The following is a 56,291-nucleotide window of genomic DNA, read 5'->3' on the forward strand; positions in this document are numbered from 1 at the left end:
CGTCCTCCTCACGCTGGTGGCACTGGTCTTCATCAGCCCGGTGATCTTCATGATCGTCACCTCGTTCAAGACGCGTCCCGACGCGACGTCCATCCCGCCGTCGTGGATCCCCAACCCGTTCTCCCTCGAGGCGTACCGGACGCTCCTCGCGCCGGGGTCCAACACCCCGGTGCTGCGGTGGTTCTTCAACAGCATGGTGGCCGCGATCCTCCACTCGGCGCTCGTCGTCGTGACGGCCTCCCTGGCCGCCTATCCGCTGGCCCGGATGAACTTCCGCGGCAAGAAGATCGTCTTCGCGGTCATCGTGGCGACGCTGCTGGTCCCCCCGGTGATCCTCGTGATCCCGAACTACCTGCTCGTCAGCGACCTCGGCTGGTTGAACTCGCTCGTCGCGATCATCGTGCCGACGGCGGCTTCCGCTTTCGGCGTGTTCTTCATGCGGCAGTTCTTCATCTCCCTGCCGGAGGATCTGGAGGAGGCCGCGCGGATCGACGGTGCCAACCGCGTCCAGATGTTCACGCGCATCATCCTGCCGCTCGCGAAGCCTGCCATGGCCACGCTGGCGTTGCTGGCGTTCCTCGGCAACTGGAACGACTTCCTGTGGCCGGTCTACGTGCTGTTCACCCCCGAGGTGCAGACCCTGCCACCTGGCCTGTCCACGCTGCAGTCGGCCAACGCGGTGCGTTACGACCTGCTGATGGCGGGAGCCGTGATCGCGAGCGTTCCGGTGCTCGCGCTGTTCGTCTTCCTCCAGCGCTTCATCATCGAAGGCGTGTCCCGGTCCGGGGTGAAGGGTTGAGGCGTCCGTTCCCCGGCCGCCTGCTCTCCCTCATGGCGGTCGCCGCGCTTGCCGCGGCGACCGCCGGGTGCGCTCCCTCGGAGACGTCGGAGGCCGCACCCGCGCCTGCGCCCGAGGAGCAGAACCCCACGCGGGTGCTGGACGAGGAGTTCGCGGACCCTGACATCCTCCAGGTCGGCGCCACCTACTACGCCTACGCGACCGAGGGGAACCGCAAGAACGTACAGGTGGCGACCTCCGAGGATCTCCTCGAGTGGGAGCAGCTCGACGAGGATGCACTGCCGGAGCTCCCCTCCTGGATCATCCCGGGCAAGACCTGGGCCCCGGAGGTGACCGAGGTGGCGGAGGGGCAGTTCGTCCTCTACTTCACCGGCACCAATTTCCAGCCGACGCTGCAGTGCATCGGCGTCGCCACGGCCACTGATCCCGCGGGACCGTTCACGGTCGTCGGGGACTCGATGCTGGTCTGTCCCGAGGACGAGGGCGGGGCCATCGACGCCAGCACCGTCGTAACGGACGACGGTCTGAACCTGGTCTGGAAGAACGACGGCAACTGCTGCGACAAGGACACCTGGATCCAGACGGCGCCGCTCTCGGCGGACGGGCTGGCACTCACCGGTCCGCCGCAGAAGCTCATCAAGCAGGACCTCGCGTGGGAGGGCGACCTCGTCGAGGCACCGACCGTCGTGCAGCGGGACGGCGGGTACGTGCTGCTCTACTCCAGCAACAACTACGGGGGCCGGTCCTACACCGTGGGCCGGGCCTCCGCTCCGGCGCTGGAGGGGCCCTGGGAGAAGTCCCCGGAACCCTTCCTCTCCTCGGACTCCTTCGGCGGCGACCGCTACATCGGGCCGGGCGGCCAGGACCTGGCCACCGCTCCCGACGGCCAGGTGTACCTCCTGTTCCACAGCTGGGACGCCGCAGTGACCTACCGGTCGATGCACGCGGAACCGGTGGAGTGGGACGGTGCCGAGCTGTCCCTGACGGACGGCTGAACACCGCCCCGCCTGCGGGGTACCCGGCATCACCCGGACGACGGCGCTTCCCCCGAGGCGCCGTCGTCCGTCGTTGCGGCCGGGCCCTCGATCCAGCGGATGCGGATGGGCCCCCGTGCGTCCTGGGCCACAGGTTCCCCGTGCTGGGTGACGTGCACGAGCCCCTCCCCCGCCAGGTCGAAGGCGATGCGCCGCGCCGCGGGCATCAGGTCGCGCCACTGATCCCCGCCGATGCTGCGCGCGGCGTCGGACGGGCACAGCGTCTTCCCGCTGCCCCGCTGCGCGGCGATCCGCAGGATCTCGGCCCGCAGATCGGGATCCGTGACCCCGTCAGGCATCGTCCGTCGCGTCCCCCGCCGCGCGGCCGGCGGAGCCGCCGGGCTTCTTCGGGTGCATGCGGTCGAGTTCCTGCAGCGCTGCGGTCCATCGCGCGGTGCGTTGCGCCGCGGACTGCTCCCACCAGGGCGTCCCCCGCTCGCCGAGCCCTTCCTTGGCGAGCTGGACGGTGCGCCGCGCGCGGGGCAGGGCCGCGCCGTCGTCGCCCTTCGCACTGTTGCGCACGCCCGAGCGTCCTCGCCCGAGGTGGGACATCAGGCGCGCCTTGACGTCGTCCGGCAGCGAAGGGTCGGTCTTCCGCCAGCGGCGGCCGCTGTGGAGGAAGAACCGCTCGTCGTCCGTCGTGTTCCGCAGGTCGGTCATGCGGGCCTCAGCTCGAGGATCCGGGAGGGCCGACGAGCAGCAGCACACTGAAGACCACGGAGATCCCGACGACGGCGACCGCCAGCGCGACGAGCGGACTGCGCAGCACCCATGCCTGGAGCCGCTCCACGGGCGTCCGCGGCGCCTCGGCCCCCGGGGCCAGGCGCCAGGTCCCGGCGAGCTGTCCGCGGCTCTCGATCCACCGCTCGTAGGGAATGGTCGCGAACGGGACGACCGCCGAGGCGAGGCCCAGCAGTCCCGTCACCACCGACCAGCGCTGGTTGATCCAGATGAAGACGGTCGTCGCCACGAAGCAGAGGAACACGAAGCCGTGCACGGCTCCTGCCGGCGGGACGACCGCCTCGGTGGTCCGCGTGACGTACTTGAGGAACATGCCCAGCAGCAGGAAGGCCCAGGTCACCGCCTCCGCGACGGCGACGGTGCGGAAAAGCGTGCGGGGGTTCATGGGGCTCCTGGTCGGTCGGCGATCGGTGCCTCCAATTCTCCCAGACCCTCGACAGCTCGCGTGCCCGCTCATGCTGGGTATCCTCTACTGTCGGTGGGTTCGCGCTGCACCCCGACAGGTCCGGGGCCGCACGCCCTGTGACCCCTGTCACGGGATCGTCGGCGGCCCGTGATGGACTGCTGGTCTCCCCGGCACGACGAAAGGACCAGCGGCCCATGTTCCTGCTCGACGCCCACGGCGCCCCGGACGCGACGTCCCCCGACCTCGTGTTCTCGGCGACGGACCTCGTCACCGCGTCGGAGTGCGGGTACCGGCTCCTGCGCATCCTCGACGAGAAGCTGGGACGGGCCCCCCGGGCCGACTTCCCCGTGGACGGGATGCTGCAGCGCGCCGCCGCCCTCGGGGACGTGCACGAGCACCGGGTCCTCGACGAGCTGGTGGCCGAGCACGGGCTGTGGTCGCCGGGCAACGTGTCGGGCGTGTACGACGTCGAACCGGCCGCGTCCCTGGACCGGGCCACCCTGGAGGCCAAGCATGAGGAGTCCCTCCGCGCCCTGCGCTCCGGCGCGGCCGTGGTGTTCCAGGCGGCGTTCTTCGACGGCATGTTCCACGGGCGCTCGGACTTCCTCGTCCGGCAGGACGACGGCGCGTACGCCGTCTGGGACACGAAGCTCGCCCGCCACGCGAAGGTCGGCGCCCTGCTGCAGCTCGCCGCGTACGGCGACCAGCTGCAGGCGGCGGGCATCCCGACGGCGGACGAGGTGACGCTCGTCCTCGGTGACCGCCGCCGCAGCACCCATCGGCTGCCCGATCTCCTGCCGGTGTTCCGCGAGCGACGCACCCGCTTCCTCGAGCTCGTGCACGGCCATCGCAGGCAGGCGGACCCCGTGGGCAGGGGCGCTCCGGGCGTGGCCGCGTGCGGGCGGTGCGACTACTGCGCCGAGCAGGTGCTGGCATCGCGGGACCTCCTCCTGGTGGCGGGGATGACCGGCGAGCGCAGGGCACGCCTGCAGTCCCAGGGCGTCGCCACGATCGACGACCTCGCCGCGCTGCCCGACCACCCGGAGGACGCCGCCCTGACGAGGCTGCAGGAGCAGGCGCGCCTGCAGGTCGGGGCAATCGCAGTGGACGGCGGCGTCACCTACCGCGACGCAGAGGGCACGGAGCGCACGCTGTCCTACCGCGTCCTTCCGCAGCACACGCTGGGGGCCCTGCCGGCGCCGAGCCCCGGTGACATCTTCTTCGACTTCGAGGGCGATCCGCTCTGGCAGGACCCCGAGGACGGCAGCTGGGGCATCGAGTACCTGTTCGGCGTCGTCGAGCAGCCGGACCGCGACGGTGAGCCGCCCTTCCGTCCGTTCTGGGCCCACAGCCGTGCGGAGGAGCGCGCGGCGTTCGTCCGGTTCCTCGAGTACGTCCGGCAGCGCCGCCTGCAGTACCCGGACCTGCACGTCTACCACTACGCGGCCTACGAGAAGAGCGCCCTGCGGAGGCTGTCCCTCGTCCATGTGATCGGCGAGGACGCCGTCGACACCCTGCTCCGCGAGGGCGTCCTCGTGGACCTCTACGAGACCGTGCGCCGCAGCCTCCGTATCTCCGAGCGCTCCTACGGCCTCAAGAAGCTCGAGCCCCTCTACCTGGGCGGTAGCCTGCGTTCCGGGGACGTGACCGACGCCGGAGCCTCGGTCGTCGCCTATGCCGCCTACTGTGCCGCCCGCGACGCCGGGGACGGCGCAGCCGCGGCGGAGATCCTCGCCGGCATCACCGACTACAACCGTTACGACTGCCTCTCGACGCTCGGGCTCCGGGACTGGCTGCTCTCGCTCGGGCAGCGGCACGCTCTCCCTGGTGCCGCGGGTCTCCCGTCCGCCGCGCCCGCCCCCGCCCCTGTTCCGGACGCCGAGGACCTCCCCGCCTACGGCCCCGCCCCCGAGGAGGCCAGGCTGCTGGCGTACCTCGCCGACCTGCCGACCGGTACGGGGAGGGGGGCGGACCAGCAGGCCATCGCGCTCGTCGCGGCGGCCGTCGGGTATCACCGCCGGGAGCGGAAGCAGTTCTGGTGGTCCCATTTCGACCGGCTCGCCGCACCCGCCCATGCCTGGGACACCGCACGTGACGTGCTGGTGTTCCGGACCCTCGAGGTGGTGCAGGACTGGGCCAGGCCGACCTCCCGCTCGAACCCCGTGCGGCTGCTGAAGGCGACCGGCACCCTGACGGCGGGGGCCGACGTCAGGGAGGGCTCGACCTACTTCGCGATCTACGACGCGCCCGTCCCGCCCGATGCGGACAGCATCGACGGCGGCGGCACGGGGCGCGGCGGCTGGTTCGGCGTCGAGGTGACGGAGCTGTCCGAGGATGCGGACGGCGTCGCGACCGTGGTGTTCAGGGAGAAGCTGCGGCGCGGAGCGCCGGAGCGTCCCGAACTCCCCCTGGCCCTGGCCCCCGACCAGCCGCTGATGACGAGATCGATGCAGGACGCGCTGGCCGCCCTCGCGGACCGGGTGGGCCGGTCGCTTCCGGGAGTGCCCGGGGACCCCGCGCTCGACCTCCTCCGGCGCGTCCCCCCACGCCTCGCGGGCGGCGCCGAACCACCCACGGCACCGCTGCACGGGAACGGTTACGCCGAGGCCATCACCGCCGCCCTGCACCTCCTCGAGGACTCCTATCTCGCCGTGCAGGGTCCGCCCGGTACCGGCAAGACCCACGTCGGCGCCGACGTCGTCTCCCGCCTGGTGCACCTCGGGTGGAAGGTGGGCGTCGTCGCGCAGTCGCACGCCGTCGTCGAGAACCTGCTGTGCCGTGCCATCGAGGCCGGTGTCCCCGCCGACCAGGTCGCCAAACGCACGGAGACACCCGACACACCCTGGACACAACGGTCCGACGACGACGTCGCCCGCCTGATCGGCGGACCGGGTGGCTGCCTGGTCGGAGGTACGGCCTGGACGATGACCGGGAGCAAGGTCCCGGCGCACTCCCTCGACCTGCTGGTCATCGACGAGGCAGGGCAGTTCTCGCTCGCCAACACGATGGCCGTGGCCCGCGCCGCACGCCGGCTCCTCCTGCTCGGTGACCCGCAGCAGCTCCCGCAGGTCACCCAGGGCGTCCACCCGGAGCCGGTCGACGGATCCGCGCTCGGCTGGCTGTCCGCCGGGCACGCGACACTGCCCGGGCGGTTCGGGTACTTCCTCGCGGACACCTGGCGCATGCACCCGGACCTGTGCCGCGCGGTGTCGGCCTTCGCGTACGACGGCCGGCTGACCACGGCTGCAGCAGCGCGCGGGCGGCGCCTGGAGGGTGCTCGGCCCGGCATCGAATGCGTCATGGTCGACCATGAGGGCAACGCGACGGCCTCGGCGGAGGAGGCAGCGGAGGTCGTCGAGCAGGTGCGGCGCCACCTCGGCCTGGCCTGGACCCCCGTGCCGGGTACCGTCCCGCGCCCGCTCGCGCAGGAGGACATCCTCGTGGTCGCGCCGTACAACGCCCAGGTGCAGCTCACCCGGCAGGCACTGCGGACGGCCGGGTTCGGGGACGTCCGGGTGGGCACCGTGGACAGGTTCCAGGGTCAGCAGGCCGTCGTCGTGATCGTCACCATGACGGCGTCCTCCGCCGCGGAGGCACCCCGCGGCATCGGGTTCCTGCTCAACCGCAACCGGGTCAATGTCGCGATCTCGCGGGGGCAGTGGCGCGCCGTCGTCGTCAGGTCCCCGCGGCTGACCGAGCACATGCCCTCCACGCCGGCCGCCCTGGAGGAACTCGGTGCGTTCATCGGCCTCTGCGACGGGGAGGGCTGAGACCTCCCACGCCCCGCCCGGAGGCGGCCTGGTTCATCGGGCGGCACAGCGGCAGCGGCCGGAGTCGGACCCGCCCGGCGGCGCGGCAGATGCGGGTTAACGAAGAAGCAGGCCGGACCGAGGTCCGACCTGCTACTCGCGAAAAGATCTAGTGGAAGATCCGAGCCTTAGAGGGGCTGGATGTTCGACGCCTGAGGACCCTTGGGGCCCTGCTCGGTGTCGAAGCTGACCTTCTGGTTCTCGTCAAGCGAGCGGTAGCCGCTCGCATTGATGGCGGAGAAGTGTGCGAACACGTCTGCGCTTCCGTCGTCGGGAGCAATGAATCCAAAGCCCTTTTCAGCGTTGAACCACTTCACGGTACCTGTTGCCATTTTTGTTTATCCTTCTGAAATTCAGACGCACTCCGACTTTCGGAGCGCCCCAGTCGCGGCGTGCTTGTCCGCTTTTTCAGAGACACGATCCGTCCCGCGAGGGCCAGACCGCGTGAAATACAAATGCGCAACACTACAACCGACACCCACTTAACCAAACCTTGGAGGGTAATGGCAAGCAGGAAGCCAAAGTTCTTTGATCGGCTACCCTTGCGCGGCGACCGGATGCATCGCATCGGCCAGCAGTTCGAAGGAGCGCAGCCACGCGTCGGTGCTCTCCGCCTGGGTCGCGACGATGAGCTCGTCGGCCCCGAACCGCTCGGCGAACTGCTCCAGGTAGTCGCGGACGACGTCGGGCGTGCCGACGGCGCTGTACCGTGCCATCCCGGCCATCTGCTGACCGGCCGGCGACGCGAGGATGGCCTCGGACTCCTCCCGCGTGAAGGTCTGCCCACGGCCCAGGAGCAGGCTCACACGGCGCAGCATGCCCTCGTGGAACTCGTGGTGGGCGTCGTTCGCGCTGTCCGCCGCGATCACGTTCACGCCGGCGATGAAGTGCGGCTCCGAGGACTGCGCGGACGGCGTGAACTCCCGGCGGTAGATGGCAGCGGCGTCCTGCAGCGCCTGGGGGGCGAAGTGCGACGCGAAGGCGAAGGGCAGGCCCAGGGCCGCAGCGAGCCGCGCACCGAACAGCGAGGACCCGAGGATGTAGAGCGGGACATTGGTGCCCTTGCCCGGGGTCGCCTGGACACCGGGCACGCGGCTCTCGCCGCTCAGGTAGCCCTGCAGCTCCTGGACGTCCTGCGGGAAGCTGTCGGCAGCCATGGGGTCGCGGCGCAGGGCGCGCGCCGTGACCTGGTCGCTGCCGGGGGCCCGTCCGAGGCCGAGGTCGATCCGGCCCGGGTGCAGGCTCTCGAGAGTGCCGAACTGCTCGGCGATGGTGAGCGGTGAGTGGTTGGGCAGCATCACACCTCCCGAGCCGAGACGGATGGTGGACGTGTGCGCGGCGACATGGGCGATGAGCACGCTCGTGGCGGAGGACGCGATGCTGCCCATGTTGTGGTGCTCCGCGTACCAGATGCGGCGGTATCCCCACCGCTCGGCGTGCTGCGCGAGCGAGACGCTCGAGGCGAAGGTCTCTGCCGGCGTGGAGCCTTCAGCGACCTGCGCCAGATCCAGGATGGACAGGGGGACGGACATGGGTGCACCTTCCGGTTCTCGACGACCGCGACGGGGTGTGTCGCGGGTCTTCTCAGGGAACGGTTGCCCGGGTGTATCTATTTCCCGCGCGGGCAGGGACAGCGCCACGGAGGAAGCCGCGGAGGCCCGGGGCGCGGCCCGGGCGAGCACGGGAGTCGCTACGCCCCCTCCGCATCGCCGTCCGCCTCGTCGAGGAGGAACCCCCGCAGGAGGGCAGCGGTGCCCTCGAGGTGGGCGGTCATCTCGGCCTGCGCGCGCTCCGGATTGCCCCCGAGCACCGCCTTCACGATGGCGGCGTGCTGCCGGTTGGAATGGCTGATGTTCGCCGCCAGGAAAGGGATGCGGTCGAGCATGTCGTTGGTCCTGGACCGCGCCTGGGCCACGGCGAGCGCCAACGACGGCGACCCCGCCACCTCGGCGATGGCGAGATGCAGCCGGGCGTCGAGGGGGCGATACCGGGCTGCGTCGGCGTCGTCCACCGCCTGCAGCGCTCCGAGCAGGTCACGGCGCGACTCCTCCGAACACGCCCGCTGGGCGGCGAGGCGGGCTGCGCCGGGCTCGACGACGGCACGGAAGGCGAGGACGTCCTCCACCTCGGAACGGCGCAGGGAGGCGGGGCCGTCGCCGGCGGCCGGCAGCGACGCACTGACGACGGCGCCTCCGTAGCGGCCGCGCTGGACGGTGAGGTAGCCCGCGGTCTGCAGGTCGGCGAGCCCGTCGCGCAGGGTGGAACGGGAGACGCCCAGGTGCTCGGCGAGATCCCGTTCGGGCGGAAGCCGTGACCCGGCGGGGAACACGCCCAGCTTGATGGCATGCAGGAGACGTTCGACCGTCTCCTCGAACGCGTTCCCCCTGCGTGCCGGCTGGATGAGCCGGAAAACAGGATCCGCAGGGTCGCTCATGCTTCCAGCTTACGCACCGGCCGGCGGCCCTCATCCCCGCCGGTCGGCAGCCCTCTTGACGAACCGGATCGGGGGGACGAGCATTAGGGCACTCTTTGGACTGATATCAGTCCAATGCTGTCGGCGTGGATCCGCTCCGCCGAGAAAGGCCTGCCCTACCCGTCCTCCATCCGGCCGTCCAACCAAGGGGTACACGTGGCACACAGGAACATCGATTACACCGCCGTCGACGACCAGTACCACAAGCACCGGAAGCTGAAGAGCGGGGCCGCCGGCTGGGTCCTGCTGGCCGGGCTCGGGGTCGCCTACGTCATCTCGGGGGACTTCTCCGGTTGGAACCTCGGACTCGCGGAAGGCGGGTGGGGCGGCCTGCTCATCGCCTTCATCCTGATGGGCATCATGTACACCTGCATGGTGTTCGGCCTGGCGGAGATGTCGTCGACGCTCCCGACGGCCGGTGCCGGCTACGGGTTCGCCCGCCGCGCCCTCGGTCCGCTCGGAGGCTTCGCCACGGGGATGGCGGTACTCATCGAGTACGCCGTCGCGCCCGCCGCGATCGCCACGTTCATCGGCGGGTACATCGAGGCGCTCGGGCTCTTCGACATCACCAACTCGTGGCCGGTCTACCTCGTCACCTACGTGGTGTTCATCGGGATCCACCTCTGGGGCGTCGGCGAGGCGCTCAAGCTGATCTTCGGCATCACCGTGGTCGCCGTCGTCGCCCTGGTGGTGACCGTCGTCGGGCTCCTGCCGCGTTTCGACACCGCGAACCTGTTCGACATCGTCCCCGACGGGTCGGCCGGATCGTCGGCCTTCCTGCCGTACGGGTTCTCCGGTGTCCTCGCCGCGCTGGTGTTCGGGATCTGGTTCTTCCTGGCCATCGAGGGCGTCCCCCTCGCCGCCGAGGAATCCAGCGACCCGAAACGGGACATGCCGCGGGGCATCATCGTCGCCATGCTGCTGCTCCTGGTCTTCGGCGCGCTCATGCTCTTCCTGGTACCGGGGGCGGCAGGCGCCGACGCGATGGGCCAGTCGGACTCCCCGCTCCCTGAAGCGTTGCGGGCGGCAGCGGGCGGGGACTCCGCCCTCGCCGACTTCGTCAACTACGCAGGGCTCGCGGGCCTCGTGGCCAGCTTCTTCTCGATCGTCTACGCCTACTCGCGGCAGCTCTTCGCCCTCTCGAGGGCCGGCTACCTCCCCCGCGTCCTCTCCCTCACCTCGAAGCGCCACACCCCGTGGGTGGCTCTTATCGTCCCGGGGACCATCGGTTTCCTGCTCGCCGCCCTGACCGGCAACGGCGGGCTCCTCATCAACATCGCCGTCTTCGGTGCCACCGTGTCCTACGTCCTGCTGAACCTGTCGCACATCCTCCTGAGGTTCAGGGAACCCGGGCTCGAGCGGGGATACCGCACGCCGGGCGGGGTGGTCACGACGGGCATCGCCCTCGTCCTCGCCGTCATCGCCCTGGTGGCCACCTTCTTCGTCGACATCCTCGCTGCCTCCATCACCGCCGCCATCTTCCTCGGTGCCCTCGCCTACTTCTGGTTCTACAGCCGCCACCACCTGGTGGCGAGCGCCCCCGAGGAGGAATTCGCCCTGCTGGAGAAGGAGGAGCAGGACCTGGCCTGACCCGACCCCACCCGCGACGCCACCCCACCCGACAGAAGGAAACTCATGGACCCGCATCCCCGCAGTGAACGCATGCTCACCGTCGACCAGCTCACCTCGGCCGTCGAGGCAGGTGAAATCGACTCGGTGGTCCTGGCGTTCACCGACATGCAGGGCAGATTGCAGGGCAAGGTGATCCACGGCCGGTTCTTCCTCGACACGGTCCTCGGCCACGGCACGGAGGGATGCAACTACCTGCTGGCAGTCGATACCGACATGAACACCGTGGAAGGCTATGCGATGTCGAGTTGGGACACCGGGTACGGGGACATGGTGTTCGACCTCGACCTCGACACCATCCGGCGCCTCCCCTATCGGGAGGGCACGGTGATGATCCAGTCGGACCTGTCCTTCACCACCGGCGAACCGGTCCGGGTCGCCCCGCGCAGCATCCTCAAGGCGCAGGCCGCGAGGGCCGCGGACCGCGGCATGCGGGCGTTCTCGGGGACGGAGCTGGAGTTCATCATCTACAACGACTCGTTCGAGGACGCCGGCCTCAAGCACTACCGCGATCTCGTTCCCGCCAACCAGTACAACGTCGACTACTCGATCCTGGGGTCCCTGCGCGTCGAACCGCTCCTGCGGGACATCCGCAATGCGATGTACCAGGCGGGCATGATCGTCGAGTCGGCCAAGGGCGAATGCAACTTCGGTCAGCACGAGATCGCGTTCAAGTACGACGACGTGGTCGTGACGGCCGACAACCACAGTGTCTACAAACTGTCGGCGAAGGAGATCGCATCCCAGCGGGGCCAGTCGGTGACCTTCATGGCCAAGCCGAACCAGAGGGAGGGCTCCTCCTGCCACATCCACATGTCCCTCCGGAGCGACGACGGCGGACTCGTGTTCTGGGACGAGGCCGGGAACCAGCGCACGCCGCTCTACGACCACTTCATCGCGGGGGTGCTCGCGACCATGCGTGAGTTCACGCTCTTCTACGCGCCCAACATCAATTCCTACAAGCGCTTCTCCAAAGGCTCCTTCGCACCGACGGCGGTCGCCTGGGGGCTGGACAACCGGACCTGCTCGGTCCGCCTCGTGGGCCACGGCTCCTCCGCCCGCCTGGAGAACAGGGTCCCGGGCGCGGATGCGAACCCCTACCTCGCACTCGCGGCGATGCTCGCCGGCGGACTGTACGGCGTCGAGAACGAACTGGAGCTGCCACCACGGATGGACGGCAACGCCTACCTGTCCGACGCCGACCACGTGCCCGCCACGATGCAGGAGGCCCGTGACCTCTTCGCCGGCTCCGCGATCGCGCGGGAGGTCTTCGGCGAGGAGGTGGTGGAGCACTACACCCACTATGCCGACGTCGAGCTGGCCCAGTTCAACGCGGCCGTGACGGACTGGGAAGTGCGGCGCGGGTTTGAACGACACTAGGGCGTCATGGTGACGACCGAGCCCGCACACGGCACCTACCGCCCCAGGGTCGGCCTCACCACGTACTGGCAGTCCGCGGCCTGGGGTGTCTGGGACGGCACCGCGGCCATCGTGCCGGGCGCCTACGTGCGCGCCGTCGTGGACGCCGGCGGGAGCCCCCTCCTGCTGCCACCCTTGGGCACCGATCCGAGCGTCGTCGGCCTGCTCGACGGTCTGATCGTCATCGGCGGGGTCGACGTGGACCCTGTGCGCTACGGCGCCGCGCCGCATCCGACCACGGTGTCCCAGCCGGAGCGCGACGACCACGACCTCGCCCTGACGCGGGCGGCACTGGACGCCGGCACACCCCTCTTCGCCATCTGCCGGGGGGCGCAGGTCCTCAACGTCGCCCTCGGCGGCACGCTGCACCAGCACCTGCCCGAGGTGCGGGAGGACGCAGCGCGGTATCAGCCCGCGCCGGGTGTCTTCGGCAGCGTCGACTTCACCACCGAACCGGGGTCCATCGCCCGGCAGCTGCTGGGGAAGCGGGCGTCGAGCCCGTGCTACCACCACCAGGGCCTGGACAGGATCGCCGACGGACTGTGCGTGACGGCCCTGGCCGCGGACGGGACGGTGGAGGTCGTCGAAGCGGCCGTCGGGGGCCCTGTCGGCTGGACCCTCGGCGTCCAGTTCCATCCCGAGGAGAACGGGCAGGACAGGCGCCTGTTCGGCGGCTTCGTCGACGCTGCCCGCACCTACGCCTCCCGCCTCGCCCCTGAAAGGACCGCGTCATGAGCTCCACCCACCAGATCCTCGACCCTGCGACCGAGAAGGCCATCGGCACGGTCGCCATGGCGGGACCGGAGGACACGGATGCCGCGATCCTGCGGGCGGCCGGCGCCTTCCCCGCCTGGCGGCAGGTGGCCCCGGCGGACCGTGCGCTGCTGCTCCGGCGGTTCGCCTCCGCCGTGGATGCGGAGATCGAGGCGCTCGCCGCGCTCGAGGTGGCCAACGCCGGCCACACGATCGGGAATGCGCGCTGGGAGGCCGGCAACGTACGTGACGTCCTGACGTACTACTCGGCGGCCCCCGAACGCCATCTCGGGCAGCAGATCCCCGTCGCGGGCGGCGTGGATGTGACGTTCCACGAACCGCTCGGCGTCGTCGGCATCATCGTGCCGTGGAACTTCCCCATGCCCATCGCAGCGTGGGGTTTCGCCCCGGCGCTCGCCGCCGGCAACACGGTGGTCCTGAAACCGGCCGAACTCACCCCCCTGACGGCGATACGGCTCGGTGAGCTCGCACTGCAGGCCGGGATCCCCGAGGGCGTGTTCACCGTCCTGCCGGGCAAGGGCTCCGTCGTCGGTGCACGCTTCGTCTCCCACCCTGCGGTCCGCAAGGTCGTCTTCACCGGTTCCACCAGCGTGGGCAAGCAGATCATGGCGGGCTGCGCGGAACAGGTCAAGCGCGTGACCCTCGAACTCGGCGGGAAGAGCGCCAACGTCATCTTCGCCGACGCAGACCTGGAGAAGGCCGCCGCCGCGGTACCCGACGGGGCCTTCGACAATGCCGGGCAGGACTGCTGCGCCCGGTCCCGGGTGCTCGTCCAGCGGTCCGTGTACGACGACGTCCTGGGCATGCTGGGAACCGCGGTGGAATCCGTCAGGGTGGGCGATCCGGGCCTGGAGGACACGCACATGGGTCCGCTGATCTCGGCCGCCCAGCGCGACGCCGTGGCGCGATTCGTCTACGACGCGGACGGGAGGACCGTGGCCGACGTCGCCTTCCAGGGCGCCGCCCCCGACGGACCCGGCTTCTGGTTCCCGCCCACCGTCATCACGCCCTCGGATCCCCGGTCCGCCGCCTTCACGGAGGAGATCTTCGGCCCGGTGGTCTGCGTCGTCCCGTTCGAGGACGAAGCGGATGCCGTGCGGCTCGCCAACGACTCGGCCTACGGACTGTCCGGATCCATCTGGACGCGCGACGTGGGCCGCGCGCTCCGCGTCTCACGGGCCATCGACGCGGGGAACCTCTCCGTGAATTCGCACTCCTCCGTCCGGTATTCCACGCCGTTCGGCGGCTTCAAGCAGTCCGGCCTCGGCCGGGAACTGGGCCCCCAGGCCCTCGACGCGTTCAGCGAGACCAAGAACGTCTTCATAGCCACCGATGCCTGAGTGGCGTCCATCCGACCAGAAGGAGTGCCCATGACAGCCCTGCCCTACAACGGACTCGTGACCAACCGCCTCCAGGGGCGCACCGCGGTCGTCACCGGGGGCGCCTCGGGGATCGGCCTGGCCACGGCCCGGCGCCTCGCCCACGAGGGGGCGCACGTGGTGATCGGGGACATCTGTCCGGACGCGGTCGGGGAGTCGCTGGCGGAGCAGTTCGGCGGCAGCTTCATCCGCGCCGACGTCACCAGCGAGGACGATGTCCGGGCGATGTACGCCTTCGCCCTCGCGACCTACGGTTCCATCGACATCGCCTTCAACAACGCGGGGATCTCGCCCGACGACGACTCCTCCATCCTCGACACGGGGATCGACGCCTGGCGCCGTGTCCAGGAGGTGAACCTGACGAGCGTGTACTACTGCTGCAAGCACGTCCTGCCCTACATGCAGGCGCAGGGACGCGGGTCGATCATCAACACGGCCTCCTTCGTGGCGGTCCTCGGTGCCGCCACGTCCCAGATCTCCTACTCCGCGTCGAAGGGCGGCGTGCTGTCCATGAGCCGTGAGCTGGGGGTGCAGTTCGCCCGGGAGGGGATCCGGGTGAACGCGCTCTGCCCGGGCCCCGTCAACACCCCCTTACTGCAGGAGCTGTTCGCGAGCGACGCCGAACAGGCCCGGCGCCGGCTCGTCCATATCCCGCTGGGGCGCTTCGCCGAACCCGACGAACTGGCTGCCGCCGTCGCCTTCCTGGCCTCGGACGACTCGTCCTTCATCACGGCCAGCCAGTTCATGGTCGACGGCGGCATCGCCGGCGCCTACGTCACGCCCCTGTGACGGCGCACGGCCCCGAGCCTGCGCCGGATCTGCTTGACTGGGCGCATGCCCAGCGACCCACTTCCGTCCGAAGCCGCGCTCCGCGAGCGCCAGGACCTCCTCGTCCGCGAGCTCGCGGTGGAACAGAACTCCGCCCGCCTGCAGGCGCTCAGCGACGAGCTGGAGGCCATCCAGCGCCGGCTCGAGCAGCTGCGCCACGCCTGATCACTGCATGATCACCGCGTGACCGGCGCCTGATCCGTCTCGGCGCGCCGGCGTCTCGATGGTCAGGACCCCCTCCGCGCCCCCGTCCGTCGACGCGTAGGAGTGCACCGTGTCCCCGTGCCAGGACAGCGCGTCGCCGGCCGTCGCGTCCTGCTCGGAGCCGAGCACGCCCACGCGTGCGCTGCCCCGCACCACCCGGAAGTGCTCCACGGTCCCCGGTCCGTGGGCCGGTGACACCCGCGTCCCCGCCGACGCGATGGTGAGCCAGAAGACCTCGGTGGTGCCGCCGTCGTCGTGCGTACGCACCGTGAGCAGCCGGGCCTCCACGACGCCGTCGGAGACGCCACGCCCCGTCCCGTCCCCCACGAGTCCGGTGAGCGGTACCCCCAGGGGGCCTGCGAGCGCGTAGAGCGTCCCGAGGGTCGGATTGCGGGTCCCCGCCTCCAGTTCGGACAGCGTGCCCTTCCCGATGCCCGCCTGCAGTGCCAGGGCGCTGAGGGAAAGCCCGCGGTCCCGGCGCAGCCGCGTGATCCTGCGGGCGACGGCGGAGTGCAGGGATTCGTCGCGGTCCGGTTTGTCCTCGGGCATCCCTGCATCCTACGCTGGCCGTTCCGTAGACAGAACGAATTCCGAGGGCGCTGCGCGCCACCCGACAGGAGTCCCGCGGTGCACACCAGATCCTCCGTCCGGCCCGGTCTGCACGAACCCGTCCTCGCCGGCATCGTCACCGCCCTGGTGGGCTTCACCTCGTCGTTCGCCGTCGTGCTCGCCGGCCTGCGGGCCACCGGCGCGTCACCCGAGCAGGCCGCCTCGGGGCTGCTGGCGCTGACCGCGGTCGTGGGCGTCGGGATCGTCCTGCTGTCGCTGCGATACCGCATCCCCGTCACGCTCTCGTGGTCCACCCCGGGTGCCGCCCTGCTGGCCGGTGCCAGCATCCCGTCCGGCGGCTGGCCCGCGGCGGTCGGCGCCTTCCTGGTCACCGGCGTCCTCATCGCGCTGACCGCGGCGGTGCCGTGGCTGGGCCGGCTGGTGGCCCGCATCCCGCAGCACCTCGCGCAGGCGATGCTCGCGGGCGTGCTGCTCCCCCTGTGCCTGGCGCCGTTCCAGTCCATCGGCACCATCCCGCTCCTGGTGCTGCCGGTGATCCTCGTCTGGCTCGCCGCCTCGGCCCTCGCCCCCAAGTGGTCGGTCCCCCTCGCGCTCCTCGCGGCCCTGGCCGTGATCGGCGTCCAGCTCGGCCTCGCGGGTACGGCCATCGACGCGTCGTCCCTGGCCCCGTCCCTGGCATTCACCGTCCCGGTCATCGAGCCTGCCGCCGTCCTCGGCATCGCCCTGCCGCTCTACGTGGTCACGATGGCGTCGCAGAACCTCCCGGGCGTCGCCGTGCTCTCGTCCTTCGGCTATGAGGCCCCCTGGCGGCCCGCCCTGGCCGTCACGGGCGCGGGGACCGCCGTCGTCGCGCCCTTCGGCGGCCACGCGGTCAACCTCGCGGCCCTGTCGGCCGCGCTGTCCGCAGGCGAGGGTGCGGGTGAGGACCGCGACCGCCGGTGGATCGCGGCCCTCACCGCGGGCCTGTCCTACCTGGTGCTCGCCGCCTGCTCGGGGGCGCTCGTCGTCGTCGTGGGCGCCGCACCCGCCGGGCTCGTGGAGGCGGTGGCCGGGCTCGCCCTGATCGGCACCATGGCGACGGCGGTGACGGCGTCCTTCCGGGACGCGACCGGGCGCATGAGCGGCGCCGTGACGTTCCTCCTCGCGGCGTCCGGCCTGTCCGTCCTCGGGATCGGCGGGGCCTTTTGGGCGCTCGTCGGCGGGCTGGCGGTGCGGACCGCCATCGAACGGAAACGGCCCGCCTGACCGGCGACGGCTAGACGGGCGTATGCGGCGCCTGCGCCTCGTCGCCCTGTTCACGTGCCTTGCGCTGCCGTGCCCGGTCCAGCGCGTTGATGACCGGCGCCGCGGTGATGCCGTGCACCACGATCGACATCACGATCACCAGCGCCCCGATGCGCCACAGCGTGGACTCGTCGGCCGTGAACTCCCCCTTCGACAGCGCGTAGCTGAGGTAGTAGATGGACCCGATGCCGCGCACACCGAAGAAGGCGAGGGTGCTGCGCTCCCGCGGACCGGTCTTCCCGCGGGCCAGGCTGATCCAGCCGCTGACGGGCCGGACGAGGAGGATGAAGGCTGCGGCGACCACCACTTCGAGCGGGCGCAGGCCCTCGAGCAGCCCACGTGCCACGGCACCACCGAGCAGGACGAGCACGACGACCGTCAGGAGGCGCTCGAGCTGCTCGATGTAGCTGTGCAGGACACCGTGGTAGCCGTGGGTCTGCTCCCCCGCGCGGATGGTGACGGCGCACACGAACACGGCGATGAAGCCGTAGCCCTCCACCGCCTCGGTCACGCCGTACGTCAGGAAGGTGGCCGCGAGCGCGACGAAGCCCTCGGAGTGGTTGGCGAGGCGGACGCTCTTGATGGGTGACCGGAAGAAGATGCGGCCGAGCAGCATGCCGATCCCGACGCCGAACGCGCAGCCGATGATGATGCGCCACAGCACGTCGAGGAGGATCCATTCCGGGAACCAGGCCGACGGAGCGAGCCCCACGGTGCTCAGCAGGATCGCGAGGTAGATGAAGGGGAACGCGAGCCCGTCGTTGAGGCCTGCCTCGGAGGTCAGTCCGAACCGCACCTCGTCCTCGGCGTCCAGGTCCTCCTCGGACTCCGACGGCTCGCCGACCTGCACCTCCGAGGCGAGCACGGGGTCGGTCGGCGCGAGGGCGGCGGCGATCAGCAGGGCCGACGCGACGCCGAGGCCGAGGACCCACATCCCCATGAGGGTCAGTCCGAGGATGCACAGCGGCATCGCGATGCCGAGGAGCCGCCAGGTGGTGGACCACCGGTGCCAGCCGACCTTGCGGTCCAGTGCCAGCCCGGCGCCCATCAGCGAGATGATGACGCAGACCTCGCTGAGGTGGATGGTCACGTCGCTGTACTTCATGGGGTCCGGGTCCGGAAGGTCCTTCGCGAACGTGAAGATGATGATGCCGGCGGCGAGGAAGACCATGGGCATGGACACGGGGGCGCGCATCAGCAGGCGGGGCAGGAGGGCGGCCGCGAACACCGCAAGCCCCGCCGCCGCGAAGATGATGCTTGGAGCCTCGAACACGTGCGACCTCTTCCGTTTCCCTGCGACCTGGCGCTCAGCCCCCGAGCCAAGAGTAGGGCAGGCCGGGGTGTCGCCGGAGCGCGCCTGCCTCATCACGGTTCCCCGCCGGCAGCGGGTAGACTATACGGCCGTTCCCCGCCGGACGCCCACCGGCAGTCGGGCTTTCCCCGAAACGGAGCGCCCGGCGAGGAGTGCGTCACCGCCACGTGAGAGCATGGAATTATGCCCATTTCCACCCACCCCATGGTCGATGTCACAGACATCATCCGGATCGTGGGCGGCGCGGCGTTCCAGCGCGGACAGACCTACGCCAAGGACGGCGCTGTCAGCTCCCTCGCCTGGGACGCCGAGTCGAAGCTGCTGACCGGGAAGGTCCGCGGCACCGCGCCCCATGACTACCGGACCAAGCTGCGCCTCGGGCTCAAGGGCGACGGCCGCTTCCGCCCCCTCGAGAACTTCTGCAGCTGCCCCATCGGTGCGGACTGCAAGCACGTGGCCGCCACGGCCCTGCAGAGCAACACGGAGAACCTGCTGGCGCAGCACGAACGCGACCTCGGCGCCCGGTCCGCTCCGCGCACGTCGGTGCCCGAGGGCTGGCAGGCATCCCTCACGGATCTTTTGGAGGCCGACACCGGCATCGACTCCCCGCCCGCGCCGCGGACGCCCCTCGGGCTGCAGTTCGAGCTGCGCACCCCCGAGGTCGCCGTGCAGCGGTGGGGCTCCGCCGCCGAGCGCCAGGGCCAGCGCACGCTCAACACACGCCTCGGCGTGCGGCCCGTCAGCCAGAACGGCAAGGGCAAGTGGATCAAGAACAACCTGTCCTGGGGCAGCATCAGCTACCAGACCTACGGGCTGACGCTGGACCCGGACCAGCACCGGTGGTTCTCCCAGTTCCCTGCGCTGCACCGCGGCACCGGCGTCAACTACTTCGGCAACAACGACTCCTGGCTGTACCTCGACGACTTCAGCAACCCGCTGCTCTGGCAACTGCTGGACGAGGCGCAGCGCCTCGGCATCGCGTTCGTGGGGTCGAAGAAGTCCGTCTCGATCGACCTCGCGGCCCGCGCCACCCTGAAGCTCGACGCGACCGAGACGGAGGACGGCTCGCTGCGGCTGAGCCCGGCCCTCGACGTCGACGGCCGGCCCCACCCGTCCGAGACGGCCCACGTCATCAGCACGCACGGCATCTACACCGTCGCCCCCGATGACACGATCACCCTCGCCCCCGCCTCGCGGAGGCTGACGGCGAAGGACATCGAGCTCCTGCAGCGCGGGCACGCCGTCGTGGTGCCCGAGGAGGAGAAGTCCCTCTTCCTCCAGGACTACTACCCGAAGCTGCGGCAGTCCATCCAGGTGGACAGCAGTGACGGCAGCGTGGAACTGCCCGAGATCCAGCCTCCCGCGCTCGTCCTCACCACCGCCTACGGCGCGGACGGGTCGGTGGCCCTGGACTGGCATTTCGACTACACCCTCGGCGATGCCGTGCAGCGCCGGCCCTTCCGCCGGGGAGGTCCCGGCAGCGACGACGGTTACCGCGAGCCCGACGTCGAGGATGCCCTCGCGGCCTCCGCGCGTCAGGTCCTCGGCCCGGTCCCGATCAGGTCGCTCCGGCTCGAGGACATGCAGGCCGTCGAGTTCGTGGAGGACGTCCTGCCCCGGCTCGCGGAGCTCGACGGCGTGAGCGTCGAGGTGGTCGGCGACAAGCCCGACTACAGGGAACTGACCGAGACACCGACCCTGCGGATCAGCACCGTGGAGACGGACGACCGCGACTGGTTCGACCTCGGCGTGATGGTCACCGTCAGCGGCCGCACCATCCCCTTCGACTCCGTCTTCCGCGCGCTCGCCCAGGGCCAGAAGAAACTGAAGCTCGTCGACAACAGCTACCTCTCGCTCGACCAGCCCGTCTTCGACCAGCTCCGCGAGCTCATCGAGGAAGCCCGGGCGCTCAGCGAATGGGACCCGGACTCCGGGCTGCAGATCAGCCGCTACCAGGCCGGCCTGTGGGCCGACCTCGAGGACCTCGCGGAGGAGACCGAGCAGGCGCAGTCCTGGCGCGACGCCGTGAGCGGACTGCTCGAGCTCGAGGACGTCGCGGCCACCCCGGCCCCGGCGGGCCTGGTCGCCGACATGCGCCCCTACCAGGCGGAGGGCTTCAGTTGGCTGGCGTTCCTGTGGCGGCACCGCCTCGGCGGCGTGCTCGCCGACGACATGGGGCTCGGCAAGACCCTCCAGGCCCTGGCCCTGATGATCCACGCGAAGGAGACGTCGGGGCTCGACGCCCCGTTCATCGTCGTCGCACCCACCTCCGTGGTCCCCAACTGGTCCAACGAGGCACGCCGCTTCGCGCCGAGCCTCAAGGTCGTCGCGATCAGCGATACGCAGGGCGCCTCCGGCATCCCTATCGACGAGCAGGTGGGAGACGCCGACGTCGTCATCACCTCCTACACGCTCTTCCGGCTCGACTTCCCCGCCTACCAGGACCTCGCCTGGTCCGGTCTCGTGCTGGACGAGGCCCAGTTCGTGAAGAACCGCGCGTCGAAGGTGCATCAGGCGGCGAAGGACTTCGATGCACCGTTCAAGCTCGCGATCACCGGCACGCCCATGGAGAACAACCTCATGGAGCTGTGGTCCCTGTTCAACATCGTGGCGCCCGGGCTGTTCCCCTCGGCCCGCAAGTTCACGGAGGACTACCGCACGCCGATCGAGAAGATCGGCGACAACCGTCCGCTCGTGCGGCTCCGGAAGCGCATCCGGCCGCTGATGATGCGCCGCACCAAGGAGGCCGTCGCCTCCGACCTCCCGCCGAAGCAGGAGCAGGTCCTGGAGGTGGAGCTCCACCCCGAGCACCGGCACATCTACGAGACGTACCTGCAGCGCGAGCGGCAGAAGCTCCTCGGGCTGATCGAGGACATGAACCGCAACCGCATGATCGTGTTCCGGTCCCTGACCCTCCTGCGCATGCTCAGCCTCGATGCCTCGCTCGTGGACCCCGCGCACGAGGGCGTCCCGTCCGCGAAGCTCGAGGTCCTGTTCGAGAATCTGGAGGACGTCCTCGCGGAAGGACACCGGGCCCTGGTCTTCAGCCAGTTCACGTCCTACCTCAAGAAGGCCGCCGAGCAGCTGGATGCGCGCGGCATCGAGTACGCCTACCTGGACGGGTCCACGCGCAGCCGCGGCGAGGTCATCGATTCCTTCAAGGACGGCAAGGCCCCCGTGTTCCTCATCAGCCTCAAGGCCGGCGGATTCGGCCTGAACCTGACGGAGGCGGACTACTGCTTCCTGCTGGACCCGTGGTGGAACCCGGCCTCCGAGGCCCAGGCCGTGGACCGCACCCACCGCATCGGGCAGACCAAGAACGTGATGGTCTACCGCATGGTGTCCAGGGGGACCATCGAGGAGAAGGTCATGAAGCTCAAGGAGAAGAAGGCGAAGCTGTTCACGTCCGTCATGGACGACGACGCCATCTTCTCCTCCGCGCTGACCGCGGACGACATCCGGGGCCTGCTCGACGCGTAGGCCCCGGTGCGCTGTCGGATCCGGGACGACGCCCGGGTCCACCCGCCTCAGTGCGCACGTGTGGCGGGTCCACGACGACGCCACCCGCCACACGTGCACCACGGACCCCGGATGCCGGGATCAGGCGTGGTCGTCCCGGTCCCGCAGCGCGGGGTCGAGCAGTTCCGCGAAGGCCCGGGGCCGGTCCGCGATCCACCAGTGCCCGCCCGGGACGCTCGTGACGGTCAGGTCCGACACCCAGTCCTCGAGTCCGTCCACGAGGTGCGGCGACAGGAAGGGATCCTTCAGCGGGACGATCACGTGCACGGGGACGGCGACGGGACGCCGCCGGGGCGGCGTCACCGCGGCGGACAGGTTGGTCCGGTAGAGGGCGAGGCCCCGCACCGGGTCCTGCCCCACGTTGCGCCGGGCCGTCAGCTCGTAGCGCCGCGTCAGCCCGTGCTTCCAGAGCGCCTCGGGCAGGACGGGCAGCTGGAAGAATCCGGCGTACGAGCTGCGCAGCACCTGCCCCACGCCCTGCGGCACCAGCCGGGGATCCCGGAGCCGCCGGCGCAGCCACCGGGAGAAGTGGCGGAGATCGGGACCGGAGATGCTGGTGTAGTCGAGGATCAGCCCCTGCGCACGCTCGTCCTGCAGGGCGGCCCAGCCCTGGATCGAGCCCCAGTCGTGGCCCACCAGGCGCACACCGCCCGGCATGTCCACGGCGTCGAGGACCGCGAAGATGTCGTCCACGAGCTCCGCCACCGTGAACCCCGCGCCCGCGTGGGCACGGGACCGGCCGGCGTTCCGGGTGTCGAACGCGACCAGGTGGTGCGTCGGGGCGAGCTCCCGGAGAACCGGGTGGAAGACCCGGTGATCGTCGGGATAGCCGTGCACGAGGACGATGGTCGGCGTGGCCGGGTCCGGATCGAGGCCGTACTCGAACACGGCGAGGTCGGCGCCCTCCGCCTCGATCCTCCGGTGTCTCTCGCGCAGTAGGTCCATGAGGTTCACCCTAGGGGCTGCGCAGGTCCGGCGGAGGCACCCCGGCGCGGCGCCCCGTCCGGGCTGATCCTGCCGCCGTCGAGCCACACGCTCCGGTGCGCGACGGCCTCGGCGAAGGCGGCGTCGTGCGTGGCCATGAGGACGCAGCCGCCGTCCCTGGTATGGCGGGAGAGGACGGCGGCGAGGAGGTGGCGCGCGGGTCCGTCGAGGCCTGCGGTGGGTTCGTCGAGGGCCCAGACGGCCGGACCCGTGGCGATGAGGGAGGCCAGCGCCACCATGCGCCGCTGCACGAAGCCCAGTTCGTACGGGTGCGCGTCCGCCAGTGCGCCGAGCCCTACGGCGTCGAGGGCGATCGCGGCCCGCCGTGCGGCATCGGCCTTCCGCAGCCCCGTGGCGCGCGGGCCGTAGGAGACCTCGCGCAGGACCGTGCGCTCGAAGAGCTGCTGGTCCGTGTCCTGGAACAGGTAGCCCACGGTGGCCGCGAGGGCGCCCGTCGGCTGCCGGTCGATCCGCACGCCGCCCACGGCGACCGAGCCGCTGTCAGCCCGGGACAGCCCGTTCAGGTGGTGCAGCAGGGTCGACTTGCCGGACCCGTTGGGGCCGCGGAGGGCCACCACCTCGCCCGCCTGGACGGACAGATCGACGCCGGCCAGCCCAACCGGCGGCACGGCGGTGCCGGGCTCTCGGGGGTAGCGGAAGCCGAGGCCACGTATCGCGATCGCCTCGGGGCCCGCGGGATCGACGGGAAGGCGGGCGTCGTCGTCGCCCAGCCGGAGGGGCTCCCCCTCCGTGCCGATGCCGAAGCGCCGCAGTCCGGCCCGGCGCGCCTCCGGCAGCGGGCCGTCGAACACGGAGTGGCCGTCGGCGAGCGCCAGGACGCGCGCACCCCGCGGGGCGTGGCGCGGCAGCATGGGTGCGCAGACCACCACCCCGGTGCCGGTCCGCCGGAGCGCCTCCAGGGCCTCGGCGACGTCCTGCGTCGCGTCGTCGTCGAGCCCCTGGAACGGCTCGTCGAGGACGAGGACCTCGGGCCGCTGGATCACGGCGGCGGCGATGATGGTGCGCTGCAGCTGCCCGCCGGAGAGCCTGCGGGGATCACGCCCCAGCAGGGGTGTGAGCTTCAGGGCCGCCGCGACGTCGTCGACGGCCCGCCGCAGCTCCTGCGCGGGCATGCCGCGGTTGGCGGGGCCGAAGGCGATCTCCTCCGCGACGGTGGAGGACATCATGGACAGCTGCCCCCAGGCGCCCTGGGCCACGTACGCCACCCTCGCGCTCCACCGGGCGGGATCGATCCGCGGGTCGTCCGGCAGCCCGCGGAAGCGCACGGTCTCGGCGCCGAGCGTGATCGCCCCGGTGAAGGCGGAGCCCGCGTCCGCCCCGGTCATGCCCGCGAGCAGCCGGGCCAGGGTCGTCTTGCCGGACCCGGAGGCCCCCGCGACGACCACGTAGTCCCCCGCCGCCACGGTGAGCGCGACGCCGGCGAGCACCGGCGCGCCGTCGTCGTGGGCGAAGCCCGCGCTGTCGAGGGCGATCATGCCGCCGCCGTCAGGAGCCAGGCGGCGGAGAACGTCCCGACGACGGCGACCATCGCCCGGCGTGCCGCACGCTGGCGTGCCGTGTCCGAGTCCGGCAGGTAGCTCGTGCGCGGGCCCGGGGACGAGAAGCCGCGGGCCTCGAGCATGCGGGTACGCTCCGAGGCGTCCACCAGCAGCCCGATCACGAGCGGCGTGAGGACGGTCAGCAGGGCCCGTGCCCGGGAGAGCGGTCCCCGCCCCACGATGAGGCCCCGGGCCTGTTGCGCCCGCGTGATGTGGCGCGCGCGCTCGGCCACGTGCGGGATGAGCCCGACGGCCGATCCGGCGACGAAGACGAGCTTCCGGTTCCAGCCGCGGTGCGTCATGGTGGCCAGGAGGTCGGCGAGGTCCAGCGTCATCGCGACCGTCAGCAGCGCCGCGGTGAACACGGTCATGCGGAGGCCCATGAGGGCGGCGAAGGCCAGGCCCTCGGCGGTCACGCGGGCGACGCCGAGATCGAGCAGGACGGTGGTGCCCTCGGGGAAGAAGAGCCCGTGGAGCAGCAGGGAGGAGACGAGCAGGGGCCCTGCGATCAGGGTGACCGCCAGGCCGATCTGCCGGGGCCGGCCGGACAGGAGCACGGCGGGAAGCACCACGAGACCCAGCACCGCGAGGGAGAACTCCCAGCGGTTCACCACGAGGACGAGCACCACCAGCAGGACCGCGGCGAGCAGTTCTGTCAGGGGGTTGTAGATCCTGCGGCGGGGCATGGTTCAGGGGACGCCGGTGTCGTTCCCGCGCGCGGGAGTGGTGGATGCGCCGGTGCTGCCGGCGCCGGCTCCGGCGCCACTGACGCTCATGGTGCCGGACGCGGTGCCGGACGCGGTGCCGATCCGGCTGCCGAGCACCCGGTACGTGCGGGCGAAGGGGAACTGCCGGACGGCGCGCTGGGGCAGGGCGTAGACGATCAGGGCGACGATGACGAACACCACGATCTTGTCGACGGAATCCGACAGCAGGCCCTGCTTCGTCGCCGCGACCAGCAGCTTGTCCCCCATCGAGCGGAACACCGCGATGATCGCGTTGGTCCCGAACGTCCCGGCGGCACCGAACATGAAGACGGCCACCGGCGCCGCGACGAGCCCGCCGACCGCACCGACGACGAGCCCCGCCACGGGTGCGAGGTACACGCGGCGGAACGCGCCGTAGCGTGCGGCCAGGCCCGCGAGCAGCCCGATCAGGGCGGCACCCGCCGCGAAGGGCAGCGCGAAGGGATTGAAGAGACCCCAGATGGCGTTGCTGATCGCGCCTGTCGCGGCGCCCGCTGCGGGGCCGGCCAGGACGGCGACGAGGACGGTGCCGATGGCGTCGAGGTAGATCTGCATGCCCAGGGAGCCGGCGATCTGGCCGATGGCGATGTTCAGGGCGATGCCGAGCGGCATGATGACCAGGGAGCTCGTGGTGAGCATGGGCAGGATCCCGCCGACCAGCAGCGCCCCGCCGCCGAGGAAGCCGAAGAGCGAGACGAGCGACGCCGCGCTGCCCATGCCGCCGGCGATCTCGGCCGGCTGGACGACGACGAGGAACACGTACGTGGCGGCGATGAGCGCAGCCCCGAGGGCGATCAGGAGGCGCCGCGGCCGTTCGGTGGCGCGCTCGGAGGCGAGGATCAGGGGTGAACTCACGATATTCCTTGGGCGCAGTGGAGGGAGGAGGACGCACCTCATGTCACCTCGGCGCCGGCCGCGCAGCAGTGCGTGGCAGCTATCAGTGTACCGGGGGCCGCACCACCGTGCCGGGCGCGCGGGACCTGACCTCAGCCGTGCCGGCGTGCGACGTCGGACAGCCTGCGCACCATCAGCCCGAACACCGCGGCGGGGTCGTTGGCCGTGACGATCCGCGCGTTGGGCTCCCGCTTCCACATCCCCGCGAAGTCGGCGACCGTCTGCCCGAAGGTCAGCGGGGACCCGGTCTCGACGTCGACGGTCGCGAGGCGTTCCTCGAAGCCGGCCTCCCCCGTCGCGACCATCGCGGCGAACAGGTCGTGGAGATGCGCGACGTACCCCTGGTCGTACAGGCGGTGGAACTCCATGTAGAAGCGGAGGGCATCGGACACGCAGGCGACGACGGCATTGCCGTTCCTGCTGCGCGTCCCCTCGGGCCCGTCCGGATCGAGGACCTCCGGCCCGGCCCCGGCCGCCCGGGACACGGCGTCGACGTGGACGGGTGTGCACTCGATCCGCTCCGTGGTCTCGAGTGCGCACACGATGGGCAGCTTCCCGACCGGCAGACCCTCGTAGGCCGCGTAGACCTCCTGCGCCGCATGCGGGTCGACGTGCGTGTTCCATTCGGCGACCGGCGTCGTGTTCCCCGGATGGTTGAACGCCCCGCCCATGATGACGAGGCCCTTGAGGAGCATCGGGAGCTGCGGCTCGGCGCGGATCGCGAGTGCGAGATTGGTGAGCGGTCCCGTGACGAGACCGGTGACCTGCCCCGGGTGGTCCCGGACGGCCTCCACCCAGACGTCGACGGCGTGCCGCTCCGAGACGTGGCCTCGAGGTGGGGGCAGCACGGCGTAGCCGATGCCCTGGTCGCCGTGGGTCTCCTCGGTCGTGACGAGCGGGATCTCCAGCGGCACCTCGCTGCCGATCGCGACCTCCACCCCCGTGGAGCCGCACAGCTCGAGCAGGGCGAGGTTGTTGACGGCGACCTGCCGCGCGCCGACGTTGCCCGCGGTGCAGGTGATCGCCTCCAGCGTCACCTCCGGCGTCCCGAGGAGGTACAGGAGCGCGACGGCGTCGTCGATGCCCGTGTCCGCGTCGAGCAGGAGGCGCTGGGGGCTCCGGGCCACCGTCAGTCCGCCGCCGTGGTGCGCAGCAGTTGCAGGCGGATGGCGCGGGCCGTCTCCATGTGCCGGCGGGCGATCGCCCTGGCGTCGTCGCTGCGGCGCTCGGTGATGGCACTGATCAGGGCCTCGTGCTCGAGGAGCACCTCCTGCCAGCGGGTGCCCACCGACAGCGTGGAGCGCGGCGTGTGGATGAGGTGGGTCGAGAGCCGCTGGAGGAGATCCATGAGGATGGGGTTGCGCGCGGCCGCCCACAGCGAGGTGTGGAACTCCAGGTTGTTGGTGACCCTGGTGGTGTCATCGGGATCGACGACGGCGCGGTCGCGTTCCAGCAGCGCCTCGAGGCGCATGATGTCCGCTGCCCCGCGGTTGAGGGCGGCCTGCCCGGCGGCTTCCTCCTCGAGCATCACCCGGAGGTCGTAGATCTGGATGACCTCCTGCGGGTCGATCTGCGGGACCTGGAGGCCGCGGGCGGCCCGTTCGAGCAGCCGCTCGTGCTGCAGGCGGCTGAGCGCCTCGCGCACGGGGGTCCGTGACACCCCGAACCGCTCCGAGATGACCATTTCCCGCAGCGCCGTCCCCGGCGGGTGCACCCCGGCGAGGATCTCGCTGCGGAGGACGCGGAAGATCGCATCGCCGTCCACGCGCGCCGACAGTTCCGCGGACTCGGCCATAGCGCCCTCCTCCGAGGTCTCGTGGTTGGGATGGTCAGGGCTGGCGCCCTGCGGACGGCCCGGGCCGGGAGGCAGGCCTCCCGGCCCGGAACCGGAGGTGGGCGCTAGCTCGCGAGCTGGCGCAGCACGTACTGCAGGATGCCGCCGTTGCGGTAGTAGTCGGCTTCACCCGGGGTGTCGATGCGCAGGACGGCGTCGAACTCGATCGGCGATCCGCCGTCGGCCGGGGTGGCGCTGACCTTCACCGTGCGGGGCGTGCGGCCCTCGTTGAGCTCGGTGACACCGCTGACCGCGAAGGTCTCCGTGCCGGTGAGGCCGAGGCTCTCCGCGTTCTGGCCCTCGGGGTACTGCAGGGGCAGGACGCCCATCCCGATGAGGTTCGAGCGGTGGATGCGCTCGTAGCTCTCGGCGACGACGGCCTTCACGCCGAGCAGCGCGGTGCCCTTGGCTGCCCAGTCACGCGAGGACCCCGACCCGTACTCCTTGCCGGCGAGGACCACGAGCGGCGTACCCGCCGCGCGGTAGTTCTCGGCGGCGTCGTACACGGCGGCCTGCGGCGCATCCGGCTGCGAGAAGTCCCGCGTGAACCCGCCCTCGACGCCGTCGAGCAGCTGGTTCTTGATGCGGATGTTCGCGAAGGTGCCGCGGATCATGACCTCGTGGTTGCCGCGACGCGAGCCGTAGGAGTTGAAGTCCTTGCGCTGCACACCCTTCTCCGTGAGGTACCGGCCGGCCGGGGTGTCCGACTTGAAGGATCCCGCAGGCGAGATGTGGTCGGTGGTGACCGAATCGCCGAGCTTCAGCAGCACCCGGGCGCCGTCGATGTCCTCGACCGGGCTCGCCTCGCGCTGCATGTTGTCGAAGTATGGGGGCTTCCGCACGTAGGTGGACTCGGGATCCCAGGCGAAGGTGTCGCCGTCGGGCGTGGGCAGGGACTTCCAGCGCTCGTCGCCCTCGAAGATCGTCTTGTAGCTCGACGTGAACATCTCCTCGTCGATCGAGGAGTCGATGACCTTCTGGACCTCGACCGGGTTGGGCCAGATGTCCTTCAGGAAGACGTCGTTGCCGGCCTCGTCCTGGCCGAGCGGCTCGTTGTCGAAGTCGAAGTCCATGGTGCCGGCGAGTGCGTAGGCGACCACCAGCGGCGGGGACGCCAGGTAGTTCATCTTCACGTCCGGGTTGATGCGGCCTTCGAAGTTGCGGTTGCCGGAGAGGACGGCGGTGACGGCGAGGTCGTTGTCCTGGATGGCCTGCGAGATCTCGTCCTCCAGCGGGCCGGAGTTGCCGATGCAGGTGGCGCAGCCGTAGCCGACCGTGAAGAAGCCGAGCTTCTCCAGGTACGGGATCAGGCCCGACTTCTCGTAGTAGTCGGTGACGACCTTCGACCCGGGGGCCACGGAGGTCTTGACCCACGGCTTGGACACGAGGCCCTTCTCGACGGCATTGCGCGCCAGGACCGCAGCGGCGAGCATGACCGACGGGTTGGACGTGTTGGTGCAGGACGTGATCGACGCGATGCTGACGGCACCGTGGTCCAGCTCGAACTCGCGGCCGTCCTTCATGGTCACGCCGACCTTCTTCGACGGACGCGTGGAGCCGTTCGACCCGGCACCGACGGTCTCGCGGGGTTCCGCGTTCTCGTCCGTGACCGACGACGTCGTGCCGGGCGTGAAGCTCGGCGAGTCGGAGGCGGGGAAGCTCTCCTGGGAGGACTCGTCCACGGTGCCCCCGGGTGCGAACGTCAGCTCCGGGTCGTTCGAGTAGTTGCGCAGGTCCTCGCGGAACTGGGCCTTGGAGTTGCTGAGCTCCACGCGGTCCTGCGGGCGCTTGGGCCCGGCGATCGAGGGGACGACCGTGGACAGGTCCAGTTCCAGGTACTCGGAGAAGCGGATCTCGCGCGACGGATCGTGCCAGAGGCCCTGCTCCTTGGCGTACGCCTCGACGAGCGCCACGTTCTCCGCCGGGCGGCCCGTGAGGCGCAGGTAGTCGAGCGTGACGTCGTCGATGGGGAACATGGCGGCGGTGGAGCCGAACTCGGGGCTCATGTTGCCGATGGTGGCACGGTTGGCGAGGGGCACGGACGCGACACCCTCCCCGTAGAACTCGACGAACTTGCCGACCACGCCGTGCTTGCGCAGGATCTGCGTGATGGTGAGGACGACGTCCGTGGCGGTGGCGCCGGCCGGGATCTCACCGGTGAGCTTGAAGCCGACGACGCGCGGGATGAGCATGGACACGGGCTGGCCGAGCATGGCGGCCTCCGCCTCGATACCGCCGACGCCCCAGCCCAGCACACCGAGGCCGTTGACCATCGTGGTGTGCGAGTCGGTCCCGACGCACGTGTCGGGGTACGCGCGGAGCACGCCGTCGACCTCGCGGGTCATGACGGTGCGGGCGAGGTACTCGAGGTTCACCTGGTGCACGATGCCCATGCCCGGCGGGACGACCTTGAAGTCGTCGAACGCGGTCTGGCCCCAGCGCAGGAACTGGTACCGCTCCCCGTTGCGCTGGTACTCGATCTCCATGTTGCGCTCGAGGGCGCCGGCGTTGCCGAACACGTCGATCTGGACGGAGTGGTCGATGACCATCTCGGCGGGGGCGAGCGGGTTGACGCGCTTGGGGTCTCCGCCGAGGTCCGCGACAGCCTCACGCATCGTTGCGAGGTCGACGACGCAGGGGACGCCCGTGAAATCCTGCATGATCACGCGGGCCGGGGTGAACTGGATCTCCGTGCTGGGCTCCGCCGCGGCATCCCACTGCGCGAGCGCGCGGACGTGGTCGGCCGTGATGTTCGCGCCGTCCTCGGTGCGGAGCAGGTTCTCCAGCAGGACCTTGAGGCTGAACGGAAGGTTCTCGGCGCCTTCGACCGCGCTGAGCCGGAAAATTTCGTAGTTGGCGCCTGCGACGTCGAGAACGCCCTTTGCGCCGAATGAGTCCGCGGTCGACATGACGTTGGCTCCCTTCAGAGAGGTTGTGGAATAACCCCATCCTATTCCACGATCGGGGGCACTGTATACAGTCGTACACCGTGTCCCCGACCTCCCGGGGAAAGCCGGTCGGGCCGACTCAGGCCTTGTGGCGGACCGTGCCCGCGCGGTCCGGACCGGACTGCAGCCCGTCCATGAGCGCCGCGTGCTCCTGGGACTCGACGCGGCTGTGGTCGACGACCGGGCCGGTCCCGGCGATCTCGCGGATGAGGTCGATCCCCGCGACCGCCTCGTCCTTCGTGGCGTAATACGTGGACACTGCCACGAGCGTTCCATCGGGAGCGGTCAGTTTCACCCGGAAACCGTCGTCGTGAGCGTCCACCAGTTTGAAGTATCCAGCCATCGTCTTACCTCCTTGTAAGGGACAACTTCACCAACCTGTGATCCCCTATCATAAGCATACTGACCGCCCCTGACACGGGGTCGTGGGATGTGACCGATCACCCGTCCGGTCCACCGACCAACGCCCTGCAGGGCATGAGAAGGAGCACCATGACCGAGTCGAGCAGCGCAGGACATCCGGACGGCGGGACCCGGGGCGGGCATCCCTCCGACGGACACCCCGACGGCCGTCCCGCCCCTGATCGGCGCGAGCAGATCCTGGAACCGTCCCCCGGATCGAGGGACCACCATGCCGCGAGCATCCGGGACGAGCAGGGAATCCACGAGGCCGGCGCCGTGCCTGCCGCGTACGACGGGGACGACTCGACGGACGCGACCGACGGCGCCGACCGCCCGCGCCACCCCGAGGACGCCGCCTTCGAGCACGACACCTGGGACGGCGGAGCCGCAGGTCGCTGACGCTGCTCAGCGGCCCCGCGCCGCGAGCCGGGCCACGAGGGACGACGGCGCCACCCGCGCGAGCGCCACGAGGGTCTTGTAGCGGAGACCGGGAACGGAGACGGCCTTGCCTGCCGCGGTGTCACGGAGTGCCTCCCGCACCACGAGACCGGTATCGAGCCACAGGGCGGCGGGGACGGAGGACGTCTCCATCCCCATGCGCTGGTGGAACTCCGTGCGGACGAAGCCCGGGCAGACCGCCGTCACCCGGATCCCCTCCCGCCCGTACGCCGGATTCGCCCAGCGGCTGAAGCTGATCATGGCCGCCTTCGCAGCGCCGTAGGTGCCCCGCGGGGTGAAACCGGCGACACTCGCCACCGTGATGATCGTCCCGGAGCGGCGGGGCCGCATCGACTGGAGGGCTGCATGCGCCAGGGCGAGGGGTACCTCGACGTGGATCCTCAGGTGGCGGATCTCGTCCTCGAGCGCGTTGTCCGCGAACGGCCCGACCAGGCCGTAACCGGCATTGTTGACGAGCACCGTGACAGGCGCCCGGTGGTCGCCCCCGGCAGTGCGCAGGCGGTCCAGGACGCGGGCCAGCCCGTCGTCCTCGAGGAGATCCGCGGCGATCGTCTCGGCCCCGACGCCCAGCGCACGATACGTCGCCGCCGCCTCCTCCAGGGAACCCGGGGATCGGGCGACCAGCACCAGATCGCATCCTCGGGCGGCGAACTGGCGCGCGAATTCGGCGCCGATCCCCGACGTGGCCCCGGTGATCAACACGGTCTCGGTCATCCCTCCACCCTCCCCCACGGCGTCCGGCGGCACAACACATGGCCCGTGGACAGGACATCCGGCCATGCAACGTCGATGCGACCCCCTGCGGTGTACGTTCGCGTCACCGGGGGCGGACGACGCACACCTGCGCGTTCCGTCCCTCGAGTCCAGCGCCGGCAACACCCGGTGCGACCGATGTGTCACGAGAGGAAGTTCCATGAGCGGTAACAGAGCTGTTGCGTACAAGGGACCAGGAAAAGTGGAGGTCATCGACACCGAGTACCCCACCTTCGAGCTGAAGGACGGGCCGGGGGTGAATCCGGCCAACGTGGGCCGGGCCCTCCACCACGGCGTGATCCTCAAGACCGTCACCACCAACATCTGCGGCTCGGACCAGCACATGGTCCGCGGGCGCACGACGGCGCCGGCAGACCTCGTGCTGGGACACGAGATCACCGGAGAGGTCGTCGAGGTGGGGCGCGACGTCGAATTCATCAAGAAGGGGGACATCTGCTCCGTCCCCTTCAACATCGCCTGCGGGCGGTGCAGGAACTGCAAGGAACGCAAGACCGGCATCTGCCTGAACGTCAATCCCGCCCGTCCCGGCGCCGCCTATGGCTACGTGGACATGGGCGGCTGGGTGGGCGGACAGGCCGAGTACGTCCTCGTGCCCTATGCGGACTGGAACCTGCTGAAGTTCCCGGACCGGGACCAGGCTCTGGCGAAGATCCTCGACCTGACGATGCTGTCGGACATCTTCCCCACCGGCTATCACGGCGCCGTCACGGCCGGCGTCGGCGTCGGATCGACGGTCTACATCGCCGGAGCCGGCCCCGTGGGCCTCGCCGCCGCGGCGTCGGCGCAGCTGCTGGGTGCCGCCGTCGTCATCGTGGGCGACCTCAACGAGGACCGGCTGGCCCAGGCCCGGAGCTTCGGCTGCGAGACCGTCGACGTGTCCAAGGGTGATCCGCGGGATCAGATCGAGCAGCTGCTGGGCGTGCCGGAGGTCGACTGCGGCGTCGACGCCGTCGGCTTCGAGGCCCGTGGCCACGGAAGCGGCGCGTCGACCGAGGCACCGGCCACGGTGCTCAACTCGCTGATGCAGGTGACGGCCGCCGGCGGTGCACTGGGCATCCCGGGCCTGTACGTCACCGGCGACCCCGGAGGCATCGACGAGGCCGCGAAGGTCGGATCGCTGTCGATCAGTCTGGGCACCGGATGGGCGAAGTCGCTGTCCTTCACCACCGGACAGTGTCCGGTGATGAAGTACCACCGCGGCCTGATGATGGCGATCCTGCACGATCGCGTGCAGATCGCCAAGGCCGTGAACGCGAAGTCGATCGGCCTGGACGACGCACCCCGCGGCTACGAGGAGTTCGATGCCGGAGCTGCGACCAAGTACGTCATCGATCCGCACGGGATGGTCGCCGCCTGATCAGGGCGTCGTCCGCCTGAGCGGAACCGGAAGGGGCTCGGACCGTGACGGTCCGGGCCCCTTTGTCGCGCCCTCCGGGCCTTCGGTACGCCTTCTACCGCACCTCCGAATCACCCTCGGCGGGTGAGTGTCCCAGAAGATACCCCACAGGTCCAGCATAAATTCTCAACTTCACAGAAAGTCAATTACGGTTCAGTACCGATTTGGCAACGAAACGAAATTACTCTACGGTAGGGGTAGTTCCCCGTCAGGGGGAAGCGAAAACGCTGCCGCTCGGCGAGCAGCGATGAATGCCCGGCACCGCTCTCCACCGCTCGTTGCTCAACAGGCGGCTGCCGAACCATGACCTCTATACCGTCAAGGTGAGCAACGGCGCGAAGAAGTCCGGGGACGGACCTAGTGCAGGTGGCCTTTCGGAGCATCGTAACGCCATGAACACTACCAAATTCAGCACCACCGCCCGTCGCGGACTCGCAGCAGTAGCAATCGCCGGCCTCGGTCTCGGCGCTTCGGCCGGTGCGGCCAACGCCGACACCTGGGACCAGCTCGCAGAGTGCGAGAGCGGCGGAAACTGGAGCATCAACACGGGCAACGGCTACTACGGCGGCCTGCAGTTCACCCCGTCCAGCTGGGCCGCCGCCGGCGGAAGCGGCTCGCCCGCCGGGGCCAGCGTCGCCGAGCAGAAGCGCGTCGCCGCCAACCTCCAGCAGATGCAGGGTTGGGGCGCATGGCCCGCCTGCTCCGCCAAGCTGGGGCTCAACGGCGGTTCGTCCACCGGATTCGTGTCCACCCAGCAGGCTCCGGCACCCGTCGCCGCCCCCGTCCAGGCACCCGTCCAGGTCCAGGCACCCGTCGCAGCACCCGTCCAGGCCCAGGCACCTGTTGCCCCCGTCGCCCAGGCGCCCGTCGCAGCACCCGTCCAGGTCCAGGCACCCGTCGCAGCACCCGTCCAGGCCCCCGCCGTCGCCCCTGTGGCACTGAGCGGCCAGACCTACACCATCCAGTCGGGTGACACCCTCAGCACCATCGCCGCGAAGCTCGGCGTCAACGGCGGCTGGCAGGCACTGTTCGCCGCGAACACCGACACCGTCATCCACGCGGACCTGATCTTCACCGGCCAGGTCCTGCAGCTCCCGGCCTAGTCCAGGAGCTCTCCGGGTCCGGTAGCGCCCAGAGCGTCTGCCGCCCGTCCAGCACGACGCAGCGGAGCCCCCGTCATCACGACGGGGGCTCCTGTGCGTCGATGCCCGTGAACGATCAGTTGCAGGACGTGGCGTCGACGTCGATCCTGAGGTTGTGCGGCACCGTGTAGTCGCGTTCCGGGGACGAGAACGCGACCAGGATGGTGTCGGCGCTGCCGTGGGTGACGCCGTCCGCGAGTTCCACCGTGACGATGATGTTGATGTGCGCGTCCGGCAGGAAGCGGTACCCCTCCGCCGGCTCGGGCGGTCCGATCGGCTCGGCAGGCTTCGTCGGGGTGGGGGCGGCCGTGTGCTCCTCGTGCGCATTCGCCTCCGGTGCCGGATGGTGGTGTCCCTCGCGGTTCGCGGTCTGCACCTCCGCCGAGAGGATGTCCAGCCCCTGGGGGTTGCCGAGCGCCATCTCGCCAAACGTGAAGGTCTCGAGGGTCGGGTTGTGCAGCATGACGGTGTAGCGCAGGCGGCTGTCCCGGGGCTGGACGCCGCACAGTTGCGCGCCGTCGACGCCCACGTTCAGGGGATCATCGCCGAGGTCGCTGCCCACGGGCTCCGCCCTGCTGCCGTCCGGACCGGGGGCCGGAGTGGCCACCGACCCACGGGTGCTGTCCGCGGTGTTCACCCCGAGCGGGTTCTCCTCGACGGCTCCGCACCCGGCGAGCGCCAGGGACGAGGCGAGCATGACGGCGAGGAGTGCGGCGCCTCGACGGTGCGGCAGTACGGTCAGGTGTTTCACGGTGAGCCCATCCATGTCGGCCGGCCACGAACATCCGGCGCTGGTGCCTGTTCTTCGTTCCGTACCCCGCCGCGGCTTGGTCCGGACGGCGGGGTGCTCGCCCCGCCGTCCGCCCGGACCCTCAGGCGAGGGGTGTGCCTCCGGTGACGCCGAGGATCTCTCCAGAGACGTACCGTGCATCGTTCGAGGCGAGGAAGACGTACGCGCCGGCCAGTTCCGCCGGCTGCCCCATCCGTCCCAGTGGTGTGCCCTCGCCGAAGGATTCCAGCTTCTCACTGGTCGTCGTCGCGGGCTGCAGGGGCGTCCAGACGGGGCCGGGCGCGACGGCGTTGACGCGGATCCCGCGCTCCCCGAGCAGCTCGGCGAGGCTGAACGTCAGGTTGTTGAGCGCAGCCTTGGTCGCTGCATAGTCCATGAGGTTCCGGGACGGGTGGTACCCCTGGACGGACGTGGTGTTGATGATCGAGGCGCCGGCCGTCAGATGGGGCAGCGCGGCCTGCGTGAGCCAGATCGTCCCGTAGACGTTGGTCTCGAAGGTGCGCCGGAGCTGGTCGGCGTCGACGTCGGGCAGGCCGTTCGGCTGCGCGATGTGGTAGCCCGCATTGTTCACGAGGATGTCCAGGCCGCCGAGGCCGTCCACCACCTGTGACACGGCCGACGCGGCGTAGGCCTCGTCGCGGAGGTCGCCCGGCACGGCCAGGGCCTTCCGGCCCTCGGCGCGGATGAGTTCGAGGCAGCTGGCGCCGTCCTCCTCCTCCTCGGGGAGGTACCCGATGGCGACGTCCGCGCCCTCGCGCGCGAAGGCCAGCGCCACGGCCCGGCCGATGCCGGAGTCGCCGCCGGTGATGAAGGCGCGCCGGCCACTGAGGCGCCCGTGCCCGGTATAGCTGTCCTCGCCGTGGTCGGGGCGAGGGTCCATGCGCTCCGTGAACCCTGGGTACTGCTGCAACTCGGTCGAGGGGTCGACGGCGGGGCCCCGGGGATCGTCCTGGTCGAGGGTGCCTGACGGTTCGTTGGACATGATGCTCCTGGTGACGGCGGGAGGGTGGATGCTAAGCCTACTGTCATTGTGTTTGCAGCGTCAGTCCTCTAGTAATGGACATATGACTGCGATCCTGAGGTCCCTCGAAACCGCCGTACCCGACACGATCATGGTGCAGTCCCAGGTCCGTGATGTCTTTGCCGCGCAACCCGGCCTCACGCGGCTCGGCCGGCGGCTGGTCGGAGCGGCCTTCGACTCCTCGGGCATCGAGACGCGCTACACCGCCGTCAGGGAACTCACGCTCGACAGCGCCGCGGAGGACCCCGTGTTCTTCGATCGGAAGAAACTGCGGATCCTGACGCCGAGCACCAAGACCCGCAACGAGGTCTACGCCGAGGAGGGCACGAAGCTCTTCGTCGAGGCTGCCCGCAAGGCGCTGGACGCGGCGCAGGGCATCGAGGCGGCGGACGTCACGCATGTCGTCACGGCGTCCTGCACGGGCTTCTTCGCCCCGGGTCCCGACTACAAGGTGGTGCGCGCGCTGGGCCTCGAACCCTCCGTGCAGCGCTACCATCTCGGGTTCATGGGCTGCTACGCGGCCTTCCCGGCACTGCGCGCAGCCAAGGCCTTCTGCGACGCCGACCCCGACGCCGTCGTCCTCGTCATCGCCGCCGAACTGTGCTCGCTCCACGTGCGGTCCTCCAACAATCCCGACACCATCGTCGGCTCGTCGCTGTTCGCCGATGGTGCCGCGGCCGCGATCGTCTCCGCCCGGGACCTCCCCCTGACCGGGCCCGCCCTGACCCTCGATCACTTCGAGACCGTGCTGACCCCGGTCGGCGAGGAATCCATGGCCTGGAACATCGGCGACGAGGGGTTCGAGATGGTCCTCGGAACGTACGTCCCCCACATCATCGACGAGCACATCATCGGGGCCCTCGAACCCCTGCTCGCCCGCGACGCATCGCTGCAGGGCCTGGACTACGCGGAGATCGAGCACTGGGCCATCCACCCGGGCGGACGCAGCATCCTGGACAAGGTCGAGGCCAAGCTCGGCCTGACCCGGGACCAGCTCGTCCCCGCCCGCGAGACGCTGCGCGACTACGGCAACATGAGCAGCGCGACGGTCATGTTCGTACTGAAGCACATCCTCGACCAGCCGGCCTCCGACGGGAACAACCGGATCTGCTCCATGGCCTTCGGCCCGGGGCTCACGGTCGAGACGGCCCTGCTCACCAGGATCGGCACCGGACCGGCCGCCGGGGCCGCGACGGGGACGGCGACGGCGACGGCCGACGCCGGTCGGTCGAGCGGCCCGGACGACGTCGTGCCCGACGATCTGGCGCCCATCCTCACCGACGCGGGCGCATGAGGCCTCGAGGGTTCCTCGCGGAGCGCGATCCGCACGCCATCGAGGAGATGGACCGGCCCGACTGCGACCCCCGCCGGCTCGACCGCACGTACGCCCAGTTCGGGGTCGTCAACGCCGTCGTCTCCGGATGGCGGCGCACCTACACCTCGCTGCTCCGCCCGGTCTTCTCGCAGGACCGCACCAACACGCTGCTCGACATCGGCGCCGGCGGCGGGGACGTCCCGCGCACGCTGGCACGCTGGGCCCGGCTCGACGGCTTCCCGCTCGAGGTGACGGCGATCGACCCCGACGAGCGGGCGCACGCCTTCGCCACGTCGCGTCCGCCCCTGGCCGGCCTGTCCTTCCGCCGGGCGCTGAGCTCGGAGCTCGTGGCCGAGGGTGCCGTGTTCGACGCTGTGGTCTCCAACCACGTGCTCCACCATCTCAACCGCACGGCGTTCGACGGCCTGCTCGACGACACCGAACGCCTGACACGCGCGGTCGCGGTGCACAGCGATATCGCGCGGCACCCGCTCGGCTACGCGCTGTTCTCGGCGGGCACCCTCCCGCTGCCCGGCTCCTACATCCGCCAGGACGGCCTGACCTCGATCCGCCGCAGCTACACGCCGGACGAGTTGCGCGCAGCGACCGATGGACGCGGGCAGTGGACGGTCCGCACGGCCGTGCCGTTCATCAACCTGCTCGTGCTCGACCGCCGCTCGGCGGGAGACGACGGTGCATGACGTGGTCGTGGTCGGCGGCGGGCCCGTCGGCCTCTACACCGCCCTGCTGCTGCGGCAGGCCGGGCTCGACGCGGTCGTGTTGGAACGCCGTCAGGAGCGCAGCGGCCATTCGCGGGCCATCGGCATCCACCCGCCGGCCCTGCGTGCCCTCGAAGCCGGCGGCATCGCCGATGACCTGCGCGCGCGCGGGGTGCGGATCCGGGACGGGATCGCCCGGAGCGCAGGCCGGGACGTGGGCACCGTGTCCTTCTCGGCCCTCCCGGGCGAGGAGACGTACGTCCTCGCCGTGCCGCAGGCCGTCACCGAGGAGATCCTGGAGCGCCACCTCGAGGACGGGTTCCCGGGCACGCTGCGCCGCGGCGTCGCCGTCGTCACCACGCACGACGCCGGGGACCGCATCCTGGCCGTGACCCGGGAGCAGGGGGTGGACGCCGTCCTGCAGGCGCGGCTGGTCGTCGCGGCGGACGGCGCCAGGAGTTCCATCCGTGACGACGCCGGGATCCGCGCGCCCTCGCGTCGCTATCCGGACTGCTACGTCATGGGCGACTTCCGCGACACCACGGGCGACGGCGACGACGCCGTCCTGTACCTGGAGACCGGCGGGATCGTCGAGTCCTTCCCCCTGCCCGGGGGCATCCGTCGCTGGGTCGTGCGGGTCGGCTGCCCGGTGGAACGCCCCACCGCCGTCGGCCTCACACGGCTCGTCCGTGAGCGGACGGGGGTCGACGTCGACCCGGCGTCGAACTCGATGCTGAGCGCGTTCGAGGTGAGGTCCAGGCTCGCCCGGCGCCTCGTCGCCGGGCGCATCGTGCTGGTGGGAGACGCCGCCCACGAGGTGTCCCCCATCGGCGGACAGGGCATGAACCTGGGCTGGCTCGACGCCGTCGACCTGGTCCCGATCATCGCGGCGTCACTGCGGGACGGGCAGGACGTCGCCGTGCGGCTCGCGCGCTACGAGAGGGACCGCCGGGCGCAGGCGGCCCTGGCCCGCCGGAAGGCCGCCATCAACATGGCGCTCGGGCGCCCCCTGCCCGGTCCGGTCCTGCGCCCGCGCAACGCGCTCCTCGGGGCGCTGATCAGGAACAGCGCCGTCCACGCCGGTGTGGCCCGCGCGTTCACGATGCAGTAGGCGCACCCTCCCATGACGAAACCCCGCAGGGACCGCCACCGGACGCCGGGTGGCGTGGGGCGGGGTCGCTGCGGGGTCCGAGGTGGATCGGTGGGTCTACTTGCGGAGCAGGCCCTTCTTGACGTTCTCGGGACGCTGCATCTCGCCCTGCTTCGCACCCATCACGACGACGATGCCGCTGATGACGGGCAGGAGCCACTGCGTGATCCTGAGCTGGGACTGTGCCTTGGCGAGTTCGTCGCTCGCTCCTGGGCGGGGCTCGGTGGCGCCCGCGCTGCCCTGCTCGGCGAGCTCCCCGACCTTCTTGCCGAGGATGCCCGAGTACAGCGAGAGCACCATGCCGATCACGGTGACGACGGACTTCAGGACGGTGTTGGACCCGACGGAATCCTGGGCGGCGACGCGGCCCTTGTTGCCGAGGATCAGGCCGATGCCTCCGGCGGCATGTGCCACGAAGGCCGCGGTCTGGACCGGAGCCCACTTCGCCCAGCCGAGCGAGGACAGGCGCGTGCGCTCCTTGGGGTCCTTCGCCTTGCCGGTGGCTCCGTTGAGGCCGACGGCGCCCATCAGGGTTCCACCGAACCAGGCTGCTGCGCCGAGATCGTGAGCGGATCGTGCCAAAAGATTTCCTGCCATGATGTAAAGCTCCTTCGAGGTTGGTTCGACCTACCCCCCTACAACTATCAGCATGCTTAGGATAAAGCCATAGCACGCCCCGGGATACGGCCAGGGTGTGCAATTTTCCCAGGAACTGCTACGAAGGGCGCCCCATGGCGGAGAACCAGCACGACCTCGACGAGATATGGACGCAATGGAAGGATGCGGTGAACATGAGCCCGTCCCAGCTGGAGGCGTGGCTCGACACCGAGGAATCCCGATCGGTGGGCCAGAAGGAGCCGGACGGCGGTGAGTCCGTGGGCCACCGGTCCGGCAGGCGGATCATCGGCATCCTGCGCACCCGGCGGGACGACCTCACGGGCGAGGACGTGGAGCACATGCGGAAGGTCGTGGGCTACGTCCACCGCCATCTCGCGCAGAAGCCCTCCAAGGAGGACATCGAGACCTCGAAGTGGCGGTACTCCCTGATGAACTGGGGCCACGATCCGCTGACGTAGCGGGACGCGGCGAGGGGGCGCTCCCTGCGGAACGCCCCCTCGCCGTGCCCACTACTTCTTCGACAGCGCGCTCTCCTTGTGGGCGGCCTGCTTGCCCGACTTCGCGCTCTCCACGGTGTAGTAGGGCTCGTCCTTCGACGCGTTGAACTTCTGGTCGTCGAAGCTGAATTCCTTCTCGTGCTTCTCCACGACCTTTCCCTCGGTCGTGCCCTGCGGCGTGTTCCAGGTGACCTTATCGCCCTTGCTGAATGCCATGGGGTTCCTCCCTCGATGTACGTGGTCGAGCAGTTCTTCCGACACTCTCACCCCGGGATGGAAAAAGGAAGCCTACTGATCGAGGTGGGTGGGTGCGAAGAGCCGCAGGAGCGTCTCCACGACGACGACGTTGGGGCCGTCGGCCGCGAGGCTCTCGCGCAGCGCCTCGCCGATGCCCTCCGGTGCGACCCTGCGTGCCGGCACCCCGAACGATTCCGCGAGCGCCACGAAGTCCGGCCGGGCGAGCTCGGTCGCCGTGGCCTGGCCGAAGGCGCCCTCCATGTACTCGCGGAGGATCCCGTAGCCGCCGTCGTCCACGATCAGCCAGGTGACGGGCAGGTCGTGCTGCCGCGCGGTGGCGAGCTCGGCGATGGAGTACATGGCGGAACCGTCGCCGGAGACGGCGAGGACCCGTGCGGGCAGGCCGTGCGATTCCAGTCCGACCGATCCACCGATCGCGCCGGGGAAGCCGAAGCCGAGGCCGCCGGCCCCCTGCGCAGAATGGAACCCGCCCTCGCGGGCGTCCCAGCAGCTCCAGGCCCAGTAGGCCGAGATGGTCATGTCCCAGAAGGTCTGCATGCCGGCTGGGACGGCGTCGCGGATGTCCTGCATGAAGGCGCGTTCCTTGCCGAGGTCCTGCGCGTCGAGCCGTGCGCCGACCCGCCCGAGGGTCTCCGCGACGAGCGCGGCGGCGTCGTACCCGGGCAGGCGGTCGCGGTCCAGCGGTTCGAGCGCCTCGTCGAGTGCGCTGAGTGCCTGCCCGGCGTCGGCGCGGATGCCGAGCGCCGGCCGGTTGGACTCGAGGACGCGGGGTTCGGCGTCGATCTGGATGATGCGCCCCCGCGGCTCCATCGTGAAGTAGTTGGACGTGACCTCGCCGAGGGACGAGCCGATGACCAGCAGCACGTCGGCGTCCTCGAGGACCTCCGTCACGTAGCGGTCCTCCACCCAGGACTGGAGGGAGAGTTCGTGGTCCCAGGGGAAGGCACCGTTGCCGCCGGGAGAGCAGACCACCGGCGCTCCGAGCTTCTCGGCGATCGAGAGCAGCCACTTCTCCGCCCTGCCACGCCGTGCGCCGCCGCCGGCGACAATCGCGGGCCGCTTCGAGTCCTTCAGCCAGGCGACGGCCTCGCGCACCAGCTCGATGCGCGGCGGGTTGTCGAAGGGCTCGGCGAGTGCGTCCTCCACCTGCGGGACCATCACGGGATCCAGCAGCACGTTCTGCGGCACCTCGACCCACACGGGGCCCTGCGGCGAGGACACGGCCTCGGTCCAGGCGTCCTGGATGGCGGAGGGGATGCCGGAGGCGTGCTGGATCAGCCGCTGGCTCTTCGTGACGTTCGCCGCCGAGGCCTTCTGGTCGTCGAGCTGGTGCAGCATGCCCTTGCGCCGCGCGCCCAGGCCCTCGAGGGGGATCTGGCTCGCGACGACCACCATGGGCACGCCGGTGGCGTACGCCTCCTGCAGCCCGGCGAGGGACGTCAGCGCTCCGGGGCCGGTGGACAGGAACAGGACGCCGACGTCGCCGGTCGCCCGGGAGAAGCCGTCGGCGGCGAAGGCGGAGTTGTTCTCCACGCGGGACGAGACGAAGCGGAGGTCGGAGCGGGACAGCGCGTCGAACAGGCCGAGCGCGTGCTGGCCGGGGATGCCGAACACCGTGGTCGCCCCGAGGGCCGAGAGCGTCTCGACCACCAGGTCACCGCCGTTGCGCTGGCTGGAGACGGGGGCGGGGGGCGCGGACGCGGCGCCGGCGGTGATGTCCATCTACTGGTCCTCAGGGGTCGTGGCGGCGGGAGTGAGGGTGTCGGCCATCAGGGTCACGAGGTCGTAGGCGACGTGCGACGCCGCGACCCCGGTGAGCTCGGCGTGGTCGTAGGCGGGAGCCACCTCGACGACGTCCGCGCCGACCAGGTTCAGCCCGCGCAGGCCGCGGAGGATCTCCAGCAGTTCGCGGCTCGTGATGCCGCCGGCCTCAGGCGTCCCGGTCCCGGGAGCGTGGGCCGGGTCGAGGACGTCGATGTCCACGGAGACGTAGAGCGGGCGGTCGCTGATGCGCTGCCGCAGCTTGTCCACCACCTCGTCCACGCCCTGCCGGTAGACGTCCGAGGAGGTCACGATCCCGAAGCCGAAGCGGCGGTCGTCCTCGAGGTCGCGGACGCCGTAGAGGGGCCCGCGCGTGCCGACATGGGAGATGGCCTCGGTGTCGAGGATGCCCTCCTCGACGGCACGCCGGAACGGGGTGCCGTGCGTGTACTCGGCGCCGAAGTAGGTGTCCCACGTGTCCAGGTGGGCGTCGAAGTGCAGCATCGCCACGGGCGATCCCGCCCGCTCGGCCGCGGCGCGGAGGAGGGGCAGCGCGATGGTGTGGTCGCCGCCGAGGGTGACGAGGCGTGCCCCGTCGGCAGTGAGGTCCAGCGCGTTCTGCCGCACCGTCTCGATGGCCTCGTTGATGTTGAACGGGTTCACGGCCATGTCCCCGGCATCGGCCACCTGCACGCGCTCGAACGGCGAGACGTCGAGGGCGGGGTTGTAGGGCCGGAGCAGGCGCGAGGCCTCGCGGATGTGGTTGCCGCCGAACCGGGCGCCGGGGCGGTAGGACACGCCGGAGTCGAAGGGGACGCCGACGACGGCGATGTCCGCGCGGTCCACCTGGTCCAGGCGCGGCAGGCGCGCGAAGGTGGCTGCTCCCGCGTAGCGGGGGATGCGGGAGGAGTCGATGGGCCCTACGTGCCCGCCTCCCGTGACGCGCAGTTCTTCCACAGTGTCCATCCTGTCCGGGCCCCACGGAGTTGCCCAATATGCATCAAAGGTTTTGCACAAGGCTATTCCGCGGGGGAAGAGGGGTCAACCGTTGAACGTGAGGGAGGACAGCATGGAGCGAAGCCCCGCGTACTCCTCGGTCCCCAGCCAGGCCGTCGCGTCGGCGGGCTCAGGGAACCGGGTCTGGTCGAACGTGGCGGTGAAGGCCACTTGCCCGTTCGTCCCGATGGAGGCGAGGGTGAACTGCATTGCGTAGATGCCATCAGCGGGCAGCGGGCCCTGGTGCAATCGCGCGACGTACACCAGGTCCCCCGAGACGGGATCGGGGAAGTAGTCGAACACGTAGCTGATGAGACCGGGACCCCGGTCTACCCGGCCCGACAGGGCAGGCAGTTCCTCGCTGTCCAGGAGCACGTGTCCCGGATGGGGAATTGCGGCTCCGTCGCCCGGGATACCGCCCATGAAAAGCGCCATCTCCGTGCCGGCCGCGTCCCGGATCGAGTACGCCGTCCGGCTGAGGTTCGCCCCGTAGTCGGGTGCGGTGTTCGGGGGGACGGGCGTGGCCGTCCACGTGGCCGGCATGACGAAGGAGTACAGGCCGTCCGACGTCGTGAAGAGGGAGGGGGAAGGTTCGGGATCGGGCGCTGACGACGGCGTCGGGGCGGCCGTCGCGGCGGGGGTCGCCGCGGGCGGTGCGGACGGAGTGGAGGCCGAGGTTGCTGATGGGATCGCGGAGGGGATCGCGGATCGAGCGGCCGTCGCGGAGGCGGACGGCGTCGCCGTTCCTTCGGCGCCGACGCTGCCCCCTGTCGGGAGCGAGCCGCAACCGGCAAGGCTCAGGGCTGCAGCGAGCGCGATGCAGCTCAGGCTGGTGTTCTTCATGGATGGTCCCCCGGTGAGTGTGTGATGGCGTGGGCGCAGTGGCCCCGCTCCGCTGGTCCCAGCCTAGGTCCGGCGCCGTTCCTGCCGTGCGCGCCGCGGTCACGCTTCGGCCTCGGTTCACTGGCGAGAAGTCGCCCCGTGAGGGTGGCCCGGCGTCGGCCCTGTTAAGGATGCATAAAGACCGGCTACCGGCCGGTAGCGGAGTCCTACGGTGATCACGTGAGCTCTTCCGTACGCACCCTTCCGCAGCCCCCGGCCCAGGTCCGGACCAGGCAGCGCCTCGAGCGCTGGCTGCTCAACGAGTCCAGCCGGCCCGCCTCCCACCAGCCCGAGCAGGAACGCGCCCAGTCGTGGTGGAAGGTGATGTGCCTGACCGGCGTCGACTACTTCTCCACCCTCGGCTACCAGCCCGCGATCGCGGCGGCCGCCGCCGGTGTCCTGTCCCCCCTGGCCACCCTCGTCCTGGTGGCCGTGACCCTCTTCGCCGCGCTGCCGGTGTACAAGCGGGTGGCGTCGGAGAGTCCGCGCGGCGAGGGATCCATCGCGATGCTCGAGAAGCTGCTGCCGAAGTGGCGCGGCAAGGTCTTCGTGCTGGTCCTGCTCGGATTCGCCGCGACGAGCTTCCTCATCACCATGACGCTCTCGGCCGCCGATGCGAGCGCGCACCTCATCGAGAACCCGTTCGCGCCCGCATGGCTGCAGGGGCAGCAGATCCTCATCACGGTGGTGTTCCTCGGCGCGCTGTCGGGCGTCTTCCTGTGTGGGTTCACCGAGGCCATCGGCATCGCCGTCGGCCTCGTCGCCGTCTTCCTCCTGCTCAACCTGTGCGTGATCGTCGTCGCCCTGGCCCAGATCGTGGCGCAGGGCGGGCTCGTGGACTCCTGGTGGTCGGCGCTGACCACGCAGCACGGCAATCCCCTCGTGATGCTCGGGCTGGCCGTGCTGATCTTCCCCCGCCTGGCTTTGGGGCTGTCGGGCTTCGAGACCGGCGTCGTCGTGATGCCGCAGATCCAGGGCGGGCCCGCCGACACCGAGCAGGACCCTGCGGGCCGGATCGCCGGCGCGCACAAGCTCCTCACCTCGGCCGCACTCATCATGAGCGGCTTCCTGATCGCCTCGAGCTTCGTGACCACCCTGCTCATCCCCGCCGCGGCCTTCGAGGAGGGCGGCCCCGCCAACGGGCGGGCGCTCGCCTACCTCGCCCACGAGTACCTCGGCGACGGCTTCGGCACGGCGTACGACATCTCCACGATCGGCATCCTGTGGTTCGCCGGGGCGTCCGCCATGACCGGCCTGCTCAACCTCGTGCCCCGATACCTGCCGCGCTACGGGATGGCCCCGGAGTGGGCGAAGGCCGTGCGTCCGCTCGTCCTCGTCATCACCCTCATCGCCATCCTGGTCACCTTCTTCTTCAAGGCCGACGTCGAGGCGCAGGGCGGTGCCTACGCCACCGGCGTCCTCGCCCTCATCACGTCCGCGTCCGTGGCCGTGATGCTGTCCGCGCGACGGAAGCAGCAGCGTGGCAGGACCATCGGGTTCGGCATCGCCGCGGGAGTCTTCGTGCTGACGACGGCGGTCAACATCGTGGAGCGCCCCGAGGGGCTGAAGATCGCCGCCTGCTTCATCCTGGGCATCATCGTCGTCTCGTTCGTCTCCCGCTCGCGGCGGGCGTTCGAGCTGCGCGCCACGAGCATCCGGATGGACGAGGCAGCGCTCTCCTTCGTCAGCGCGCAGGACGACGGCGACATCCTGCTGATCGCCCACGAACCGAAACGGCTCAGCAGTGCGGCCTACCGCCACAAGCTCCAGCACGCGTGCAGGGTCTCGCACGTCCCGACCACCTCGCGGCCCCTGTTCATCGAGGTGACCGTGGACGATTCCTCCGACTTCGAGACTGAACTGCGCGTGCGCGGCGTGGTGCGGCACGGGTACCGCATCCTCGAGGTCCACAGCTCCAACGTCCCGAACACCATCGCAGCCGTGATGCTGCATATCCGGGACGTCACCGGGCTCATGCCGCACGTCTACTTCCGGTGGACGGAGGGTGACCCGGTGGCCAACCTCTTCAAGTTCCTGTTCACCGGGGAGGGCGAGATCGCCCCGGTCACCCGCGAGGTGCTGCGCGCCGCGGAGCCGGACGTGACGAGGCGCCCCTGGGTGCACGTGGGCTGAACGGCGCTACTTCCGAAGACGCTACTTGCCCGAGGCCGCCGGGACGAGCGTCCACAGCACCACGGCCTCCCGGCCGTCCGGATTGAGCCACGTGTGGGGTTCCCGCCCCGGGAAGGTGAGGGTGTCGCCGGCGCCGAGTTCGTAGCGGGCGTTCGGGAAGACCAGCACGAAGCGTCCCTCGACCACGTGCAGGGTCTCCACCTCGCAGTCCACCGCGTAGAGCTCGTCCTCGCCCCGTCCATGGGGTTCGACGACGGCGCGGATCACCTGGAGCCGACGCTCGGAGCGCGCCGTCAGGAGCCGCTCGTTGATGCCCTGCCCGCCCAGGCTGATCCGGGGGGCGTCCACGAGCCGCGTCAGGTGGGTCTCCGGCACCAGGAACAGGTCCCCCACGGAGATCGACAGCACCTGGCACAGCGTCACGAGCGAGGCGACGGATGGCGACGTGAGGTCCCGCTCCACCCTGCTCAGGAACCCCTTCGTCAGCCCCGTGGAGTCGGCGACCTGCTCGATGGTCATGCGCTGGGCCTGCCGTGCGGCACGGATCCGGGATCCGATGGCCACCGGAGCATTCGTGGGCTCGACGGGCAGGGCCTTCATGCGTGTCCTCTCCTCCTGCGCTCGGGGAAGGCGATCGGTTCGCGGGTGAACGAGCGCCTTCCACGAGCTTGCCATGGTTGACGCGTGAGCCGCGTCACGAGTAGCTTACTAGGCAACATTAGTTGCCCATAGGGCATCGACGCGGGAATCTCGACCGAAGGACTCGTCCATGCAAGCACTCAACATAGCCATCGTGGTGGCGTATCTCGCGGCCATGCTGGGCTTCGGGTGGTGGGGCAAGTCCCGCACCCGCAACGCCAGCGACTACCTCGTGGCCGGGCGGCGCCTCGGACCGCTCCTCTACACCGGCACCATGGCGGCCGTCGTCCTGGGCGGCGCCTCCACCGTGGGTGGCGTGGGGCTCGGCTACCAGTACGGCATCTCCGGCATGTGGCTCGTGGTCGCCATCGGCACCGGCGTCCTGCTGCTCAGCCTCCTGTTCGCCCCCACCATCCAGAAGCTGAAGATCTACACCGTCTCCCAGATGCTCACCCTGCGGTACGGCCACCGCGCCACGCGGGTGTCCGGGATCGTCATGCTCGCCTACACCCTCATGCTCTGCGCCACGTCGACGGGCGCCTACGCCACGATCTTCGTGGTGCTCTTCGGCTGGGACCGCGCGCTGTCCATCGCCGTCGGCGGGGCGATCGTCCTGATCTACTCGACGATCGGTGGCATGTGGTCCATCACCCTGGCCGACATGGCCCAGTTCGTGATCAAGACCATCGGCGTCTTCGCCCTCATGCTGCCCTTCTCCCTCGCGGCGGCGGGCGGCTTCGACGGCATCGCCGAACGCGCCGGAGACGAGTTCTTCAGCATCACCGGCATCGGCGCGCAGAGCATCATCACCTACTTCGTGGTCTACACGCTCGGCCTGCTGATCGGGCAGGACATCTGGCAGCGCGTCTTCACCTCCCGGACACCGGAGATCGCCCGATGGGGCGGATCGGCCGCCGGCATCTACTGCATCCTCTACGGCGTCGCCGGCGCCGTGATCGGCATGAGCGCCAGCGTCGTCCTGCCCGCGATCGAGTCGAAGGACGACGTCTATGCGGACATCGCCCTGAACGTCCTGCCGATCGGTATCGGCGGGCTCGTCCTCGCCGCGGCCGTCGCCGCGATGATGTCGACGGCGTCCGGCGCGCTGATCGCCGCAGCCACCGTGGCGCGGACCGACGTCGTGCCGTTCGTGGCCGGCTGGATCGGCAAGAGCGACAAGGCCGGCACGGACGGCGGCGAGCGCTCGTCGTCGGACCACGACGTCGCGTCGAGCCGCTGGTGGGTCCTCGGCCTCGGCCTCGTCACCATCGCCCTCGCCGTGATGGTCCAGGACGTCGTGGCCGCCCTGACCATCGCGTACGACATCCTCGTCGGAGGTCTCCTCGTCTCGATCCTCGGGGGCCTCGTGTGGCGGCGCGGGAACGGGATCGGCGCCGGGGCCTCGATGGCGGCGGGCACGCTCGTCACCCTCGGTGTCATGGCCTACCTTGAGGTCACCGCCGAGAACCAGTACGACGGCATCTACGCCAACGAGCCGATCTACTACGGCCTCGCCGTGTCCGCGCTCGTCTATGTCGTCGTCTCGCTCGCCACCCGGGCCACGGATCCGGGCGTCATGGACGCCTGGGACCGCCGGGTCGCCGGCGACGTCCCGGAGGATGTACCGGTGGACGCACCCCGCTGACGGTGGAACGCGAGAAGGGCTCCCGGCCGCAGCCGGGAGCCCTTCTCGTATCTGTAGGTCCGCAGGCCTCAGCGTGTGACGGGCGACGATCCCCCGTGACGGCCGGAGCGGCCGTCGGTGCCGTCGGTGGTGCCGGTGCTGCCTGCCGGGCCGGTCGGGAGGTCGTCGTCATCGCCATCGTCGAGCCCTTCGGTCCTGCGCTCCTGGGTGGTCGGGCGCGTGTCCGCATCGTCGATGGCGACCAGGGCGGCCGCCTTCTTGGCCTCCTGCTCCTCCTTGGGGGTCGAGCTCAGCCCGTGGCCCGTCTCGTCGAGGGCCGTCTGCACCTCGGCCTCCTCGACCTCCTCCTGCGTGATCTCCTCGTCCTTCTCCCCGTTCCAGGCCTTGATGGCCGCCCAGATGACCGCGGCGACCGGGACGGAGAGGATGGCACCGATGATGCCCGCCAGGATGGTGCCGGCGGTCAGGGCGAACAGGATGACGAGGGCGTGCACCTGCAGCGTGCGGCCCATGACCACCGGCTGCAGGAAGTTGCCCTCCAGCTGGTTGACCACGATGACCACGATGATGACGATGAGCGCGACGAACGGTCCGTTGGCCACGAGGGCGATCAGGGCCGCGAGGACGCCGGCCAGGGTCGCACCGACCAGGGGGATGAAGGCGCCGATGAAGACGATGGCCGCCAACGGGAGGGCGAGCGGGACCCCGAGGACCAGCAGCGCACCACCGATGAACACCGAATCGACCAGGGCCACGATCGCCGTGCCGCGCACGTAGCCACCGAGGACGGCCATGCTGCTGTAGCCGACCCGGCGGGCTTTGACGAGCCGCTTGCCCTTGAAGGCCCGCAGCATGAATGCCCAGATCTTCTCGCCGTCCTTGAGGAAGAAGAACAGGATGACCACCATGAGCAGGCCGCCGGCGAAGAAGTTCCCCGCCGCGCTGAGGCCCGAGATGGCCCCGGCGCCCGCGGTGCTGCTGGTCGCGAAGTCGACCACCGAGTCACGCGCCTGCTGGATCTGTGCGTCGTCGATGGGGATGGGGCCGTTCTGCGCGAAGGCGTAGAGCTGGTCGAAGCCCTCCGACGCGCTGGTGGCAAGCTCTCCCGCCTGTCCCACGACGGCGAACACGATGCCCGTGATGAGCCCGCCGAAAAGGAGCAGGAGCAGCAGGAACGACACACCGGTGGCCGCGGATGCGCCCCAGCCCTTCCGCCGCAGCCAGAGGACGAAGGGCCCGATCGCGGCCGCGAGGATGATCGCGAGCAGCATCGGGATCACCACGAGCCGCACCTGGATCAGTGCGTACACGGCCACTACACCCAGGACCAGCAGCAGGAGCACCTGCGCCGCCCGGATGCTGGCGTTGCCGAGGCTGTCACGCCAGGGGCCCTTCGCGGCGGCCGTCTCCGGCCGCGCATCGGTGGACTGGGTCATCGACCGTCACCTTTTCCTTCGGCCCGATGGCCATCATTGATCAGTTGGGAACGCACCTCGCGACGGAGGACCTTGCCGATCAGCGATCGGGGCAGGTCCTCCACCTGCACGATAGTGCGTGGAACCTTGTAGGCGGCGAGCGCGCCGCGACATGACGCCCTCAGTGCCTCGACGTCGAGGGCGGCGCCCGGCGCGAGCATGACGACGGCGGCCACGTCCTCGCCGCCGCCGTCCCGCGGGAGGCCCACCACGGCGGTGTCGGCCACGCCGGGGTGCGCCCGGAGGACGCCCTCCACCTCGCTGGGCGAGACGTTGAAACCGCCCGTGATGATGAGTTCCTTGATGCGGTCCACGACCGTCAGGAAGCCGTCGTCGTCCATCCGGACGATGTCCCCCGTCCGGAACCAGCCGCCGTCGAGCAGGGCGTCCTCGGTCTCGTCGGGTCGCCGCCAGTAGCCCTGGAACACCTGGGGCCCCTTCAGGAGCAGCTCCCCCGCCTCGCCCGGGGCGCGGTCCTTGCGGGGATCCTCCGGGTCGACGATGCGGACGTCGGTGCCCGGGAACGGCACCCCGATCGTGCCGGGCCGCCGCGTGGGGCCGATCGGATTGCCGGCCGCGACGGGGGATGTCTCGGTGAGCCCGTAGCCCTCGATCAGGTAGCCGCCCGTGGCTGCCTCCCAGGTCTCCACCGTGGCCTGCGGGAGGTTCATGGCCCCGGAGATCGCGAACCGGATGCTGCGGAGGTCCACGCCGCGCTCGGCGGCGCCGGCCGCGAGCCGGTCGTAGATGGGGGGCACCGCCGGCAGGAAGGTGGGCGGGCTCTTCCGGACGGCGTCGAGGACCAGCGGGACGTCGAAGCGCGGGAACAGGACGAGCTTCGCGCCGATGCTCACGGCGAAGGTCAGGCACAGCGTCAGCCCGTAGGCGTGGAACATGGGCAGGACGGCATAGACGGTCTCGCGGCCGACGTCGAGGCCCGGCACCCAGGCCCGCCCCTGGGCCGCGTTCGCCAGCAGGTTCCGGTGCGTGAGGATGGCGCCCTTGGGGACACCCGTGGTCCCGCTCGTGTACTGCAGTACCGCCGTGTCCTCCGCCGAGGGCCGCGGGTGCCGGCCCGGCAGGGGCCGGCGGTGCAGCAGGTCCCGCCACGCGACCACGTTGCGGGGGCCGGTGAGTCCCTCCCGCGTGGTGAGTGCAGCCCTCGCTTCGCGCGCGCGTCGCACGGGGAGCTTGAGCGCGAGTCGGCGCGAGGCGGGCATCGCGCCGATGAGGTCCACCGACACCACGGAGGCGACCGGGATGTCGGCCGGCAGCCGCTGCACGCTCGGCACCACCCTGTCCCACACGATCGCGACCTTGGCGCCGTGGTCCTCGAACTGGTGCCGCAGCTCGCGGTCCGTGTACAGCGGGTTGTGCTCGACGACGATCGCGCCGAGGCGGAGCACGGCGTAGAACGCCACGATGTGCTGGGGGCAGTTCGGCAGCACGAGGGCCACGCGGTCCCCCGCCCCGACGCCGAGGGACCGCAGGCCGGCTGCCACCCGGGCCACCGCCGCGCCCAGCTCCCCGTAGGTCGTCGTGGCACCGAAGAACTCGAGGGCCGCGCTCGGGCCGTGGGCCGCGACCGACGCGTCGAGGAGGTCGGACAGGGTGCCCTCGGGCACGCTGAAGGATCGGGGCACACCGGGTGCGTAGCTTTCGACCCAGGGGCGGGCTGCCAAATCCATAAGCCTGCTTTCTGTTATCGGTTCGACTGTAGCGTGCGGCCGGTGCCTTCCGGTACTCGAACCTACCGTCGGCACCCGGGGAGCAGACCACGACGGACACCACCCCATCCGGTAGCATTGTCGGTCGAAGGGGAGTAGCTCCGCACCCATGGGGTGCGCGGCCTGTCGACATACTGGTGCCATCGGTACCCGGCAGTCCACCGGTGAAACCGGCGAGCGAGACCTTCGGCCGATATGACGCATCTGTGACCCCGGCCGAAGTTTCCCGCTTCGGATCGGGTGTGCACATGCCCCGAACACCCGGAGCACCTCCTTGAACACCCCCGAGAACACCCCCGAGAACACACTCGGACAGCCCCCGTCCCGCGACGACGTGAAGCGCTGGCGCCAGTACCTCGCGGACGAACGCGCCGAGGCGGCCACCTACCGCGATCTCGCCCGGCGCAGGACCGGCGAGGAACGCGAGATCCTGCTCGGACTCGCGGAGGCCGAGGGCCGCCACGAGGCACACTGGCTCGCGCTCCTCGGCGAGGACGCCGGACGGCCCCTGCGGCCCTCCGTCCGCAACAGACTCCTGGGGGTACTCGCCCGGCGCTTCGGCTCCGTCTTCGTCCTCGCCCTCGCGCAGAGGGCCGAAAGCCGCTCCCCTTACGCGTCGGACCCCTCGGCCACGAGCGCGATGGCCGCCGACGAGCAGATCCACGAGGAGGTGGTGCGCGGGCTCGCGACCCGCGGCCGCAACCGGCTCTCGGGCAACTTCCGTGCCGCCGTGTTCGGGGTGAACGACGGCCTCGTCAGCAACCTCGCGCTGGTCATGGGCATCGGGGCGACCGGCGTCTCGACGTCGTTCATCCTGTTCAGCGGGCTGGCCGGCCTGCTGGCCGGCGCCCTGTCGATGGGTGCCGGCGAGTACGTGTCCGTCCGGTCCCAGCGCGAACTCCTGTCCGCGACGCGCCCCACGCAGATCACGCTGACCGCGGCCAAGGAACTCGACATCGCCGCGAACGAGCTGGTGCTGGTGTACCGCGCGAGGGGCATGACGCCCGCCGCCGCGGAGCACCGCGCGGCGGAACGCCTGGGCCTGTTCGGCTGCGACTGCGATCCGAGCTTCTCGCTCCAGCCCGAGGAGGACGACGCCGTCGACGAGCACGAGGCGGTCGGCACCGGCCTCGGTGCCGCCGCCTCGAGCTTCTGTTTCTTCGCGTCCGGCGCGATCATCCCCGTCCTGCCGTACCTGCTGGGTCTGAGCGGTGTCCTCGCCGTCGTCGTCGCCTGCATCCTGGTGGGTCTGGCGCTGATGGCGACCGGGGCTGTCGTCGCCCTCCTGTCCGGCGCCTCGCCCCTGCGGCTGGCCCTGCGGCAACTGGGTATCGGACTCGGTGCGGCCGCCGTGACCTACGGGCTCGGCCTGCTGTTCGGCACGTCGGTGGCCTGATCCGGGCGTCCTCCCGGCGCGCGGGCCCCCGAAGCCGGCCGTGGCTCTTACCCCCTCGACGATGCCGGGCCGTGGCGGGGACGCGCCGGACCCGCGGGTGCATGCGCCCTGCGCGAACGCCGTTCCTCCACCGCCGCGGCGGTGCTGCAATGGTCCCTATGGACGAGCAGGAGGCTCTCGACGCATATTCGGCAGCGGTCGTGCGGATCGCCGAGTCCACACTGCCGTCGGTGGCGGCGGTCTCCGTGCGTACCGCCCGCGGCGCGGGTGCGGGCAGCGCGTCCGTCATCTCCACGGAGGGGCACCTGCTGACGAGCGCTCATGTGGTGGCCGGCGCACAGCGCACCGAGGTCGCGTTCGGCGATGGATCCGTCCTGCCCGCGCGCGTCGTGGGCAGGGATCCGCTGTCGGACCTCGCGGTACTCCAGGCGGAGGGGAGCACGCCGCCACCGGTCCCGTGGGGGGATGCGACCCGCCTCCGGGTCGGGCAGCTCGTGGTGGCGCTCGGCAACCCGCTCGGCCTGGCCGGCAGCGTCACCGCGGGCATCGTCTCCGCGCTCGGCCGGTCACTGCCCACCTTGTCAGGGCGCGTCGTGGACGAGGTCATCCAGACGGACGCGACCCTGAATCCTGGCAACAGCGGAGGTGTGCTGGCCGACAGCGCGGGCCGCATGGTCGGAGTGAACACCGCCGTCGCCGGCATCGGACTCGGCCTTGCCGTGCCGATCAACCCGACCACCCGGGAGATCATCGACGCGCTGATCACCAGGGGACGCGTCCGACGCGCGTGGCTGGGGGTGGTCGGAGCCCAGATCACCCTCACCCCGGAGCTCGCGGCTCGTGTCGGGGCGCCCACCGGGATGCAGGTGGCATCCGTCGTCGCGGGCAGCCCTGCCGCAGGTGCCGGGGCACGTGCGGGTGACGTCGTCGTCTCACTCGACCGCTTCCCCGTCCGCAGCGCGACGGGCATTCAGCGGCTGATGGTCGAGACGGCGATCGGCCGCCGGATGGAGATGACGGTGTGGCGCAACGGCGCGCTGGTGGACATCGTCGTGGAGCCCGAGGAACTGCGCACACCGTGACGGGATCGGGGTGTGCACCCGGGTCCGGGTCGCCTACGCGGGGTCGTGCTGCTGCAGGACGTAGTCCTCGAGCTTCCCGAGCGTCGCCTCGATGCTCGCCGGATGCCGGCGGGTGAAGCCGGTGAGCCTGAACACGAAGCGCCACCGCACGGCGCGCCCGTCCCACTCCTCGCGCACGAGCGTCCCGCCGTCCCGCGGTTCGAGCGTGTACCGCCAGACGTGGGCGGAGAAATGGCGCCAGGCGATCCGGCGGCCCTCCTCGAACTCGACCACGCGGTTCAGGATCCTGTAGGACGTCCCCATCGTCATGTCCATCCCGAACTTCGCCCCCAGGGACAGCCGGGCCGGCCCGTTGGGCTGCTCGCCGCGGACCGTCCCGGACCCGTCGATGACGCTGTGCAGGGCGGGTGTCGCGAGGACCTCGAAGATGCGGGCGGCGGGCGCCGCGATGAGGCGTTCCCTGGAGATGAGGTAGGCGGAGTCCGTGCCGGGCGTCGTCGTCATCCCCTCATTCTGCCCGCTCCGCCGTCCGTCGGCAGCCAGGACCGGGCGGCGACGCCGAAGGGCCCCCACGCGGAGGGCCCCTCGGTCTCGGAACGTCCTGCGGTCAGGGCATCAGGAGCACCTTGATGGCGCGGCGCTCGTCCATGGCCCTGTACGCTTCCGCGGCGTCCTCCAGGGGCATCTCGACGTCGAAGACACGGCCCGGGTTGATGGTCCCGTCGAGGACGTCCTTCAGCAGCTCCGGGATGTAGGTGTGGGCCGGTGCCATCCCGCCGCCCACGGTGATGTTCTTCGCGAAGAGCACGCCGATGGGCAGTTCCGGTCCGCCGGCGGGGACGCCGACGAAGCCCAGGTGACCGCCGGGG

51 protein-coding genes (2 of these 51 only partly in view) are annotated in these 56,291 nt (G+C 70.6%); 22 read left to right on the plus strand and 29 right to left on the minus strand.

Going from position 1 to position 56,291, the window contains the following annotated elements; translation table 11 throughout:
* Both AC4D2F_RS13620 and AC4D2F_RS13625 read left to right on the plus strand, forming a co-directional pair.
* Positions 1-799 carry the 3' portion of a carbohydrate ABC transporter permease gene (locus tag AC4D2F_RS13620; protein WP_104168686.1) on the plus strand. The gene continues 92 nt to the left of window position 1, outside the view, so the window shows 799 of its 891 coding nt (coding positions 93-891); its start codon lies beyond the left edge, outside the window; the stop codon is at positions 797-799.
* The gene (locus AC4D2F_RS13625; protein ID WP_490911016.1) at positions 796-1,794 is read left to right on the plus strand and encodes a glycoside hydrolase family 43 protein; all 999 of its coding nucleotides are present in this window, start codon (positions 796-798) and stop codon (positions 1,792-1,794) included. Before AC4D2F_RS13620 ends, AC4D2F_RS13625 begins: the two co-directional genes overlap by 4 nt.
* A gap of 29 nt (positions 1,795-1,823) precedes the next feature.
* Here AC4D2F_RS13625 and AC4D2F_RS13630 read toward each other — a convergent pair whose 3' ends face one another.
* Genes AC4D2F_RS13630 through AC4D2F_RS13640 form a run of 3 tightly spaced genes read right to left on the minus strand, consistent with a single transcriptional unit; the run spans position 1,824 to position 2,959 of the window.
* Positions 1,824-2,132 (minus strand): DUF3253 domain-containing protein, encoded by a 309-nt coding sequence (locus tag AC4D2F_RS13630; protein ID WP_490911017.1) that lies wholly within the window; start codon positions 2,130-2,132, stop codon positions 1,824-1,826.
* A complete protein-coding gene (locus tag AC4D2F_RS13635) occupies positions 2,125-2,493 on the minus strand; it encodes a 2-polyprenylphenol hydroxylase (RefSeq protein WP_104168689.1) in 369 nt (122 codons plus the stop codon). The genes AC4D2F_RS13630 and AC4D2F_RS13635 overlap by 8 nt, the downstream gene beginning before the upstream one ends.
* A gap of 7 nt (positions 2,494-2,500) precedes the next feature.
* Positions 2,501-2,959, minus strand: a complete 459-nt coding sequence (locus AC4D2F_RS13640) for a DUF3817 domain-containing protein (protein WP_104168690.1) — start codon at positions 2,957-2,959, stop codon at positions 2,501-2,503.
* Between the two features lie 215 nt (positions 2,960-3,174).
* On the opposite strand from AC4D2F_RS13640, the gene AC4D2F_RS13645 reads away from it, so the two are divergent.
* A complete protein-coding gene (locus tag AC4D2F_RS13645) occupies positions 3,175-6,750 on the plus strand; it encodes a TM0106 family RecB-like putative nuclease (protein ID WP_490911018.1) in 3,576 nt (1,191 codons plus the stop codon).
* A 167-nt stretch (positions 6,751-6,917) separates the two neighbouring features.
* Here the strand turns inward: AC4D2F_RS13645 and AC4D2F_RS13650 are convergent, their stop codons facing one another.
* The 3 genes from AC4D2F_RS13650 to AC4D2F_RS13660 all read right to left on the minus strand — a co-directional run bounded on the left by AC4D2F_RS13650 (position 6,918) and on the right by AC4D2F_RS13660 (position 9,223).
* Complete coding sequence (locus tag AC4D2F_RS13650) at positions 6,918-7,121, minus strand: cold-shock protein (protein ID WP_026533290.1); 204 nt, start codon at positions 7,119-7,121, stop codon at positions 6,918-6,920.
* A gap of 204 nt (positions 7,122-7,325) precedes the next feature.
* The gene (locus tag AC4D2F_RS13655; protein WP_104168692.1) at positions 7,326-8,321 is read right to left on the minus strand and encodes an LLM class flavin-dependent oxidoreductase; all 996 of its coding nucleotides are present in this window, start codon (positions 8,319-8,321) and stop codon (positions 7,326-7,328) included.
* Between the two features lie 158 nt (positions 8,322-8,479).
* Positions 8,480-9,223: a FadR/GntR family transcriptional regulator gene (locus AC4D2F_RS13660; protein ID WP_490911019.1), complete on the minus strand. Its 744-nt coding sequence runs from the start codon at positions 9,221-9,223 to the stop codon at positions 8,480-8,482.
* A gap of 195 nt (positions 9,224-9,418) precedes the next feature.
* On the opposite strand from AC4D2F_RS13660, the gene eat reads away from it, so the two are divergent.
* Genes eat through AC4D2F_RS13690 form a run of 6 tightly spaced genes read left to right on the plus strand, consistent with a single transcriptional unit; the run spans position 9,419 to position 15,456 of the window.
* Positions 9,419-10,852 (plus strand): ethanolamine permease, encoded by a 1,434-nt coding sequence (eat, locus tag AC4D2F_RS13665; RefSeq protein WP_490911020.1) that lies wholly within the window; start codon positions 9,419-9,421, stop codon positions 10,850-10,852.
* A gap of 45 nt (positions 10,853-10,897) precedes the next feature.
* Positions 10,898-12,271 carry a glutamine synthetase family protein gene (locus tag AC4D2F_RS13670; RefSeq protein WP_490911021.1) on the plus strand — a complete coding sequence of 458 codons (1,374 nt, stop codon included), beginning with the start codon at positions 10,898-10,900 and terminating at the stop codon, positions 12,269-12,271.
* Between the two features lie 6 nt (positions 12,272-12,277).
* A complete protein-coding gene (locus AC4D2F_RS13675) occupies positions 12,278-13,045 on the plus strand; it encodes a gamma-glutamyl-gamma-aminobutyrate hydrolase family protein (protein WP_490911022.1) in 768 nt (255 codons plus the stop codon).
* A complete protein-coding gene (locus AC4D2F_RS13680) occupies positions 13,042-14,424 on the plus strand; it encodes an aldehyde dehydrogenase family protein (RefSeq protein WP_490911023.1) in 1,383 nt (460 codons plus the stop codon). The genes AC4D2F_RS13675 and AC4D2F_RS13680 overlap by 4 nt, the downstream gene beginning before the upstream one ends.
* Before the next feature lie 30 nt (positions 14,425-14,454).
* Positions 14,455-15,252: a 3-oxoacyl-ACP reductase gene (locus AC4D2F_RS13685; RefSeq protein ID WP_490911024.1), complete on the plus strand. Its 798-nt coding sequence runs from the start codon at positions 14,455-14,457 to the stop codon at positions 15,250-15,252.
* Between the two features lie 45 nt (positions 15,253-15,297).
* Positions 15,298-15,456 (plus strand): hypothetical protein, encoded by a 159-nt coding sequence (locus tag AC4D2F_RS13690; protein ID WP_181033704.1) that lies wholly within the window; start codon positions 15,298-15,300, stop codon positions 15,454-15,456.
* Here the strand turns inward: AC4D2F_RS13690 and AC4D2F_RS13695 are convergent, their stop codons facing one another.
* A complete protein-coding gene (locus AC4D2F_RS13695; RefSeq protein WP_490911025.1) occupies positions 15,457-16,044 on the minus strand; it encodes a helix-turn-helix domain-containing protein in 588 nt (195 codons plus the stop codon).
* A gap of 78 nt (positions 16,045-16,122) precedes the next feature.
* On the opposite strand from AC4D2F_RS13695, the gene AC4D2F_RS13700 reads away from it, so the two are divergent.
* Positions 16,123-17,310, plus strand: a complete 1,188-nt coding sequence (locus AC4D2F_RS13700; protein WP_490911026.1) for a benzoate/H(+) symporter BenE family transporter — start codon at positions 16,123-16,125, stop codon at positions 17,308-17,310.
* A 10-nt stretch (positions 17,311-17,320) separates the two neighbouring features.
* On the opposite strand, the gene AC4D2F_RS13705 is transcribed toward AC4D2F_RS13700, so the two are convergent.
* Positions 17,321-18,622, minus strand: a complete 1,302-nt coding sequence (locus AC4D2F_RS13705; protein ID WP_490911027.1) for a cation:proton antiporter — start codon at positions 18,620-18,622, stop codon at positions 17,321-17,323.
* Positions 18,623-18,844: 222 nt separating this feature from the next.
* On the opposite strand from AC4D2F_RS13705, the gene AC4D2F_RS13710 reads away from it, so the two are divergent.
* A complete protein-coding gene (locus tag AC4D2F_RS13710; RefSeq protein ID WP_490911028.1) occupies positions 18,845-22,141 on the plus strand; it encodes a DEAD/DEAH box helicase in 3,297 nt (1,098 codons plus the stop codon).
* A 120-nt stretch (positions 22,142-22,261) separates the two neighbouring features.
* On the opposite strand, the gene AC4D2F_RS13715 is transcribed toward AC4D2F_RS13710, so the two are convergent.
* The 8 genes from AC4D2F_RS13715 to AC4D2F_RS13750 all read right to left on the minus strand — a co-directional run bounded on the left by AC4D2F_RS13715 (position 22,262) and on the right by AC4D2F_RS13750 (position 31,488).
* On the minus strand, positions 22,262-23,125 hold the full coding sequence (locus AC4D2F_RS13715; RefSeq protein WP_490911029.1) for an alpha/beta fold hydrolase: 864 nt from the start codon (positions 23,123-23,125) through the stop codon (positions 22,262-22,264).
* Between the two features lie 5 nt (positions 23,126-23,130).
* On the minus strand, positions 23,131-24,660 hold the full coding sequence (locus AC4D2F_RS13720; protein WP_490911030.1) for an ABC transporter ATP-binding protein: 1,530 nt from the start codon (positions 24,658-24,660) through the stop codon (positions 23,131-23,133).
* A complete protein-coding gene (locus tag AC4D2F_RS13725) occupies positions 24,657-25,409 on the minus strand; it encodes an energy-coupling factor transporter transmembrane component T (RefSeq protein ID WP_490911031.1) in 753 nt (250 codons plus the stop codon). Before AC4D2F_RS13725 ends, AC4D2F_RS13720 begins: the two co-directional genes overlap by 4 nt.
* Before the next feature lie 3 nt (positions 25,410-25,412).
* Positions 25,413-26,324, minus strand: a complete 912-nt coding sequence (locus AC4D2F_RS13730; protein WP_490911032.1) for an ECF transporter S component — start codon at positions 26,322-26,324, stop codon at positions 25,413-25,415.
* Positions 26,325-26,455: 131 nt separating this feature from the next.
* Complete coding sequence (locus AC4D2F_RS13735) at positions 26,456-27,490, minus strand: nucleoside hydrolase (RefSeq protein ID WP_490911033.1); 1,035 nt, start codon at positions 27,488-27,490, stop codon at positions 26,456-26,458.
* Between the two features lie 2 nt (positions 27,491-27,492).
* Positions 27,493-28,158 (minus strand): GntR family transcriptional regulator, encoded by a 666-nt coding sequence (locus tag AC4D2F_RS13740; RefSeq protein ID WP_490911034.1) that lies wholly within the window; start codon positions 28,156-28,158, stop codon positions 27,493-27,495.
* A gap of 104 nt (positions 28,159-28,262) precedes the next feature.
* Positions 28,263-31,106: an aconitate hydratase gene (locus tag AC4D2F_RS13745; RefSeq protein WP_490911035.1), complete on the minus strand. Its 2,844-nt coding sequence runs from the start codon at positions 31,104-31,106 to the stop codon at positions 28,263-28,265.
* A 118-nt stretch (positions 31,107-31,224) separates the two neighbouring features.
* Complete coding sequence (locus tag AC4D2F_RS13750; RefSeq protein ID WP_104168707.1) at positions 31,225-31,488, minus strand: YegP family protein; 264 nt, start codon at positions 31,486-31,488, stop codon at positions 31,225-31,227.
* 149 nt (positions 31,489-31,637) lie between these two features.
* Here AC4D2F_RS13750 and AC4D2F_RS13755 point away from each other — a divergent pair, with 149 nt between their 5' ends.
* A complete protein-coding gene (locus AC4D2F_RS13755) occupies positions 31,638-31,946 on the plus strand; it encodes a hypothetical protein (protein WP_104168708.1) in 309 nt (102 codons plus the stop codon).
* Positions 31,947-31,952: 6 nt separating this feature from the next.
* Here the strand turns inward: AC4D2F_RS13755 and AC4D2F_RS13760 are convergent, their stop codons facing one another.
* Positions 31,953-32,720 carry an SDR family NAD(P)-dependent oxidoreductase gene (locus tag AC4D2F_RS13760; RefSeq protein WP_490911036.1) on the minus strand — a complete coding sequence of 256 codons (768 nt, stop codon included), beginning with the start codon at positions 32,718-32,720 and terminating at the stop codon, positions 31,953-31,955.
* A 199-nt stretch (positions 32,721-32,919) separates the two neighbouring features.
* Between AC4D2F_RS13760 and fdhA the strand changes: the two genes are divergently transcribed.
* On the plus strand, positions 32,920-34,137 hold the full coding sequence (gene fdhA / locus AC4D2F_RS13765) for a formaldehyde dehydrogenase, glutathione-independent (RefSeq protein ID WP_104168710.1): 1,218 nt from the start codon (positions 32,920-32,922) through the stop codon (positions 34,135-34,137).
* A gap of 431 nt (positions 34,138-34,568) precedes the next feature.
* Entirely contained in the window at positions 34,569-35,279 is a 711-nt protein-coding gene (locus AC4D2F_RS13770) for a transglycosylase family protein (RefSeq protein WP_490911037.1), read from the plus strand.
* A gap of 115 nt (positions 35,280-35,394) precedes the next feature.
* On the opposite strand, the gene AC4D2F_RS13775 is transcribed toward AC4D2F_RS13770, so the two are convergent.
* Entirely contained in the window at positions 35,395-36,069 is a 675-nt protein-coding gene (locus tag AC4D2F_RS13775; protein ID WP_490911038.1) for a hypothetical protein, read from the minus strand.
* A gap of 121 nt (positions 36,070-36,190) precedes the next feature.
* Entirely contained in the window at positions 36,191-37,090 is a 900-nt protein-coding gene (locus AC4D2F_RS13780) for an SDR family oxidoreductase (protein WP_104168713.1), read from the minus strand.
* Between the two features lie 82 nt (positions 37,091-37,172).
* On the opposite strand from AC4D2F_RS13780, the gene AC4D2F_RS13785 reads away from it, so the two are divergent.
* The 3 genes from AC4D2F_RS13785 to AC4D2F_RS13795 are packed head-to-tail and all read left to right on the plus strand — an operon-like array spanning position 37,173 to position 40,274.
* Complete coding sequence (locus AC4D2F_RS13785; protein WP_490911039.1) at positions 37,173-38,423, plus strand: type III polyketide synthase; 1,251 nt, start codon at positions 37,173-37,175, stop codon at positions 38,421-38,423.
* On the plus strand, positions 38,420-39,145 hold the full coding sequence (locus AC4D2F_RS13790) for a class I SAM-dependent methyltransferase (protein ID WP_490911040.1): 726 nt from the start codon (positions 38,420-38,422) through the stop codon (positions 39,143-39,145). The genes AC4D2F_RS13785 and AC4D2F_RS13790 overlap by 4 nt, the downstream gene beginning before the upstream one ends.
* Positions 39,138-40,274 carry an FAD-dependent oxidoreductase gene (locus AC4D2F_RS13795; RefSeq protein WP_490911041.1) on the plus strand — a complete coding sequence of 379 codons (1,137 nt, stop codon included), beginning with the start codon at positions 39,138-39,140 and terminating at the stop codon, positions 40,272-40,274. Before AC4D2F_RS13790 ends, AC4D2F_RS13795 begins: the two co-directional genes overlap by 8 nt.
* Before the next feature lie 96 nt (positions 40,275-40,370).
* On the opposite strand, the gene AC4D2F_RS13800 is transcribed toward AC4D2F_RS13795, so the two are convergent.
* On the minus strand, positions 40,371-40,910 hold the full coding sequence (locus AC4D2F_RS13800; RefSeq protein ID WP_490911042.1) for a hypothetical protein: 540 nt from the start codon (positions 40,908-40,910) through the stop codon (positions 40,371-40,373).
* Between the two features lie 134 nt (positions 40,911-41,044).
* Here AC4D2F_RS13800 and AC4D2F_RS13805 point away from each other — a divergent pair, with 134 nt between their 5' ends.
* Complete coding sequence (locus tag AC4D2F_RS13805) at positions 41,045-41,389, plus strand: DUF3140 domain-containing protein (RefSeq protein WP_104168718.1); 345 nt, start codon at positions 41,045-41,047, stop codon at positions 41,387-41,389.
* Between the two features lie 51 nt (positions 41,390-41,440).
* On the opposite strand, the gene AC4D2F_RS13810 is transcribed toward AC4D2F_RS13805, so the two are convergent.
* From AC4D2F_RS13810 to AC4D2F_RS13825, 4 genes are all read right to left on the minus strand, one after another.
* On the minus strand, positions 41,441-41,644 hold the full coding sequence (locus tag AC4D2F_RS13810; protein WP_104122628.1) for a hypervirulence associated TUDOR domain-containing protein: 204 nt from the start codon (positions 41,642-41,644) through the stop codon (positions 41,441-41,443).
* Between the two features lie 72 nt (positions 41,645-41,716).
* Positions 41,717-43,408 carry a thiamine pyrophosphate-binding protein gene (locus AC4D2F_RS13815; RefSeq protein WP_104168719.1) on the minus strand — a complete coding sequence of 564 codons (1,692 nt, stop codon included), beginning with the start codon at positions 43,406-43,408 and terminating at the stop codon, positions 41,717-41,719.
* A complete protein-coding gene (gene speB, locus AC4D2F_RS13820; RefSeq protein ID WP_490911106.1) occupies positions 43,409-44,404 on the minus strand; it encodes an agmatinase in 996 nt (331 codons plus the stop codon).
* An 84-nt stretch (positions 44,405-44,488) separates the two neighbouring features.
* On the minus strand, positions 44,489-45,286 hold the full coding sequence (locus tag AC4D2F_RS13825; RefSeq protein ID WP_490911043.1) for a hypothetical protein: 798 nt from the start codon (positions 45,284-45,286) through the stop codon (positions 44,489-44,491).
* A 363-nt stretch (positions 45,287-45,649) separates the two neighbouring features.
* On the opposite strand from AC4D2F_RS13825, the gene AC4D2F_RS13830 reads away from it, so the two are divergent.
* Complete coding sequence (locus AC4D2F_RS13830; protein WP_490911107.1) at positions 45,650-47,458, plus strand: APC family permease; 1,809 nt, start codon at positions 45,650-45,652, stop codon at positions 47,456-47,458.
* 21 nt (positions 47,459-47,479) lie between these two features.
* Here the strand turns inward: AC4D2F_RS13830 and AC4D2F_RS13835 are convergent, their stop codons facing one another.
* Positions 47,480-48,058, minus strand: coding sequence for a helix-turn-helix domain-containing protein (locus tag AC4D2F_RS13835; protein WP_104168722.1), 579 nt, complete (start codon positions 48,056-48,058; stop codon positions 47,480-47,482).
* A 169-nt stretch (positions 48,059-48,227) separates the two neighbouring features.
* Between AC4D2F_RS13835 and AC4D2F_RS13840 the strand changes: the two genes are divergently transcribed.
* Complete coding sequence (locus tag AC4D2F_RS13840; protein WP_490911044.1) at positions 48,228-49,742, plus strand: sodium:solute symporter family protein; 1,515 nt, start codon at positions 48,228-48,230, stop codon at positions 49,740-49,742.
* A 68-nt stretch (positions 49,743-49,810) separates the two neighbouring features.
* Here AC4D2F_RS13840 and AC4D2F_RS13845 read toward each other — a convergent pair whose 3' ends face one another.
* Positions 49,811-51,178 carry an AI-2E family transporter gene (locus tag AC4D2F_RS13845; protein ID WP_490911045.1) on the minus strand — a complete coding sequence of 456 codons (1,368 nt, stop codon included), beginning with the start codon at positions 51,176-51,178 and terminating at the stop codon, positions 49,811-49,813.
* Entirely contained in the window at positions 51,175-52,905 is a 1,731-nt protein-coding gene (locus AC4D2F_RS13850; RefSeq protein WP_490911046.1) for a long-chain-fatty-acid--CoA ligase, read from the minus strand. The genes AC4D2F_RS13845 and AC4D2F_RS13850 overlap by 4 nt, the downstream gene beginning before the upstream one ends.
* A gap of 313 nt (positions 52,906-53,218) precedes the next feature.
* On the opposite strand from AC4D2F_RS13850, the gene AC4D2F_RS13855 reads away from it, so the two are divergent.
* Both AC4D2F_RS13855 and AC4D2F_RS13860 read left to right on the plus strand, forming a co-directional pair.
* On the plus strand, positions 53,219-54,340 hold the full coding sequence (locus AC4D2F_RS13855) for a VIT1/CCC1 transporter family protein (RefSeq protein ID WP_490911047.1): 1,122 nt from the start codon (positions 53,219-53,221) through the stop codon (positions 54,338-54,340).
* A gap of 158 nt (positions 54,341-54,498) precedes the next feature.
* On the plus strand, positions 54,499-55,422 hold the full coding sequence (locus AC4D2F_RS13860) for a S1C family serine protease (protein ID WP_490911048.1): 924 nt from the start codon (positions 54,499-54,501) through the stop codon (positions 55,420-55,422).
* 33 nt (positions 55,423-55,455) lie between these two features.
* Here AC4D2F_RS13860 and AC4D2F_RS13865 read toward each other — a convergent pair whose 3' ends face one another.
* Positions 55,456-55,926 carry an SRPBCC family protein gene (locus AC4D2F_RS13865; protein ID WP_104168727.1) on the minus strand — a complete coding sequence of 157 codons (471 nt, stop codon included), beginning with the start codon at positions 55,924-55,926 and terminating at the stop codon, positions 55,456-55,458.
* Between the two features lie 103 nt (positions 55,927-56,029).
* Positions 56,030-56,291, minus strand: partial view of a zinc-dependent alcohol dehydrogenase family protein gene (locus tag AC4D2F_RS13870; protein ID WP_490911049.1) — the 3' end only. It continues 794 nt past the right edge of the window; 262 of the gene's 1,056 nt are visible here — the last part of the coding sequence; its start codon lies off the right edge, out of view; it ends in the stop codon at positions 56,030-56,032.

The organism is Arthrobacter sp. TJ-263 (genome assembly GCF_058269155.1).

Bases quoted from the DNA above. Each gene is read 5' to 3' on its own strand.
- AC4D2F_RS13630 (WP_490911017.1), bottom strand. From the start codon at position 2,132: ATGCCTGACGGGGTCACGGATCCCGATCTGCGGGCCGAGATCCTGCGG.
- AC4D2F_RS13635 (WP_104168689.1), bottom strand. From the start codon at position 2,493: ATGACCGACCTGCGGAACACGACGGACGACGAGCGGTTCTTCCTCCAC.
- AC4D2F_RS13640 (WP_104168690.1), bottom strand. From the start codon at position 2,959: ATGAACCCCCGCACGCTTTTCCGCACCGTCGCCGTCGCGGAGGCGGTG.
- AC4D2F_RS13645 (WP_490911018.1), top strand. From the start codon at position 3,175: ATGTTCCTGCTCGACGCCCACGGCGCCCCGGACGCGACGTCCCCCGAC.
- AC4D2F_RS13650 (WP_026533290.1), bottom strand. From the start codon at position 7,121: ATGGCAACAGGTACCGTGAAGTGGTTCAACGCTGAAAAGGGCTTTGGA.
- AC4D2F_RS13655 (WP_104168692.1), bottom strand. From the start codon at position 8,321: ATGTCCGTCCCCCTGTCCATCCTGGATCTGGCGCAGGTCGCTGAAGGC.
- AC4D2F_RS13660 (WP_490911019.1), bottom strand. From the start codon at position 9,223: ATGAGCGACCCTGCGGATCCTGTTTTCCGGCTCATCCAGCCGGCACGC.
- AC4D2F_RS13670 (WP_490911021.1), top strand. From the start codon at position 10,898: ATGGACCCGCATCCCCGCAGTGAACGCATGCTCACCGTCGACCAGCTC.
- AC4D2F_RS13675 (WP_490911022.1), top strand. From the start codon at position 12,278: ATGGTGACGACCGAGCCCGCACACGGCACCTACCGCCCCAGGGTCGGC.
- AC4D2F_RS13680 (WP_490911023.1), top strand. From the start codon at position 13,042: ATGAGCTCCACCCACCAGATCCTCGACCCTGCGACCGAGAAGGCCATC.
- AC4D2F_RS13685 (WP_490911024.1), top strand. From the start codon at position 14,455: ATGACAGCCCTGCCCTACAACGGACTCGTGACCAACCGCCTCCAGGGG.
- AC4D2F_RS13690 (WP_181033704.1), top strand. From the start codon at position 15,298: ATGCCCAGCGACCCACTTCCGTCCGAAGCCGCGCTCCGCGAGCGCCAG.
- AC4D2F_RS13695 (WP_490911025.1), bottom strand. From the start codon at position 16,044: ATGCCCGAGGACAAACCGGACCGCGACGAATCCCTGCACTCCGCCGTC.
- AC4D2F_RS13710 (WP_490911028.1), top strand. From the start codon at position 18,845: ATGCCCATTTCCACCCACCCCATGGTCGATGTCACAGACATCATCCGG.
- AC4D2F_RS13715 (WP_490911029.1), bottom strand. From the start codon at position 23,125: ATGGACCTACTGCGCGAGAGACACCGGAGGATCGAGGCGGAGGGCGCC.
- AC4D2F_RS13720 (WP_490911030.1), bottom strand. From the start codon at position 24,660: ATGATCGCCCTCGACAGCGCGGGCTTCGCCCACGACGACGGCGCGCCG.
- AC4D2F_RS13725 (WP_490911031.1), bottom strand. From the start codon at position 25,409: ATGCCCCGCCGCAGGATCTACAACCCCCTGACAGAACTGCTCGCCGCG.
- AC4D2F_RS13740 (WP_490911034.1), bottom strand. From the start codon at position 28,158: ATGGCCGAGTCCGCGGAACTGTCGGCGCGCGTGGACGGCGATGCGATC.
- AC4D2F_RS13745 (WP_490911035.1), bottom strand. From the start codon at position 31,106: ATGTCGACCGCGGACTCATTCGGCGCAAAGGGCGTTCTCGACGTCGCA.
- AC4D2F_RS13750 (WP_104168707.1), bottom strand. From the start codon at position 31,488: ATGGCTGGATACTTCAAACTGGTGGACGCTCACGACGACGGTTTCCGG.
- AC4D2F_RS13755 (WP_104168708.1), top strand. From the start codon at position 31,638: ATGACCGAGTCGAGCAGCGCAGGACATCCGGACGGCGGGACCCGGGGC.
- AC4D2F_RS13760 (WP_490911036.1), bottom strand. From the start codon at position 32,720: ATGACCGAGACCGTGTTGATCACCGGGGCCACGTCGGGGATCGGCGCC.
- fdhA (WP_104168710.1), top strand. From the start codon at position 32,920: ATGAGCGGTAACAGAGCTGTTGCGTACAAGGGACCAGGAAAAGTGGAG.
- AC4D2F_RS13770 (WP_490911037.1), top strand. From the start codon at position 34,569: ATGAACACTACCAAATTCAGCACCACCGCCCGTCGCGGACTCGCAGCA.
- AC4D2F_RS13780 (WP_104168713.1), bottom strand. From the start codon at position 37,090: ATGTCCAACGAACCGTCAGGCACCCTCGACCAGGACGATCCCCGGGGC.
- AC4D2F_RS13785 (WP_490911039.1), top strand. From the start codon at position 37,173: ATGACTGCGATCCTGAGGTCCCTCGAAACCGCCGTACCCGACACGATC.
- AC4D2F_RS13790 (WP_490911040.1), top strand. From the start codon at position 38,420: ATGAGGCCTCGAGGGTTCCTCGCGGAGCGCGATCCGCACGCCATCGAG.
- AC4D2F_RS13800 (WP_490911042.1), bottom strand. From the start codon at position 40,910: ATGGCAGGAAATCTTTTGGCACGATCCGCTCACGATCTCGGCGCAGCA.
- AC4D2F_RS13805 (WP_104168718.1), top strand. From the start codon at position 41,045: ATGGCGGAGAACCAGCACGACCTCGACGAGATATGGACGCAATGGAAG.
- AC4D2F_RS13810 (WP_104122628.1), bottom strand. From the start codon at position 41,644: ATGGCATTCAGCAAGGGCGATAAGGTCACCTGGAACACGCCGCAGGGC.
- AC4D2F_RS13815 (WP_104168719.1), bottom strand. From the start codon at position 43,408: ATGGACATCACCGCCGGCGCCGCGTCCGCGCCCCCCGCCCCCGTCTCC.
- AC4D2F_RS13825 (WP_490911043.1), bottom strand. From the start codon at position 45,286: ATGAAGAACACCAGCCTGAGCTGCATCGCGCTCGCTGCAGCCCTGAGC.
- AC4D2F_RS13830 (WP_490911107.1), top strand. From the start codon at position 45,650: ATGTGCCTGACCGGCGTCGACTACTTCTCCACCCTCGGCTACCAGCCC.
- AC4D2F_RS13835 (WP_104168722.1), bottom strand. From the start codon at position 48,058: ATGAAGGCCCTGCCCGTCGAGCCCACGAATGCTCCGGTGGCCATCGGA.
- AC4D2F_RS13840 (WP_490911044.1), top strand. From the start codon at position 48,228: ATGCAAGCACTCAACATAGCCATCGTGGTGGCGTATCTCGCGGCCATG.
- AC4D2F_RS13845 (WP_490911045.1), bottom strand. From the start codon at position 51,178: ATGACCCAGTCCACCGATGCGCGGCCGGAGACGGCCGCCGCGAAGGGC.
- AC4D2F_RS13850 (WP_490911046.1), bottom strand. From the start codon at position 52,905: ATGGATTTGGCAGCCCGCCCCTGGGTCGAAAGCTACGCACCCGGTGTG.
- AC4D2F_RS13860 (WP_490911048.1), top strand. From the start codon at position 54,499: ATGGACGAGCAGGAGGCTCTCGACGCATATTCGGCAGCGGTCGTGCGG.
- AC4D2F_RS13865 (WP_104168727.1), bottom strand. From the start codon at position 55,926: ATGACGACGACGCCCGGCACGGACTCCGCCTACCTCATCTCCAGGGAA.